We start from the raw sequence: 57,671 nt of genomic DNA, 5'->3' as shown, positions 1-57,671 counted from the left end.
TGCTCGCGGATGATCTGAAAAAGCCGGGAGCTCATGTTGCCGCCGAAAATCGTATTGATCAGGGAGGCGGCAAAACGGCGGGGGTCGGCCACCGACACCCCGTTCATACCCAGGCAGATGTGCGACTGTTCAAGATCCCGGTGCTTCAGTTTGATACCACACCCGGTGGCCGGCACACGCCGGGGCGCAAACCCGTTGCCGGCGGCGATGGTGGAAAAAACGGGTTCCACCTTCTCCACAAAACGATCGTGAGCCACGTTGCCGGCGACGGCGATAACAATCCGGTCGGGCTGGTAGAGCCGCTTGAAAAAGCCCTTGATGGCCTGGCTGTCGAAGGCCTGGATGTTTTCCCGGGAGCCCAGGATGGAACGTCCCAGCGGATGGCCGCCCCAGAAAGCGGGTCCCATCATCGTGTGGACCCATTCCTCGGGGCTGTCCTCCACCATGCCAATTTCCTGGGCGATCACCGGCCGTTCCCGGGCGACTTCCCTTTCGTCAAAAATCGAATTGAGGAAGATGTCCGAGAGGATGTCGACCATGGTTTCCAGATGGGTGTCCAGCACCCGCGCATGGTAGCAGGTATGCTCCATGGAGGTAAACGCGTTCGTCTGGCCGCCGATGGCGTCGAATTCCTTGGCGATCTGAAACGCGCTGCGCCGAACCGTACCCTTGAAAATCATGTGTTCGATGAAATGGGACAGTCCGCTCTCGGCATCGGATTCATCACGGGCCCCCACGTGAACCCAGACCCCCATGGAGACTGAGCGTACGTAGGGCATGGTCATGGAAACGATCCGGACCCCGTTATCAAGGGTAGTTTTATTGACCGTCGGCTCCACGCTCATCTTCCAAAACGGCCTTGTGGCTGAGCCGGATCTTGCCGTCCTTCGATATTTCAAGGACTTTGACTTTGAGGGTATCCCCCTCTTTGACCACGTCGGTCACCTTTCCGACCCGGTGGTTGGCCAGCTGGCTGATGTGCACCAGGCCGTCGGTGCCGGGAACGATCTGAACGAAAGCACCAAAATCGGTGGTCTTGACCACCTTTCCCTCGTAAGTGGCGCCCACTTCGGGCTCCATGGTCAACGTCTCGACTTGCAGCCGCGCTGCCTCACCGTCCTCGGCCGATGTGGCGGCGATCTTCACCAGGCCGCTGTCGTCGATCTCGATTTTGGTGTTGGTTTCGCTCTGGATTGCCCGGATCACCTTTCCACCGGGGCCGATGATGTCGCGAATCTTGTCCGGGTTTATCTTGATGGCTATTATTTTCGGCGCAAAGGGAGAGATCTCTGCACGGGGGACGGCCAACGCTTCGAGCATCTTGTCCAGAATGTGCAGCCGGCCCGCTTTTGCCTGATCCAGGGCCTTTTGCATGATTTCCCGGGAAAGCTCGTGGATTTTAATGTCCATCTGAAGGGCCGTGATACCCTCGGCGGTACCGGTCACCTTGAAATCCATATCACCGGTGTGATCTTCGTCGCCCAGGATGTCGGAAAGAATCACCACCTGGTCACCCTCTTTCACCAGTCCCATGGCGATGCCTGACACCGGCGCCTTGATCGGCACGCCACCGTCCATCAGCGCCAGGATCCCGGAACAGACGGTTCCCATGGATGATGAGCCGTTGGACTCCAGCACCTCGGAAACGATGCGGATCGTGTAATCGAAGTCCTCCTTGTCCGGAAGCACCCGTTCGATGGCACGGGTGGAAAGGCCGCCATGGCCGATATCGCGCCGGCTGGGGGATCCCACACGCTTGACCTCGCCTACCGAGTAGGGGGGGAAGTTATAGTGGAGCATAAAGGGCCGGTTTTCCTCACCGCTGAGAGTCTCCACCCGTTGTTCGTCACCGCCTGCGCCAAGGGTCAGGATGCCGAGCACCTGGGTTTCGCCGCGGGTAAACAGAGCGCTGCCGTGGGGTCTGGGCAGCACACCCACCTCGCAGGTGATGGGTCGGACCTCGTCGAACCGCCGGTTATCGATACGGCGGCCCTCTTTGAGAATCATGTCCCGGCAGATCTGCTTCTGAAGATCGCCAAGAATGGCGCTGATCTCATTGCGCCGATCCGCCATCTCATCACCCAATGAGTCGACGATTTGGGACTTGACCGTTCGCACGGTCTCGTACCGCTTCATCTTCTCAGGGATAGTCAGCGCCTCGCGCAGCGGTGCAGTGGCCTTTTCTCGCAACATCTCAACCAGTGCCGGATCTTTTTCCGGCGGGATAAATGCCCGTTTGGGTCTGCCAATTTCCGCTTTGAGCTGTTCCTGGATGTCGATGAGGGGTTGAATGGCCTGGTGGCCGAAGAAAATGGCCTCCAGCATATCCGCTTCTCCCACCACATCACCGCCGCCTTCCACCATGACCACACCCGTACGTGAACCGGCGATAATGATGTTGATGTCACTCTCCACCATCTGTGAAAGGGTCGGATTGGCCACAAATTGACCGTCGATACGTCCCACGCGCACACTGGCAATGGGTCCGGCAAAGGGAATATCCGAGATCTCCAGTGCCGCCGATGCACCCACCATGGCCAGCATGTCCGCATCGTTCTCCTGGTCCATGGAGAGCACCGTGGCAATCACCTGGGTCTCGAAACGATACTCCTTGGGAAACAGCGGTCGAATGGGTCGATCGATCAGCCGGGCGGTGAGGGTTTCCTTCTCGCTGGGTCGTCCGATCTCCCTCCTAAAGTAATTGCCTGGAATCCGGCCGGCCGCATAGATCTTTTCTTGGTATTCCACGGACAGGGGCAAAAAATCGACATCTCTCTCGTTATTGGCGGATACCGCCGTTACCAGAACCACCGTATCACCATATTGAACCACAACGGATCCGGATGCCTGCTTGGCAACCTTGCCTGCCTGAATGCTCAGGGGCTTGCCCCCTACATCCGCTTTGAATGTACATTCCATTAGAATTCTTTCTCCCGATAGTATTCCGGCAGCGGATCCAATACCGACCGCTACCTGTAAAATTGCCGTTGGTCAAATCTGTAACCCGGAAACAGCGCTACAGGATACACGTATACCACCCGGCAACGGCAAGACTTTCGGTTGCCGCACCCGTGAAACCGCCAACAGAGGTTCCGGCAACGTTCCGTTGCCGTGGTCGATTCAACTTAGCGCCGCAACCCAAGCGTTTCGATGATAGAACGGTAGCGCTGGACATCATTGCCCTTGACGTAGTTAAGCAGTCGACGACGCTTGCCTACCAGCATCAGCAATCCCCGACGGGAGTGGTGATCCTTTTTGTGCACTTTCAGATGTTCAGTCAGATAGGAAATCCGATGGGTGAGCAGACCGATCTGGACCTCCGGAGAACCCGTGTCGGAGTCGTGCTGTTTGTATTTTTCAATGAGTTCTTTTTTGGTTTCCGCTGTGTACGCCAATGTTTCTTCCTCCTTAAAGTGGTTACCGACTTACGTTTTGCTTTTCATCTGGGTTGAAACCGAACGGCCGCATGATGACCGGCGGCATGTAAAATCAATTCAAATCACTCGATAACACTTGGGTTATCACCTTTACGCCGAAAAAACACAACAATAATTATAGCTGCCCGCTGCCGGCGATTCGGCCAGGACGGCGATCAGCCGGCCGTTCCGGTCAACCACCTTGAACTCGCCCCGGCTTGTCATCCGAGGCGGAACCGGAAGGTCTGCTTCCGTCAGTTTCGTGCCGTTGCGGATCCTTTTGGCCAGCCCGTCATCGACCACCGCTACGGGCATGAACGGCAGCGCCTCGTTCATGGGAATCACCGTTTCGCCCAACGCGCCTTGTTCCCTGTATTGCGCAAGCTTCTCGAGGCTGAAGGCGGCGTCGATGGAAAACCCGCAGCTGGCTGTCCGGCGAAGGGCCTTGAGATGCCCGCCGCAGCCCAGTTTCCGGCCAATGTCGGCGCTCAGCGTGCGCACATAGGTGCCGGATGAACAGGACACCGAGAATCGAACCGTCGGCAGATTGACCGCGCGTATCTCCAGATGGTTAATCCGTACCGGCCGGGCGGGCTTCTCCACGGGCGATCCCCGGCGGGCCAGTTTATAAAGCGGTGTCCCCTGATGCTTCAGGGCCGAATAGACCGGGGGAACCTGAGTGATCGTTCCCACGAACCGCGCCGCCGTTTCATGGATCTCTTCCACGGACACACCATCCAACGGATGCCGTTCAATCACGGTTCCCGTCGCATCCTGCGTGTCCGTTACGGTACCCATGACCAGTTCCGCCTCGTACGTCTTGTCTCCCTTGAGGAAAAACTGGGAAAGCCGGGTGGCCTGGTTGAGGCAACAAATCAGAACACCGGTGGCAAAGGGGTCCAGCGTCCCCGTATGGCCAACTTTTTTAGCCTCGAAGAGTCCTTTAACCTGGGCGACAACCCCGGCCGATGTAATGCCCTCGGGTTTGTCGACCACCACAATTCCGTTCAGTTCAGATGGCATGTCCCGCTTAAACCCTCGGACAGGCCGTATATCGTCCGCTTTAGTTCCGCCAAACTGGACTCTACGGAGAATCCGGCTGCGCCGGCATGACCGCCTCCTCCGAAATTCGTGGCAATACGGGAAACATCCACACTGCCATCCGACCGCAGACTCACATGAAATCGCTTCCGGTCCTTCGACACACCATTGCCGTTTTCCAGCTCATGGATAAGGGCGGCGACCTTGACATCCTGAATCCGCCTGGCATAGTTGATCAGGCCATCCGCATCTTCCGGCTGGGTGCCGGTATCCGACAGCATCTCCCGGGTAACCGTCATGATGGAGAGGCTCCCGTTGTTGGATATTTCGATGGAATCCAGAGCCAGGTTGAGCAATTTGATCCGTCCCAGGGAATAGGTACCATATACATGCTGGGCCACAGTTGACGGCCTGACCCCGATAGCCACCATAGCCTCGCAAATGGCAAAAGCGGCCCGGTTGGTGTTGGAAAACCGGAAGGAACCCGTATCCGTCAGAATGCCGGTGTAGATGGCTGTAGCCATGGCCAGGTTCATTTCAATGCCCATGGATCGAATCAACCGATAGACGATTTCCGAAGTGGCGCAGGCATCCACATCCACCAGATGATATTGCCCGAAGCGGGTATTGGTGGCGTGATGGTCGATGTTGACAATGGCCGGTATGGCAGCGATGGCAGCGACGGCCGAACCAACGCGGTCCAGTCCTCCGCAGTCCAGCAACACGGCCGTATCGAATCGTTCCTGATCCGGCAGCTGTTTCTGGATACAGTCCACCGAGGGCAGAAACCGATACACGGCGGGTATGGCACTCTCGTTGTAGAGCGTCACGTCGCACCCCAGCCGTTCAAGGGCAATGCCCATGGCCAGCAGGGAGCCGATGGCATCGCCGTCCGGATTGGCGTGGGATGCCAGTAAAATGCGGCTACTGGTCGTCAGTTGTCGGATTATTTTTTTCATCATTGATCTTTATGGATTTCAGTACCCGGTTGATATGGGCCCCATAGTCAAACGACGCATCGTAAAAGAACCTCAGTTCCGGCATGTACCGAAGGCCGAGCTCTCTGGCCAGTTCCCGCTTGATAAAGCCTTTGGCACTTTCGAACCCGGCCAAAAGGGCCTGTTCGCCACTCGCGCCACCATGGGCGGCAACGTATATTTTGGCAATCCGCAGGTCACGGCTCAAGGTTACTCCGGTAATGGTGGCCTGGGCCAGCCGCGGATCGCTGACGCCCCTTCGAATGAGATTGGCCAGCACCTTCTGCACCTGCCCGCCGACTCTTTCCGCTCGATTAAAAGATCTGGTTACCACGCTTGTCTCACATTCGATCCGGTCACCGAATCATTGCAGCCGGTCGCTCGCCGGGAGGCCGCCGTTTAAAAGGAGATGATTTCCATCTGGTTGTCAATCATTTCCGCCAGCCCGAGGGTTTCGGCAAAATTAAACACTTTATCCAGTTTTGCATTGATTATGCGGCGGTCACTGCCTACCAGGCTGACACCGATCACCGCCCGCTGATAGGTGTCATTGTCCGCCACCTCGGCAACCGACGCGTTAAAATGGTTCCGGATACGGGCAACGATCGCCTTGACGACCTTGCGCTTTTCTTTCAAGGAACGGCACGGATAGATCCTGAATACAATGTGTCCCACACCGACGACCATTGCGGCTCATCACTCCACTTCCGGTCGAATCTCTTCCAGGTAATAGCTTTCGATCACGTCACCGACCTTGATGTCATTGAAGTTTTCAATACTGATGCCGCATTCATAGCCGGATTGGACTTCCTTCACATCGTCCTTGAACCGGCGCAGGCTGTTGTTTTTACCTTCGTAGGTGATGATGCCGTCCCGGACCAACCGCATGAGCTGCCCCCGTTGGATCTTACCGTCGGTTACATAACAACCGGCAATGGTGCCGATCTTGGGCACATGGAAGGTCTGGCGAACCTCGGCACGGCCGAGCACTCGCTCTTCGAAGGTGGACTCCATCATGCCCACAATGGCATCCTTGACCTCCTTGATGACATTGTAGATGACGTTGTGAAAACGCATATCCACGTTTTCTTCGGCGGCCAGTTCCTGCACTTTCGCATTGGGCCGGACGTTGAAGCCGATGATGATGGCGTTGGAGACGGCGGCCAGGGATATGTCCGACTCGGTGATGGTACCGGTGGCCGCGTGAACCACGTTGATGCTCACCTCTTCGTTGGACAGCTTGACCAAGGAATCCCTCAACGCTTCGATGGAGCCGTCCACGTCCGCCTTGATGATCAGGTTAAGGTCCTTGACCTCACCCTTCTGCATCTTTTCGAACAACCCCTCCAGGCTCAGCCGATTGGTTTTGGCCAGCTCCTTGGAGCGCTGTTTCTGGGTGCGGTGCTGGCTGACCTGGCGCGCATCCTTCTCATCTGCCAACGCCACCAATTCATCGCCGGCCATGGGCACACCGGAAAGGCCTACAATCTCGACCGGCATGGACGGACCGGCAGATTCCACTGTGCGGCCTAAATCGTCCTGGAGCACACGAATTTTTCCGTAATGCATGCCACAGACAATCGAATCGCCGGCACGCAGGGTGCCCTCCTGCACCAGGACGGTTGCCACAGGCCCGCGCCCCGAATCCAGTTTGGCCTCGACCACGTGGCCGCTGGCCAGCTTGTCAGGATTGGCCTTGAGTTCCAGTATTTCCGCCTGAAGCAAAATCATCTCAAGCAGCTCGTCGATCCCGGTGTTCTTTTTGGCAGACACCATCACAAAAATGGCATCACCGCCCCAGGCTTCCGACATCAGGCCGTGCTCGCTGAGTTCACGCTGAACCCGATCCGGGTCGGCATCCGGCTTGTCCATCTTATTGACCGCCACGATAATCGGCACCCCCGAGGCCTTGGAGTGATTGATCGCCTCTACGGTTTGGGGCATGACCCCGTCGTCGGCGGCAACCACCAGCACGACGATGTCGGTCACCTTCGCGCCGCGCGACCGCATGGCCGAAAAGGCTTCATGGCCCGGTGTGTCCAGAAACGCGATAACACCCTTTTCGGTCTCTACATGATAAGCACCGATATGCTGGGTAATACCACCCGCTTCGCCTTCGGTCACCCGGGTTTTACGAATCACGTCAAGCAGCGATGTCTTACCGTGGTCCACGTGGCCCATAATGGTCACCACAGGGGGTCTGGAGACCAGTTTTTCGGGGTCATCTGCGTCGGCCTTCTTCAGGATCAGGTCTTCTTCGAAAGACGCCCTTTCCACCTCATAATCGAACTCACCGGCCACCAGCACCGCCGTATCATAATCGATGGTCTGGTTCACGGTGGCCATGACGCCCATCCCCATGAGCTTGACGATCATTTCGTTGGCCTTGATACCCATTCTTTTCGCCAATTCAGACAACACGATGGTCTCATCAACCTTTACCCGCCGTTTGATCGCTTTGGCAGTGGTAATCTGGGTTTTCTGGCCGGCCGGCATGGCTCTCAGCTTACTGCCTTTTCGGCCTTTCCGCCCACGCATTTTACCGCTGTAGAGTGCGGCACCCTCGACGATCTCCCTTTTACGAAAACCGCCTTTCTTTTTGGTAAACCGAATGCCATCGGAATCGTCGTCTTTTTTCCGCCAGCCCTTCTTTTTCTTCTCTTTGGCGGTAACCGGTGCATCGGTGGCTTCCGGTTTCTGCAAAGACGGTCGGGATGGTGGCTCCGCCGGTGCGATGCGCGCTGCCTCAGCGGATGCAATTTGGGCTTTGGTCGGCAGCTTGATAATTTTTGCCGCTGCTTCTTTCTTGACCTTCTTGCCTTTTGCCACGGGCGCTTTGGCAGGCTCGCCAGCAGACGGAGGCACGGCAACAGGCTCTCCGGAGGCCGGATCACCATCGGTCGCGCCGGCAGGGGGGGCTGCCATTTCATCGACCGGTGCTTTATCGTCGGCAATCGGAGCATCCGCTTCCGGCGATACAGGGGCTGCCGGTTCGGCCGCGTCGCCAGCAGGGGCAACATCCACCGGTTCAGGTTCCGATGCTGCCAGTGGTGCTTCGGGTGTTGCTGTTTTGGGTTTGGCAATAATTTTGGCGGATTGGTCTGGCTTACGCTTTTTCACCGCGGTCTTTTTTACCGGCGGTGTTTTCGCTTCAACCGCTGCCTGAGTTTTTTCTTCCGCCTCCACCGGCGGAGCTTCCGGTTCGGTCGCCGGAGCGGAATCGACCTCGGAAACAACCGGTTCCTGAGGCGTGACAACCTTGCGCCGCCGGATTACGGTGGGCCGTACTCGCTTTTCCTCAAGGTGATCGTCCTTTTCGCCGTAAATCGCTGATTTGACCTTTGCCACCACATCTTCGTCCAGAGAACTCATATGGCTGTTGACGTCGATATCAAGGTCCCGGATCTTGTCCAAGAGTTCCCTGTTCGTCATGTTAAGATCTCTGGCAAATTCATATACTCTGATTTTTGCCATCCATTTCCCCCCAAATCTGGTTATAGACAGTTGTCGCCCTGTTGCCTCTTCCGCACCCTGGTCCGCTACTGCTCATCTTCCAAGGCTTCGGTATCCGAAACTGCCTTTTCATTCGATTCATCCGCTGGCATGTCGGCCGGCAGCGCGTCGTCTTCTGCATCGGTCCGTGCCGCTTCCTCAGCGGCCCGGGCTTCCTCCTCCAGGCGCCGGGATTCGGCGGCCTTGGCAGCCTCAATGACATACTGCCGTGCATTTTCTATGAGCGCAACGGCCTTTTCCTGCCCGATACCCCGGATTTCGATCAGCTCTTCAATTACGGATTCGGCCAGTTCTTCTGCTGAATAAATACCCTTTTCGAAAAAAGAATCCGCCAGGCTGCTGCCGACGCCGGGAACATTGACCAGTGATTCGTAGCCGATCTTCATCATTTCATCGTATTTGGACTCTGAGTTGACGTCCAGATGCCAGCCGGTCAGCTTGGAAGCCAGGCGTACGTTCTGGCCTCGCTTGCCGATGGCAACGGACAGGAATTCGTCGGGAACGATGACCTCCATGGCATTATTTTCTTCATCAATGATCACCCGGGAAATTTCTGCAGGTGCCAGGGCGTTGCAAACATATTTGGCCGCATCCACATGCCAGGTGATAATGTCAATCTTCTCACCCCGAAGTTCCTGCACCACATTTTGCACCCGGCTGCCCTTCATGCCCACGCAGGCCCCCACCGGGTCGATATCTGAATCATGGGAAGAAACGGCAAATTTGGCACGAACGCCCGGCTCCCGGGCAGCCCCTTTGACTTCCACAATTCCTTCGCTGATCTCGGGCACTTCGGTTTTAAACAGGTTGATCAGCAGGTCGGGATGCGTGCGCGAAAGCACGATCTGAGGCCCCCGCGTATCATAGAGTACATCGAAGATCAGGGCCCGGATCCGGTCTCCCCGCCGGTAGTTTTCCCTGGGAATCTGTTCCCGGGTGGGCAGGATGGCTTCGGTATTGCCCAGGTTGACGATGATATTGCCACGGTCCACCCGTTGGACGATGCCGTTGATGACTTCACCTTTGCGGTCAATATAGCTGGAGTAAACCGCATCCCTCTCTGCATCCTTCATCTTCTGGATAATGACCTGCTTGGCGGATTGCGCAGCAATCCGGCCGAAGCTCGAGGTGTCCATTTTTGTGCCGAGACTGTCGCCTGCCTCACAGTCGGGGTCGAGCTTGCGCCCTTCGGCCAGGCTGATCTGCAGGTCCGGCTCAGTCACCTCTGTGACGACCTCTTTAAACTGGAAGACCTCGATCTCACCCGTGTCGGGACTGTACTGCGCCTCAATGTCGACCTTGCTGCCGAATTTTTTTCTGGCAGCAGAACGCAACGCCTCTTCCAGGGCGCGGATTAGAATTTCCACATCGATGCCCTTGTCCCGGCTTACCTGTTCCACCACACGTTTGATATCTGCTATAAACATCAGCGTTCTCCATTATAATTGATCAGCCGCGCCCGTGTAATATCCTTATAATCCAGACTAACCGTCTCTTTATCCAACTGCAACTGGACCATATCGTCAATCACCCCGGCCAGCACGCCACTAAAATTTCGACGACCGTTCACGGCAGTGGCCAGTCGGATTTTTACCCGATGTCCCAGAAAGCGCATAAAATCATCAAGCTTTCCCACCGGCCGGTCGGGGCCCGGCGATGAGACCTCCAGCCGATATGGCGGTGCATCCTGCGTGTGCACATCCAGAATGTCTTCTAGCTGGCGGCTGATGTCAACGCAGTCGTCGAGTGTGACGCCCCCGGGCTTGTCCAAGTAGAGACGCAAGGTCAATCCACCCGGCTCTCGCTGGTACTCCACATGGACCAGTTCCATCCCCTCGGCAACACACAGGGGATCGGCCAGACGGGCAACCGAATCGACGAACGCCCGCTGTCGCTTCAGGATCTCCGGATCCGGCTGACGGATCGGCGCCGAGGCACCGCTTTTTTGTTTTCGCTTTCCGGCTCGCTTGGCCATCGTCCCACCGAACTAAAAAACAAAAACGGGCAAACCGCCCGTTTCCATGTTCAAACCGATAATGGATACCGTCACTTACCAGTCCATAAAACCACGTCAGGCGGAGAAACCGCCATTATTCCAGCAACCAAAGCCGAAACAGACGAAAACGGACTTGGAATGGAGCGGGCAACGAGATTCGAACTCGCGACACCAAGCTTGGGAAGCTTGTACTCTACCAACTGAGCTATGCCCGCTCACCAAGGAATACTAATTAAGGCAAAACAGATGTCATGTCAACAGCTTTCTATCCAACCGCGATACACCGTTGCGGCAGAATGGGCTGCATGGGGGGGTAGTCGGCAAACCCGATCGGCAGATGGCAACTATCGCCGGTGGCCATCAATCAAATCCCGGATTCGAATCAGTTCTTCCCTGATCTCGGCGATGTCCGGCACCGCGATATGCGTATCCGGTCCCGGTGCCGTCTCAGGTTTCTTCTTCAGATGCTGCCGGGCACCCTCAATGGTAAACTTTCTGCGATAGAGCAGGTGCTTGATCCTTAACACCAGGATCACATCCTGCCTGCGGTAGAGGCGCTGTCCCGCATCGGTGCGCTTGGGTTTGATCTGCTTGAATTCTGTTTCCCAGAAACGCAGCACATAGGGCGCCACACCGGCTATATCGCTGACTTCACCGATCTTGAAATAAAACTTGTCGGGTATGTCGGCCGCGCCGTAAGCCTCTTCTTTCATCGGAGTCATCCATGTCGGCGAAGCCCTGCCGGCGGCTTCAGGTGGATCAGGCCGGCAATGCCGCACCAAATTCGGTAATCAGGCGATGGGTGAGATGATGATGAATCGTATTGACGGTTTCATCCTCCAGGGTTCGTTCGGCGGATCGATAGACGACCCGGAAGGATACGCTCTTTTTCCCCGCGGGTATGGGATCTCCGGCAAACACATCGAACAGGTAGAGGTCTTCCACCAGCTCTTCGCCGAATTGGACCACCGCATCCAGCAGGCGCCCGGACTCGATCGCCTGATCGACGATAACGGTGATATCACGGGACGTGGAGGGGAACCGGGGGATAGGTTTCATCTGCTTGGAATCGGATGCCAGCCCACCCATTATCTCCAGGTCCAGTTCGAAAATAAACGCCTGCTGCTTGAGGTTGTAAGTGTCCGCCACCCCAGCGTCCACCTCCCCCACAAGTCCCAGCACCCGCCCGTCATGAAGGACCTGCGCCGTTCGACCCGCACGCGTGTAACGGCACTGCCCGTCGGGCATTTCGGAAAACGACAGGGCGGTAATCCCCAGGGCGAGTGCCAGACCTTGCACGGTTCCCTTGATATCAAAAAAATCACAGGCTACTTCCCGGGTGTGCCATGCGGCTTTTTCCCGACGACCGGTCCATAGGCCGACGAGCATCTCCTTTTCCAAAGGAAGCGGCGCATCCGATTGGGGCAGAAAAACTTTTCCGACTTCAAACAGCCGCAGACTGGTCTGCTGCCGGGCAATGTTTCGCTGACCCGCTTCCAGTATGCCTGGAACCAGTGTGGTCCGCATCACCGCCTGCTCTTCGGAGATGGGATTGAGCAGCGCTACATGATGACGACGGGGATCATTTGCATCCAATTGAATCCGGTCGCAGGAGTCGGCACTGATGAAGCTGTAGTTGACGGCCTCAAAAAAACCGAATCCACTGAGAATGTCCCTGACCTGGTTACGACGGACCATCAACGGGGAAGGGGTCGTGCCCTGAGCCGGCAGCATGGGGAAGGTGGTGGGAATCTCGTTGTAGCCGGATAGACGGGCCACCTCTTCCATGAGATCGTGGGGGCGGGTGACATCCACGCGAAAAGACGGCACCTGCACCCGAAGGACCCCGTCACCGTCGGATTGGACCTCGAATTCGATACTTTCCAATAAGGTGGCCATGCGATCACGCTCCAGATCGGTGCCTAAAAGGACATTGGTTGCCGGTACATCAAGGGAGAGCACCAGGGGGCCAGAGGTTCTGAAATCCTCATCGATAACCCCATCGACCAAACGCCCTTTTCCCAACTCGGCCATCAGTCCGGCAGCGCGGTTCAGGGCGAACAGGGTGCCGTCCGGGTCCACGCCCCGCTCAAACCGGTGGGATGCATCGGTATTGAGCCCCAGGGCCTTGGATGTCCTGCGAATGCTGATCGGATCAAAGCAGGCACTTTCGATGAGCACCCGGGTGGTGGTTGCTTCGATTTCAGAGTTCAACCCACCCATGACACCTCCGACGGCCACCGGCTTTTCACCGTCGCAGATCATGAGCACCTGGTCGGAAAGACGTCGCGCCTTTTGATCCAGCGTGGTAAACAGTTCTTGATCCGCAGCCGTTCGTACCACGATCCGATGGCCGGACAGGTGGTCAAAATCAAAAGCGTGCAGGGGTTGCCCGGTCTCAAGCATTACGAAATTGGTCACATCGACCAGATTGTTGATCGGCCGCACACCCACCGAACGCAACCGGTCCTGAAGCCAGTAAGGCGATGGCGCGACGGTGACCTGCTCAAGCAGCCTGGCGGCGTATCGGGGACAATGATCCGGTGCTTCAATGGTCACCGAGGTCAAGGCGCGGATATCTCCTTGGGCATCGGGTAGGCTGAACACCGGCGGATTCATGCTGACCCCCTGGATAGCGGCAATCTCACGGGCCACCCCCATCATGCTCAGGCAATCAGGCCGGTTGGGCGTCAAACCGATCTCAAGGATGCAGTCGAAAAGATTCAGCGCCGCTTTCAAGGAATTTCCGGGTGGAAGGTCTCCATCCAACAACATAAGACCGGAACCGTCCAGCCCCAGGCCCAATTCCACCTCGCTGCACAGCATGCCTTCGGAAGTTTCTCCCCTGATGACGGTCTTTGCCAACAAGGTGCCGTCGGGCAGTTGTGTACCCACACGGGCCAGGGGGGCACGCACCCCGGCAGCTACATTGGGTGCCCCGCAAACAACCGTCACAAGACCGGTGCCATCATCCACTCGGCATAATTTCAGCCGATCGGCGTTGGGGTGAGGGGCAACGTCTACCACCTGCCCGACAACCACCGTTTCCAGATGGGCGAAGCGATCTTCAACAGCCTCCACTTCCAGTCCTGCCATGGTCAGTGCATCGGCAAGATCCGGGATCGCCATATCGATGGACACATATTCTTTCAGCCAGTTTAAGCTTACTTTCATGGGATCTGGAGCACTCCGTTAAAATTGACTCAAGAATCGGTAGTCGTTGTCGAAATAGCGCCGAATATCATCGATGCCATATTTAAGCATGGCAATCCGCTCCACCCCCATGCCGAAAGCAAATCCGGTATATTGACTGGTATCATAGCCGATATTTTCAAACACCGCCGGATGGACCATTCCGGAGCCCAGGATTTCCAGCCATCCGGTTTGGGAACAGACACGGCATCCTTTTCCCCTGCAAATTACGCATCGGATATCCACTTCAGCGCTGGGTTCGGTGAATGGAAAGAAGCTGGGCCGAAACCGCAATGTGGTCTGGTCGTCGAACATCTGGTGAATGAACGCGGTCAGTGTCCCCTTGAGGTCGGCAAAGGAGACATGGTGATCCACCAGCAGCCCCTCAACCTGGTGAAACATGGGAGTATGCGTCAGGTCGGAATCACACCGGTACACTTTGCCCGGGGCGATGATGCGCACCGGCGGCGACTGCTTTTCCATCACCCGTGGCTGGGTGGGTGAGGTGTGGGTTCGAAGGACGACATTGTCTGACACGTAAAAAGTATCCTGCATGTCCCGGGCTGGATGATTTTTGGGAATATTGAGCGCCTCAAAGTTGTAATAGTCCGTCTCCACCTCGGGGCCTTCAACCACATCGAAGCCCATCTGTGAAAAAATGCTGCAAATGCGGTTGGTAATTTGGGTAATGGGGTGAAGCGATCCTTTTTCCGGCACGCGACCCGGCAGGGATACATCGATGCGGTCCGTTGGCGTTTTGGACACACTCGCCAGACGGGTCAATGTGTTCTTGAATTGACTTTCCAGCGTGCGCTTGATTTCATTGGCCCGTTTTCCCGCCCGGGGTCGTTCCTCGGCGGGAAGGTGGGAAATGTTTCTCAAATAGTGGGTAATGTATCCCTTCCGACCCAGGTACTGGGTGGAGAGATCGTTTACCGTATCAACATCGGTAGCTGATGCCAGCGCTTCCATGGCGTCCGCATATATCCGTTCTAAGGTATTTTCCACGATTGTCGCTCTGCGTTTAAAATGGATTGTCGCCTCCCCTCGGTCCCGCCGGAGCGGGACGAGGAGTGCGGTCACTTAAGCGGTTCAATTAAGGGGGGGGCAGCGGGAGGATAACGATTCGTGCGGCATCTGCCGCGACAGATCAACCCGGCTTAACCCTGCTGTGACGCCAGCGCGGCAATCTGGGCAAATCCAGAGGGATCGGATATTGCAAGTTCGGCGAGCACCTTCCGATCCAGGTTCACATCGGCCTTCTTCAGGCCGCTGATGAACCGGCTGTAGGAAAGGTCGTTCATACGCGCCGCTGCGTTGATGCGGGCTATCCACAGCCGGCGGAATTGACGCTTTCGCTGTTTGCGATCCCGATAGGCATAGTTGAGGGCCTTATCCACCGTATCTGCCGCGGTCCGAAACAGTTTACTGTGTCCACCGCGAAACCCTTTGGCCAGTTTTAGGACTTTCTGGCGGCGTCTTCTCGCCTTGAAGCCTCTTTTAATTCGCATGATTTCATCTCCTTGCTAACAGGCCACCGCGCCACCTGCACCTGGGTTGTTCGTCAGATGCCACCAACCGGTAAAACCTGCTTTATAGTTTCTCATTTAACGTCGGTCAACCGTTTGGCAAAAGGAGCCGAACTTCTCGCATGTCGCTCTTTTTGATCAGTTGCATCTTCTTCAGGGAGCGCTTTCGTTTCCTTGATTTGGTTGTCAGGATGTGACTGTGATGAGACTTCGAAAACGTGTACCGGCCGGACCCGGTTTTCTTGAACCGTTTGGCGGCCGCCCGGTTGGTTTTAATTTTCGGCATGGTTTCTCTCCTCGAACAGAAAATTGATCGTCATTCTGAATTTTTAAATCGGACGAAAATCACATTTCAAAAACCGATGGCGTGAACAAGATACAAGCGTTCACGCCAACTGTTGAAATGATCTGCTTCTTTTCGTGCGGGCCATGGCCTGACCCCGAATGCCGGTACCACCACCCGTCATTGGCCGGGTGACACCGCCTGGGATCTGGGAGCAAGCACCATCATCATCGTCCGCCCTTCGAACTTGGGATATTGCTCCACGACGGCGATCTCTTCAAGTTCAGTGGCAATATGCTGCAACAGCGCCCTTCCACGATCTGAGAGCGTGATTTCCCGGCCTCGAAACATCACCGTGACCTTGACCTTGTCCTTACGGTCAAGAAATTTACGGATGTGCCCCATTTTCGTCCCAAGATCATGCTCACCGGTTTTGGGCCGCACCTTGATCTCTTTGAGCTGAAAAGTGGTCTGCTTCTTTTTGGCCTCTTGTTGTTTTTTCGTCTGCTCATACTTGAACCGCCCGTAGTCCATAATCTTGCATACCGGCGGTTTTGCATTGGGCGAAATTTCAACAAGGTCCAGACCATAATCATTGGCTTTGGCCAACGCCTGATGAATCGGAAGTACGCCGACCTGGTTTCCTTCCGGGTCAATCAAGCGGACTTCCCTCACCCGGATACCCTGGTTGATCCGCGTGGTATCGGGCGGCCTCCTGTCCATCTGTCTGTTTCTGGGGCCAGCTATACTTCCACCTCCTGAAGCCTTGAACGTTCGGTTTTCTTTAGCCTGCCAACCATTGGCAGACCAATGTATTCACTTCGACTCGAACCACCGGACAGTGGTCCGGTACTCGATACTAAACTTTAGTCCAATATATGACGCCGCCGGCAAATGCAAGCAAAAAATGGGCGACTGCACGAAAACCGTTCACGCAGAAAGCGGTTGTTCCAATGTGTAGCGACTCAACAGGCTGTCCGCCCAGTAGGGGTTGGCCGAATCGGCAAAAAACTGTTTGAACAGCAACAGGCTGTCTGCTCTCAATACACCGGCGATCACCGTCAATTGAGCGTTTCGGTACAGGGGTGACAGACCGGACCGGTCACATGCGGTCCCGCCCCCCATCACATCTTCATAGGCATATACGATCCTGCCGATGCCACTGAGCAGAATGGCGGAAAAACACATCAGGCAAGGCTCCATCGTGCAGTATATGGTCAGTGTCGAAGGGTCGATGTCCTGCATATGGTCGGAAAGACGCCGCAGGGCATTGATTTCAGCGTGGTCGATCTCGTTAACCGATCCAGTTGCCGTGCCCGTTCGCTGTCCACGGGCAACCTCGATCTCACCGTCTGCAATCACACAGCCCACCGGGAACTCACCGTCCACCAGCGCCGCTTGGGCCAGGTCGAGCGCCGCTGACATGAACACGGTATCGGATACCGTAACCGTCTCGGCGTTCATACGATCCTGCATGCAGTATCGTCACAGGGACAGCCGCCGTCAATTTCGAATGCGTAAACGATCCTTGCCTCCATTTCCGCTCGCTCTGGTGAAATGGGCGAAAACTTAGCTCGCTTCAGTTGCTGAACCAGGCGTTGCCGGTCGGGAATCTGATCGAACCCCGAGCCAGTCAATTTGCCGGTTTCGCCGTCGAGAATGTCCGCCGACTCACCATTTGTCACCACCACTACCGGGATCTGGTAAGGCGCCACCAGGCGCGAAATGGCCAGCGCCGGCCGATAACGGGTCACCAAGGAACCTGGTCCGTATTTAATCACCATTGCCGTGCGATCGTCAACCGTTACCGCAAAATCCAGCATCAACCGCCCCTTCCGGTCGCCGGCGACAACAATCATGCGATTGCGGGGATGGATATCCGCTTTTGCATACCCCCTGTCTACCACCAGGAAGCGGGAAATTTTCTGGCGATAGCGCTCGTCGTGGGTATCTGCCAGGATTTCACCGGAGATGAAGTCGCCAAGTTCCCCCAGTATCAGATGATGACCAGCCATATCGCACCTTTCCGCAGCCAAGATACCACTTTACAAAGCTTTTTGTCTGTGAATAGATAACCATTTAAAAATAATACATCTATGAAAAAATCACAACCAGAGCGCCATGAACATCCGCGAGCAATTTGAAAAACGCGAGAATAACTTCATGTCTCCATTCGGCTGCCAGAGCGCACACAGCCGTGGCCGGCAACGGCCGGAGGATGCCTGCCCCATCCGCACCGCGTTCCAGGTCGACCGTGACCGCATCGTCTACGCCAACGCATTCAGGCGGCTGAAGCATAAAACCCAGGTGTTCCTCAACCCGCTGGGGGATGAATATCGCACGCGCCTGACCCATACCCTGGAGGTGGCTCAGATTGCCCGGACCATCGCCCGGGCGATGTTTCTCAATGAAGACCTGGCCGAAGCCATTGCCTTGGGGCACGATTTGGGACACACCCCATTCGGGCACGGCGGAGAAGCGGTGCTCCAGGAGATCCACTCCCCGGACTTCTCGCATCACAAGCAGAGTCTTCGGGTAGTGGATGTAATCGAGAACGACGGCAACGGGTTGAACCTGACCCACGAAGTTCGCGACGGCATCGTCAAGCACTCCAAAGGCTATGGAAAAATCCTGCCCGATGACATCAACGAACTGGCCTGTACCATCGAGGGCCGCATCGTTCGGATTTCAGACATCATGGCCTACCTGAATCACGATCTGGACGATGCCATCCGCAGTGGTGTCATCCGGGAAAACCAGGTGCCGGCCGTCTGCACGCGGGTCATTGGCCGGACCCACCAAGAGCGGGCCACCACCATGATCCGGGACCTGATCTTCTCCAGCCGGGCGGTTGGCGGTGAATTGAGGCTTGACATGAGCGAGGAGGTTTTCGGCGCCATGACCACATTGCGGGCCTTTCTCTATGAAAACGTCTACCGCTCCGTCCAGGTTCACAGGGAATTTGTCAAAGCAAAAAAAATCCTTTCCGAACTTTACGGCTACCTGATGGACAACGAACTGGTGTTAAGAAAAGAACTCACCCGGATGGGTATCGCCGGCTGCATGAGCAACGGCTCACCCCGGGAGCAGGTCGTCTGCGACTTTATCGCCAGCATTACGGATCGCCATGCCCTCGGCCTTTACGAAAGAATCTTTTTCCCCTCGCCCACTGTTTGAGGCCACACCGGACCGCCATGAACCTGCCCCCCGAAACATTGTTGACTATCAGGCGCGGCTGTCTCCCTCTGATGAAACGGCTGGGGACCCTTTTTGGCGAGATGGATCGGGCCTATGCAGCCGTTGCCGGGCAATATGGGTTCCAGTGCAATGGCTGTGCGGACAACTGCTGCATGACCCGATTCTACCACCACACCCTGTTGGAGTATCTGTATCTGTTGGAAGGCCTGCAAACCCTTGAATCCGACGTTCGACACACGATCTGTGATAAGGCGCTGACAGTCACCGCCGGGATGAAAGCAGCCGACCGCCATGGCAAGGCTCTGCGCATCATGTGCCCGCTGAACCGGAACGACAGGTGCACCCTATATCCTTACCGCCCCATGATCTGCCGGCTTCACGGCATCCCGCACGAACTGCAGCGAACCGGCGGCAACGCAATCAAGAATCCGGGTTGCGATGCCTTCCTCCATCAGTGCCGCCAACGTGGCCAAACGAACTATATCCGATTCGACCGTACTCCTTTTTACCGGCAGATGGCCTCGCTCGAGCAGGAATTGCGCAGACAAACGGGATATCCCGACAAAATCAAGCTCACCATCGCCCAGATGCTGGTGTCGATCATGGATAACGCCTATGAAATCGATTGAACCGGAAGAGATGCACCGATTGCCGGGAATACCCCTGAAGAAAACCGATACGTTTAATTTCCGGTGCCACAAGGACCTGTCCTGCTTCAACCAGTGCTGCCGAAACCTGAATCTGTTTCTTTACCCCTTTGATGTTCTCCGTCTGAAAAAAAGCTTAGCGGTGGATTCCGACCGGTTTTTAGAGTCCCATGTGGATGTGGTACTGCGAAAAGGCAACTATTTCCCGGACGTTCTGCTGCGGATGGCCGCCAATGAATCGCGGGCCTGCCCTTTTGTGAGCGACGAGGGCTGCACGGTTTACCCCGACCGGCCCGACACCTGCCGGACTTTTCCCGTGGAACACGGAATGCTGCTTAACGACCGGACCGGTGCATCGGAAATCATCAGCTTTTTTCGGCCGCCGGACTTCTGCCAGGGCAAGCATGAAGACCGGGCCTTGACCGTCGCCCAATGGGCGCAGGATCAGGAGGCTGACACGTACAACCAGATGACCGCCCGATGGGCCGCAATCAGAACGCTGTTTCAAAAAGACCCATGGGGGCCCGAAGGCCTCAACGGCGCCAGAGCGAAAATGGCCTTCATGGCCGCCTACAACATCGACCGGTTCCGCGATTTCGTGTTTCAGAGCAGTTTTTTAAAACGGTATCGGATCAAGCGGACGCTGGCAGCAAAAATCCGGGCCAGCGACCGGCAGCTGCTGCTTTTCGGATTCGAATGGATTCGCTATTTCGTCTGGGGCATCCCCTCCAGGAACATCCGCGCCTGAAGGATCAGACCTTTTCCTCTCAACGGCCAGCTTTGAACGTTGGTCATTTTGACGAACCTGTGAAATGTCGAATTTCAGACGGATTCGCAAGAAGCCCGAGATCAAGACTTGCGATTCCTTGAGGAATACGGCGCACTTGTTGTATGCCGCAGTGACGAGGGATCAAGCGTAAGGCAGATATCGAGATTCTTACGAATCCGTCATTTTTTACCCGCCACCGCCTCGGCGATATTGAAGCAATAGTCGCCGATCTTCTCCAGGTTGGTGAGCAGACTGACGTAGACCAGTCCTTGGTCTATGCCGCATTCACAGGAGCGAAGGCGCTGGATGTGGTCGTCACGATATTTTTCGCGCATGGCATCGATGGCGTTTTCGAGGCTGTCGGCCTGGTTCATGAAATTGGCTGGACGCTGTCGCATGGCGGAGGCGATCAGGTCCATGAACTCGGCCACCTTGTCCACCAGCTTGTCCATGTCCGCCATGGCCTGTTCGGTGAATGTCAGGTTGCTCTCGATCATATCCTCGATGGCCTGGGCGATATTCTCCACCGAGTCACCGATGCGTTCGATATTATTGGTCATGCGCATGAGACTGGAGAGTTCCTTGGCCTCGGATTCACTCACGCCGCTCTGGTAGATCCGGGTGAGGTAAGCCACGATTTCACGCTGCATGTCGTCCAGGTGGTTTTCGACCTGGCGCCACTTGGCCAGCTTCTTATAGTCCCGGTCCTTGAGTCGCTTTACCGTTTTTCGAAACGTGTATTTGGCCGTCTCAGCCATACGCAGAATCTCGCTGCGCGTTTCCACGATGGCGGCGATGGGGGTATCGATGAGCCGGTCGCCGAAATTGGGCAGCCGGTAGTAGTCGATGTCTTCTTCTTCCTTGGGTGAAAGCCATATGGCGACCTTGATCAGCCATGGCAGCACCAGGAGAAAAAAGGAAGCGTTGATCACGTTGAACATGGTATGGCCATTGGCGATGTACCGCCCCACATTCACCACGTCGTCGCCCACCACCTGGTCCACCGGACCGGCCCCGAGTCCCAGGGTCACCGTCTCCACCAGATTGACGAACAGGGGGAAGACACAAAGCATGAGGGTGACCCCGATGACATTGAACATGGTATGCGCCCGTGCGGCCCGGTGGGCGTTGATGTTGTTGGAGCCGATGGTGGCCAACTCCGCCGTAATGGTCGTACCGATGTTTTCCCCCAGCACCAGGGCCATGGCACCGGGGAAGGTAAGCAATCCCTGGCTGGCCAGGGTCATGGTCAGGCCGATGGTGGCCGATGAGGACTGCACCATGATGGTCAGTCCAGCGCCCACGACCACGCACAGCAACAGTCCACCCACCGAACTGGGATCGAACTTGGTAAAAAATGCCAGGAAGGCAGGATCACTTTTAATCGGCGCCAGTCCATGCTTCATGACGGTCATGCCATAGAAAAGCAGGCCGAAACCCAGGATCACTTCACCGATGTAACGCGTTTTTTTCTTCTGGGTAAAGTATTTGAGCACCACGCCGGTCGCAATCGCGGGCAGTGCCAGGGCACTCAGTTTGAAAGCGATGAGCTGAGCTGTGACCGTCGTGCCCACATTGGCGCCGAGAATCATGCCCACCGCCTGCTGTAGCGTCATTAGGCCAGCCGTGACGAACCCGATGAGCATCACGGTGGTCGCCGATGAGGATTGAACCAGGGCCGTGACAAATGTGCCGGTGAGGCACCCCACCACCCGGTTGGAGGATACCGCGCTCAAGATGGTCTTGATGCGTTTCCCGGCAGACATCTGAAGCCCCTCGGTCATCAATTTCATGCCGAGGATAAACATGCCAAGACCCCCAAGGGTCGTAATGAAAACACCTTTCATCGACTGCTCCATCCCTGTACCGGCCGGTAACGCCGGCGACTGCTCAATTTATTCCAAGCTCCTGAAAGCAAACAGGTATTACGTTTTTTTTCAAGAAGTTAATGGGGAACACGTTAGAAGTTGGCCTGTATTTACCACACGCCAGACAGATGTCAAGCCCCTATCCCGAATGGGGAATGCCGGTCCTTTCAGGGCAGACGGTTGTCGTCAGGATCGAAACTTTCTGTCGGAAAGTTTAGGGGATACGCAGGCGATCGCGGTCAGCCGATTCGGCAATCACTTCAAATTCGATAGCCGATGGCGTAGAAATCCATGTCCTCCGGATGAACGTACACCTCTGAGATGGCCTTGCCCCGCACCGATATACCAGCCCGGTGAACCGATTCCGGATCACCGGATACCAGCGGATGCCAGGCATCCAGGTCCTTGCCTTCGGACAGCCGCCGGTAAGCACAGGTTCTGGGCAGCCAGCGCAGGCGGGGAATCTGTTCCGCAGTCAGCACCAGGCAGTCGGGCACCAGCGAAGTCCGGTTGCCGTAGTCGACACAACCGCAGGCCTGTACGTCCAGCAGGTAACAGGAAACCCAGGTGTACGTCACCTTTCCCGTCTTGCCATCCTGGAATTTCTGCAGGCAGCACCGCCCGCAGCCGTCGCAAAGGGATTCCCATTGCTCACGGCTCATCTGCGCCAGCGTCATCGTTTTCCAGAAAGGTTGCTCGATAGCCATGGGGACAGGACGTGTAGGACGCCTCTTCATCGGCGTCGATCCTTTTTCAGGCATTGTTCGTCGATCTCCTGGACGACAGATAACGATCCCGCTGGGATTTTCCGATTTCGGCAGCTAATTGAAAAGGGCCTATTTTTTTTCTTTTCCAGGCGGTTCGCAACAAGGCGGTTGCCATGTTCGCCGGCACCCGGGGCTGCTGTGACCGGGGCTTGCGGGTTAGCCGGAGGCACCCGGCGGGACAGGTGGACACGCACAGGCCACATCCGATGCAACGGTGCTTGTTCAGCTGAGCCGTTTTGCCTTTAAGCGCCAGTGCACCCATCTGGCAGCGTTCCAGGCAAATGCCGCAACCCGTGCACCGATCGTCATCCAGCTGCACGGCAAAGGGGGCGGCCACCAGCTCGGCCGGTTTCGGATAGGTGTTGACGGTGCGCAGCACACCGCAGCAGCACCCGCAGCAGCAGCAAATCCAGGCTGGATCCCGGCTGTTGCTGGGCTGAAGGACCAGCCCGGCACGATCCGCGGTCTCCAGGAGTTCCATCACCGTCTGCCGGTCCACCGGCCGGCCGATACCCGATTGAATGAAATAGCTGCCGGCATCGCCGAAAGAGATGCACGCGTCAAGGGGCCCGTCGCAGCCGTGGCCGGCCATGCGCCGCTCTTTTCGGCAGATGCAGGGGGAGATCACAAAGTGGTCTTTGGAACGGATCAACGCCGCCGCCGCTTCATGGGGCATGACAGGCAGCTTCGGATCGATGCTCCGGTTCACCGGGATGGTGCGCATCTGAGGGGCGCGACGCCAGGCGTCGGCATTGAAAAGGACTGGAATATAATCGGTCATGTCCGCCACCAACTCGCGGTCCAGGCGATTGACCTGGAACTCCCAGATGCCCACCACAAACTGGCAAGCCATGTAGCGAGGCGATTTTCCTTCGGATTCCAGCTTCAGGATCAACCCTTTTTGCCACATGGATTCCAGCATCGTCGCTGCCTTGTCGTGAACCCATCCACAACGATAGGCAATGACCCGGGCCGTCTCCGGGATCAATGTCAGATGGCAGGCCAACCGGGCCTCGGCTTCCGTGAACAGACGCCTTAGTATTCGCAACTCCCGGCCGTCCGGGGTAGACGGAAACCCTCCGGGAAGTCGATCCAGGTGCTCGGCCAGTTCTTGGTATACCGTGTTCTCCATACCTCGGGAGCCTTAGCACGAATTTACACGGTGGAAAAAGGAAAATCCTTTGACGATTGCATTTGGCCCAGGAAAGCTTACGTTTTTAGGCAAATTATATCCAACACACCTGCCGCCCCCTCGGGACGGGTATGCATATCAGGAGAAACCTCGTGAGACGACAAGCTATTCGCCTTGCCCTGATTTATCTGTTGGTTTTGGCCGGGACATATGCCACTGTCGAGTCAGCCCGGGCAACAGATGCAATTGCGCACCACGATCTGACCATTCACCTGTTTCCCGAACGATCAGAATTGGGAGGCCTGGATCGGATCCGCATGCAACGGCCGGAAAAAGGTCCCGTCCACCTGCTTCTTTCTCCTCGCGCCCGTATCCTGGACGTTCGCATAAATGGCCACGAGCCCCCCTATGCTTTCAACCGGGGACGGTTGACCCTGAATCCGGATCTCAACGATTCGAGCCAAATCCTCGATCTGAGCCTACGCTATACCTGCCGGTTCGACGACCCTGCGCCGGTACGCCCCGTTAACACCGACAACCCGGGGTTTGGGGTCACTGGCACGATATCCGTTTCGGGCACATTTCTGCTGTCCGGCGCAGGCTGGTACCCTCGGGTGGAAAAGGCCCTGCAGTCATTGATGCTGACCGTGGATGGACCCGGTGACACCGCAGCGGTCACCGCCGGCCGGCTCCTGGGCATCGACCATCGGGGCGGAAGAACCGTCAGTCGCTGGCAGATCGACAACCATCTAGAGGGATTGAGCCTTTCCGCCGGCCCCTATGTGGTCGAAAAACGGGCACTGGACGGGCTGACCGCCACCACCTACTTTCTCTCTGAAAATCAGGACCTGGCACCGCGTTATCTGGAAGCATCCCTGCGCTACCTGAAACGATATAGCGACCTTTTCGGGACCTATCCCTTCGATGGATTTGCTGTTGTCGAAAACTTTTTCCCCACCGGTTACGGCTTTCCCGGCTACACCCTCATGGGAGGCAGGGTCCTGCAACTGCCATTTATCCCGGAAACGAGCCTGCCCCACGAAATCGTTCACAGCTGGTGGGGCAACGGGGTGTTGGTTGACGCCACTTCGGGCAACTGGTGCGAGGGCCTGACGTCCTATACGGCTGATTACCTGATCAAAGAGCAGACATCACCCCGTGCGGCAGCGGATTACCGGCGCCAGGCCCTGCGCAACTTTGCGACACTGGTATCACCAACGGTCGATTTCCCCCTCAGCCGTTTCCTGAGCCGCACCGATCCGGCCACCAAGGCGGTGGGCTATGACAAATCCACCATGGTCTTTCACATGCTGCGCAGGGAAGTGGGCGAGGATGCATTCTGGGCATCACTGCGGCATCTTTACGGGCAATTCCGCTTCAGGCACGCGTCATGGAAGGATCTTCAGGCGTGCTTTGAAGCGCAAGCGGGACGATCCCTGGACACGTTCTTCCGTCAATGGGTCCACCGGCCGGGTGCCCCGCAAATACGGCTTGAAAATGTCAGGCTGATCAAAGGCAGCCAGGGATGTCGGACCGTCGGCAGCCTGGTCCAGGAAAACCCCTTTTACGACATTGCACTGGAACTGACCCTGGATACCCATGAGGGTCCGGCGGCCCAATCGATCCGCTTGTCCGAACGATTGGCGGATTTTGAAATCATCAGCCGCACGTGCCCCCGGTCGCTCACCGTCGACCCTGATCATCATCTTTTTAGGCGACTCAGTCCTGAAGAAATGCCTCCCACGGTCAACACCCTGAAAGGCTCGACATCCGTCGCGATGGTGGTTGCGGATCGCTTGGGTCAGAGCGGCGAGGCCATCGCCCTTTATTTTTCCAAAGCCATGGGATTGGACAGCGTCCGAATGATTCTTGAAGCCGATGTTATGGCGGCGGCCGACGCCATCAATCTGCTGTTCATCGGCCTGCCCGATCAACTGGAGGCGCTTAGGCTGTTTCCTGACGAACTGGCACTGTCACCCACGGCCTTTGACGCTGGAGGGCAGCATTTCAACGGATCGGAAGATGTACTGTTCGCCGTGGCCCGGCACCCCGACCATTCCGGGAGGACCGTCGCCCTCCTGCACACGCGCTCCACGGAGGCGGCCATTCAGGCAGCACTGAAAATACCCCATTACGGCCGCTATAGTTACCTGGCCTTCAGTGATGGCCACAACCGCATCAAAGGCACGTGGGAAGTCAACGATTCGCCGGTAATGGTCCGCTGGAAACCGGACCCACCCAACAACCAAGGAGCCCGTCCATGACCACCTTCAGCCGCAAAGCGATCATGGGTTTACTGGTATTCTCGATCCTGGCGCTGGCAGCCACCTGCCGCGAACCCAAACAGGCAGTCCCGCTGAAGCTGTTCGATCTTCAGACGCGGCAACGAATAACCGGCGTGCAGGCCGTGGACGCACTGAAAAGTGCCCGCATCCTGCTGGTGGGCGAACACCACACCGATCAGCGCCACCACGACGCTCAACTGCTGGTCATCCAGGCGCTCAAGGCGCAATCGGTTCCTCTTTCCATCGGATTGGAGATGTTTCGCAAGGATGGACAGGCCGCATTGGATCAATGGGTGGCCGGCGAGTTGGATGAGGCGGACTTCGAACCGATCTACCTGGACAACTGGAATTTTCCCTGGTCGCTCTACCGAAGCATTTTCGTCTACGCCCGGGATATGAAGATACCCATGGTCGGGCTGAATGTCTCCCGGGAGATCACCCGGCAGGTGGCCCAGAAGGGATTCGCTTCGCTTTCCGATCGCCAGCGAGGAGAACTGGAGGGCGTCACCTGCAATGTAACCCGTGAATATCGGGATTTTATCCGCAGCGCCTTCGGCGCCCACGGCCACGGCAACATGGATTTCGTCCGTTTTTGCGAAGCTCAGCTGGTCTGGGACACGGCCATGGCCATCAACGCCCTCAACCACCTGGCGCAGCATCCTGATCGGGTCATGGTGCTGCTGGCCGGATCGGGCCATGCACGCAAGATGGGAATTCCCTACCAGATCGAGAACCGGTTGCCGATTCCGACCACCGTACTGCTGCCGTATGCCTCGGACATCTTCGAACCCGCGACACTGACCCGCGCCGATGCGGATTTTATCATCATGCCCTGAACGACCTGGGCGCCGACTGCTGCCGGCGCCCATTCCTTATCCCTCGACCCATTATGGGCTTCACGTTACCGGTCTGGTTTCATATCAAGTGGGCATTGATGAACAGGTGACAAACAATGCTGGCAGCATACCCCAGCATAATGATGGGCGTCCATTTCAGGTGGGCGCCGAAGGTGTAGGTTCCCCGGGCCGTCCCCATGAGGGCGACCCCGGCGGCGGAACCGATGGATAGCATGCTGCCCCCCACGCCGGCGGTCAGGGTCACCAGCAGCCATTGGCCGTGGGACATGGCCGGATCCATGGTCAGCACGGCGAACATCACCGGGATATTGTCGACGATGGCGGATAGAAACCCCACGATGACGTTGGCCCACGTCGCCCCCAGGTCGTGGTACATATACTGGGAAACGGCTGCCAGGTAGCCGAACTGTGCCAGCCCCCCCACACACAGTATCACGCCATAGAAAAACAAGAGGGTGTCCCACTCGGCCCGGGCAATTTTTTTCATGAGGTCGAAATGCTGGGCGGCGGCTTTTTTTTCCGTATAGTCCTGCAGCACTTCCACGGCTCCGATCAGGTTGCCGGTTTCGTCCTTCAGTGGCGCCCCCGAGAAGGAGACCCAGCGGCCCTCTTTACCCAGTGTCGGCACAAACCGGGATGCCTCATAGGCACCCTCGATATACTCGTTGCGTTTGAAATGGCCTTCATAATGCTGATCGATCATCTTTTCCGGCATATAGTTGAGCACCAGGTCGGCCATCACCGGCTGTTCATTCTCGTAAAAAGGTTTCCATTGGTTGCGGGTGCCGACCACTTCCGCCGCCTTGATGCCGGTAAATGTTTCGCAAAGACGGTTCCAGTGGGTGATCACATGATTGACATCAATGGCAAAGGCCGGCAGAGACACCGTCTCCATGATGTCCGCCAGATCCAGTTTGCTCTTGACGATAGTGGTGATCGGGTAGACGGACTCGGCGCCTCGCGCGCCCAGAATATAATCATAGCGCTCCGAACGCCCCTCGTGAAGCTTGATATGGTAGGACAGCGGCCCCAGAAACCCCAGTCCCAGCATCATGCCGGCCACCGGAGGAAGGTGCAGGAAGTTATGAAAACAAACCGCGGTGGCAATGGTCACCAAAAAAAAGGCCATAATGGCTTTGGCCCCGTATTTCATCTGGACATTTTCATCGATTATTTTGGGTATACCCTTTTCTATGGCCAGACTCATGACCCCCGCAGGGATCAGCCAGTTTACCAGGGAGGGAAAAAAGATATTGAAAAATTCAGAGAACTGGACCTTCCCTTTCTGCCATACCATCAGCGTGGTAATGTCTCCGAAAGGCGAAAAGGCCCCGCCAGCGTTGGCGGCAACCACTATATTGATGCAGGCCAGGGCCACAAATTTTTTGTTGTCGCCGCCCACGGCCATGACCACGGCCCCCATCAGCAGTGCCGTTGTCAGGTTGTCGGCGATGGGGGAGATGACGAATGCCAGGGCGCCAGTCACCCAGAAAATCATCCGCAAGGAGAGTCCCCGGGACACCAGATACGCCCGCAGGGACTGGAAGACGTTGCGCTCTTCCATGGCGTTGATGTAAGTCATGGCGGCCAGCAGAAATAAAAACAACTCCGCATATTCAAGCAGGCTGTGCTTGATCGCTTCGTGGGCCGTGTGGGTGTCACCGATTCGAATGTAGGCAATGGCCAGGAGCACCCAGACGATGCCGGCAGCCAAAAGCACCGGCTTGCTTTTTCGCAGATGAATCGTGTTTTCAAGGGGCACCAACGCGTAGGCCAGCACGAAAACAATGATACCCAGATAGCCGTATACCGTGCCGGTCAGGTTAGCCGATGCAGCCGCGCCATGCCCCCCTTGAGCCCACGCGAGCACCGGCATCAGCATAATCGGTATGAACCACAAGAACCTTCTCATGTTGACCTCATTTTTCGATGTTGACACCATTCAATCAGGCTGTCCCCTCCCATTTTCGATCATTCATGCATGCCGATATCAATGGTCAGGACCAGCGCAATGCGAAATGCTGATCCCCTCAGGGCCACCAAACGTACGATCCGCTGGTCGGACAGATACGTGAGCCTCTTTTGAGCATCGAATGGCCGTTAAAAAAAGGGGGCACTATAGGCGATCGATTCGCAGATGCCAATATTTTTTATCGGCGAATCTGATCACAGGGTGAGAGGAGCCATTTAAAGGTATCGGAAAAACCGAACAAGGACGGCTTGAAAGGAGGGCACCCTGGACTGTTGACTGTCATCGAGGAAACCGGGTGTTGAACGGTTGAGCGTCAGGCCAGCCTTCGGGAGCCGGCCGTTTTTTGCATTTTGAACTTTTTGTGAAATTTGAGCACTTTTTTGATGTAGCGCTGGGTGGCCTTGAACGGGGGGACCCCCTCATAGTTTCGAACGTGGCGTGATCCGGCATTGTAGGCAGCCAAGGCCAGTTGCACATCACCATCGAACCGGTCAAGCAGCGACCGGAAATAGCGGACACCGCCATCAATGTTCTCCTCCGGGTCATAGATATCCTCAACTCCCAGGGATTTGGCTGTGGACGGCATGAGTTGCATCAGTCCCCGGGCCCCTTTTTTCGATTTGGCCTTGGGATTGTAGCCGGATTCCGCAAGAATAATGGCCCGGATCAGGTGCGGGTCCACTTCGTATCGACCGGCCGCCTGGATGATGATACCGTGGAATGGAATGGATTCGTTGGGCACCTCACCATCCGTCAACGATGATATTTCCGAGAGCGTGTCGGCCCGGTCCGGACCCGCATCGATTTCCGGGAGCGCCAGACACACGTCAAATACCGGCGGCGCCCAGGCCGCTTCGATATCCGGCAACGTCCAGGCCGCGTCAAAGACGGGCATTGCCGGGCCTGCTTCGACAACCGGAAATTCGGACACGGGTTCCGATGCCAGTCTTATCGTTTCCGGAGGCTGCGGCATGGCCAGTACCGGGGTGGCGTACGCTTGGATCCCGGCGCGTTTGGTAAAGGTACAGGCGGCGGTCAGCAAAAAGGTGCAGACGGCTACCGTAACGAAAAAAACGGCGACATCTTTCAAATGGGAACGTATGGGGGGATGTTGATTATCTGGATTCATGGCATTTCACATGGGTAAGGGTTGACCAGTGGGCTGCAACGCCTTGTTTCAAACTTAATGCTGTTTTAGCAAATAGAATGCCGAACCGCCCTTAAATAAAACATTCTGTTTTTAATTCAAAGCAGTTAGGTCGTAACCCGTGCGGGTTTCAGACTGTCCGGTGTGAAAACCGTTCATCACAAACTATGGCATTTTCACCACATTGTGAAATAAATTTCTCATTAAAGATTCCACGCGGTGATCCCTGAAGAATTTTATGCGTGTAACGCCAGTGCGTTGGCAAAGCACGGATATACCAACCGGTTTCCAGTCCGTTCGCTGTAGCCGTTTACGCACTTGTTCGAAAATCATTGAGAAACAGTCGCACCACTAAATAGCGTAGGATCTGCAACATTGAAAGTCTATATGGAGTATAGGCAAGGCACTCTATAGGTTTTTTTAGGCAGCCTGTCAAGGACCGAAAACACACGCCAAAAGCGTGGTTTCAGTCTCTGGGTAAGGTTCAGTCGACCGAGGCTGCAAGGCTCAACACCCGCGGACGGCATCCATCCGGTCACTCTCTTTCATGTTCGTCCGGGTTGAATTGCATGGCTGCAATGCTAAATACCCAGGTAGGCCTTTTTCACATCCTCATTGGTCAGCAGTCTGTCGGCGGCATCGGAAAGGGTAATCCGGCCATTTTCCATGACGTATCCACGGTGGGCGACCTTCAGGGCAAGGTTGGCGTTTTGTTCCACCAGAAAAATGGTGGTGTTATTTTCGCTGTTAATTTTCTTTATGATTTCAAATATCTGTTTTACGATCAACGGAGCCAGTCCCAGTGAGGGCTCGTCCAGCAAAAGCAGGCGGGGTCGAGCCATCAGGGCTCGGGATATGGCCAGCATCTGCTGCTCGCCACCGCTCAAGGTGCCTCCGGCCTGGTTGCGCCGTTCCGCAAGGATGGGAAACAGGCTGAACACATAGTCCAGGTCCGAATTCACGCCGTCCTTGTCGGTCCGCAAAAAGGCCCCCATATCCAGATTTTCCAGCACGGTAAGATAGGGGAAGATCCGCCGGCCTTCCGGCACTTGACTGATGCCCATGGAGACGATCTTGTCGGGGTTCACCCGGGCAATGGATTCGCCCATAAAACGAACGTCACCGGTGCGCGGAGGTACGATTCCGGAGATGGACATCAAGGTCGTGGTCTTGCCGGCGCCGTTGGCACCGATCAAGGTGATGATTTCCCCCTCTTCCACCTCCAGGCTGACGCCCTTCAGGGCCCGGATATTGCCGTAATAGGAATTAATGTCAACGAGGCTAAGCATCAATATCTTCTCCGAGGTAGGCCTTGATGACGGCCGGATTTCTGCGAATCTCTTCAGGGGTGCCCTGGGCGATCTTCTTGCCGTAGTCCATGACGAAAATGCGATCCGACAGGCTCATAACCAGTTTCATGTCATGCTCGATGAGCAGAATCGAAATCCCCTCGTTTTCACGGATCCTGATGATCAGCTCATCCAATTCGTGCGTTTCTTGGGGATTCATGCCCGCGGCCGGTTCATCCAGCAGCAGCATGAACGGGTCGGTGGCCATGGCCCGGGCAATCTCCAGGCGCCGTTGGGCACCGTAGGGCAGGTTCTTGGCAAAATCATTGACGTATTTTTCGAGGCCGATTTTTTTCAAAATCGTATAGCTTTTCTGAATCACCGCCTCCTCTTCCCGTCGGGTTGAGACGCCGCGGAGAACCGCCCCTAAAATTCCGGCCTTCATGCGGCAGTGACACCCGATCATGACATTTTCCAGGACGGTCATGTTGTGAAAGAGGCGGATATTCTGAAACGTCCTTGCCAGCCCTTTTTCGGTAACTTTATTGGGCTTGATCCCGTTGATCCGCACGGTTTTGCCATTTTTGGGAGGCGAGATGAGGACATCTCCTCCGGTGGGATCGTATATGCCGGTGATGCAGTTGAAAAACGTGGTCTTGCCAGCCCCGTTGGGGCCGATCAGGGCCACGATTTCACCCTGGCGAACATCCAGATCAATCTTGTCCAGGGCCCGGAGCCCGCCAAAATTCATGGTCAGTTGTTTTACGTCGAGTATTGGTTCCATATCCATGTCTGTTCAGGTAAAAACCGTTGTGGGAGCCTCACTTCGCATCGCATGTCTACCGTCACCAGGGAAGGCAGGGCGAAATGATCAGGCCGTCTCCTTGTATTGATAGGTTCGCCGGACCGTTTCCACGATACCACCTGGCCTGAACACCATCATCACCACCAGCACCGCGCCGAATGCCAGAATGCGATATTCCGACAGAAAACGCAGGTATTCGGGCAGCAGAATCAAAATAAAGGCGCCGACGATGACACCCACAATGGATCCCATGCCTCCCAACACCACCACGCACAGGATGTTGATCGATTCCCAGAGGGTAAAGCTGGCCGGGTTGATGAAGGTGGTTTTAGCGGCGAAAACCACCCCGGCAAAGCCGGCCCAGGTGGCGCCCAGGGCGAAGGCCATGAGTTTGGTTTTGCGTTTGTCGATGCCCATGGCCTGGCAGGCCACCTCATCCTCACGAAGGGCGATCCAGGCCCTGCCGATCCGTGAGTTCTGAAGCCGGTTGACCACGAAGATAGTGAACAGGGCCAAAACGATCATCATGAAATAGATGTAGATCGTCGCCTGCTCGATGTTCATCTCTACATTGAAGAAGCCCGGACGGGGAATATTGGCGATACCGCTGGGCCCGAAGGAGAACTCGTTCCAGTTCTCCATGATCAGGCGGATGATCTCGCCGAATCCTAATGTGACAATAGCCAGGTAATCCCCCCGCAACCGCAGTACGGGAAATCCGAGGATGATGCCGAACAGGGCTGCCAGTCCGGCGCCGATGCCGAGCACGGTCCAGAAACCGAGGCCAAAATGGTAGTTTAGCAGGGCATAGGAGTAAGCGCCGACGCAGTAAAAGGCGGCATAACCCAGGTCCAGCAGACCTGCGACGCCCACCACAATGTTAAGCCCCAAGCCCAGCAGCACATAGATCAGGGCCGTAATCATGATGTTGGTCTGATAGATCGAAAAGACGAATGGAAAGGCCACTGCGCCGATACTGACCACGAACAGTGCGGGGATAGTGAACCGCCGATCACCCAGCAACCGCTGGCTCAGGGTCACCCGGGCAATACCATCGACCTCCGTTTTCTGGGTGCCTAGTTCCTTACGGCGGATCAGGTAGCGCCAGACGGCACTCAGCACAAAGCTGCCGACGGCCACGAGCAACAGGTTGCCCCAGCGCCACTGGATGATGTTTTCCACCGTGTTGACCCGGATCACCATGATCGGAAAGGTCAAGAACATGAACCAGAGTGAGACAACAAATGATTTTTTAAGTTCGTTTACTATCATGGGGAACGCCATCTCGATACGCAGCTGACCGACAGACAGTGGCTGCCGGCCACAATGAATGTATTAAAAACCATTACACCTTTTCCGAACTAGAACGGCCCAGGATGCCGGCCGGCCTGAAGATCAGGATCAAGACCAGAAAAATGAAGGCAAACACGTCCTCGTAGTCACTGGAGATGTACCCGGTAAAAAAGGACTCGGTCCACCCGAGCACCAACGACCCCAGGACCGCCCCGGGGATCGACCCGATGCCGCCCAGCACCGCCGCCACGAAGGCTTTGATTCCGGCGATGAAGCCGATGTAGAAATTGATCTGGCCGATGTGGGAAGCGATCAGCACTCCGCCGATGGCGGCGGTGGCGGAGCCGATAATAAAAGTGACCGATATCACCCGGTTGACGTCAACGCCAACCAGCTGGGCCATGTCCCGGTCCTGGGCCGTGGCTCGCATGGCCTTGCCGATTTTCGAGAACTTGATCAACAGCGTCAGCAAAACCATGACAATCGTGGTGGTGACCAGGATCACCAGTTCAGGCGAACCGATGATGTGGGCAATCGGCTCCATAAATTCAAAATCGGGGATCAGTCCGGGAAAGGGCATGAAATCCGAGGTCTGAGCCAGGAGCACATAGTTTTGCAGGAACAGGGACATGCCGATGGCGCTGATCAGGGCCGACAGGCGCGGGGCCTTTCTCAGCGGCTTGTAGGCGATCTTCTCCATCGTAAAGCCATAGGCCGATGAATAGACCACGGCTACCGCTGCGGCAATTAGTAGGATGGCAACCTGGTTCCACCCCAGCATGGTGAGCACGCTGATCACGATCAGGGCGGTGAAGGCGCCGATCATATAAATCTCGCCATGGGCAAAGTTGATTAATTGTACGATGCCGTAGACCATGGTGTAACCAAGGGCAATCAGCGCATAGATGCTGCCCCGGGTGAGCCCGCCCAGAAAAAGCTCGAAAAAATATTCCATTTTATAGAACCATATTCCGTAAAAGGATATCGCCCCGGGAATGGTATGCGGGCGATCAAGGGTGCCGTTAAGATAAATCAGGGGTCAGACGCGTGCTTGTCTGCCCCCTGATTGATCGAGCAATCACTTGGCCTATTTCAATTCGACATAGGCACCGTTTTTGACCTGGTACATGGAAAATCCCACGCCGATGGCATCACCGCGGTCATCGAAGCGGATCTTGCCCAGGGGTGTTTCCACATCCTTGGTCCGAAGGGCATTGGTTACCGCATCGTAATCGGTGCTGCCGGCCTGCTCGATGGCGTTGAGCAGGGCGATGGCTGCGGCGTAAGCATTCAGATAGAATGCGCCCGGATCGGCACCGTAAGCTTTTTTGTGCGCCTCGTTGGCCGCGATGGCCATGGGGTTGCTGGAAACGTCCATGGGACCGGTGGCGTAGACGCCCTCTGCGTATTTCTGGGCCACTTTGATGAAGGTGTCGTCCTTGACGCCGTCATCGGAGATAAAGATGGTGTCCATTCTCTTTTTACGCATCTGGGTCACGATTTTGGAGGCTTCCGGATGGTAGCCGCCAAAAATGACCGCCTCGGCATCGCTTTTCTTGATTTTTTGAACGACGGCACTGTAGTCCACGGCACCCGGGGTGATACCCTCGTAGAAGACGACTTCGGCCCGGGGGTCCTTTTCCAGGAAGTCCTTGGCGAACTCAGCCAGACCCTTGCCGTAGTCGCCCTTGTCGTGCAGCACAGCGATCTTCTTCAACTTCAGGACGTCCAGTGCAAAATCAACTTCCAACCGTGCCTGGGCATCGTCGGAGGCGATGGTACGGAAAAAGTTGGGGTAGTCGCCGCTTTGGGTCAACGCAGGGTTGGTGGCAGACGGAGACATGACCGGGACATTGGAGTCTTTGTAAATTCCCAAAGCCGCCTTGGTGGCTCCGGAGCAGATGTGTCCCAGCACCACATGGGCGCCTTCGGAAACCAGCTTGGTGGCCGTGTTGGTGGCGACTTCAGGCTTGCACACATCATCCTCCACCAGCAGTTCCACTTGTTTGCCGAGAACGCCGCCCTTGGCATTGATGTCTTTTACCACCAGTTCAGCGGCTTTGATGGTCGGAATACCATAGGAGGCAAGGTCTCCACTGTGGGGGCCCGCAACGCCAAGTTTAATGGTATCAGCTGCAGTGGCAGTTGTGGCAACGACCATGAATACACCGACAATTGCAACGATAAGAAACTGTGCCAAACGATTTTTCATCACGCCTCTCCTTCTCAAGTGGTTTTGGTGAATATTCCCCTCCAAGTAAACACGACTGTATAATAGAGTTGCCGATGGCCAGTCAAGTTAAAAGGCTGCCGGATGACAGGCACGTCCCAGTGGTGGGTCCAGCTTCATTGCTATTAAATTCATAGGGTTTACATTTTGCTGCCGGCAATATGCCTACGGGATGAAGGGTCTGCCCAGAAGCGAATGAAGCTAATTCATTTATTTATTGGTTAATATGGATTGTATATGATCCGGAGCAGTTGATGTCAACTGCATTCCACACGAGGCGACGCTTTCACACCATTTTCCCGACTGCCGATCTTGAACTTGCCCTGACCACCAAACCCATGTATGACGATAAATTAGATCAACTTCCATCGTAACCCGGAAAATTATCAGGACCGCGATTCCCATCATGAAAAAAACCATTGGTCTGGTGGTCAAAGATGAAGGCAATGCCCGACAGCAGGCCGACCGGTTCGAGCACTGGCTTGTCAACAAAGGGCTCGCCGTTATCCGACGGCAAATCGGGCTTCCCGCTGAAAAGCCATCGCAAGGATCACGGAAACGGTCACCGAAATCGCTTGCCTGCGTATTCGTTCTGGGTGGCGACGGTACTTTTTTGAGTGCCGTTCGCTGGATCGGAGACCAGCAAACCCCCATCATCGGCGTCAAATTTGGCGAAGTCGGTTTCCTGGCGGAGACCACGGAAGACCACCTGTGTGAGGTCGCCGAGGCTATCCTGGCCGATCAGTATGCCACGCGGCCACAAATGCGGCTGCGAATTCAGGCCCTGCGCGAAGGTGTGGAAATCGCCCGGGAGTCCGCCTTCAATGACGTGGTCATCAACAAAGGCGCCCTGGCCCGACTGGCCCGGATTCGTACGCATATCGACGACCGGTTCCTCACCGATTACCGTGCCGATGGGCTCATCGTCGCCACACCCACCGGATCCACCGCCTATTCCCTGGCCGCCGGCGGCCCGATCATCCACCCGTCGGTACCCGGCATACTCATCACGCCCATCTGTCCCTTTACCCTGACCAACCGGCCGTTGATGGTCCCCGATTCGGCTGTGATCAGCATCCAGTTGGCCGAAGACACGTCGGACATCATGCTGACCTGCGACGGCCAGGTGGGAATGAAAATCGATGAACGGGACACCATCATCATCAGCAAGAGCCCCAGCCCGGTCCAGATGATCACCCTTCCCGACCACAACTACTTCGATGTCCTGAAGGCCAAGCTGAAGTGGAGCGGCGGCCGGGTGTAATTGAAGCGCCGTTCAGAAACAAATTGCACTTTTATTTTTCAAAGGTTCATGTTAACAAGGTTCACACGCCTGAAACAGGAAAAGGAGACTCTCTGATTTGAAGCGCTATCCACGACGGCTGAATGTTTTTTTCTGCCTATTGACCGCCTTTTCCAGCCTTTTCATTTCACCCGCCCTGGCCGAAGAAAAAGCCAAACGGGTCCTGATCCTTCCACTGACGATTCATTCAGAAAAAGACCTGACATTTCTCGACAAGGGCATCATGGACATGATGGCCTCACGCATCAGCCAGTCAGCCGAGGTGATTCGCAACAGTGCTCCTGCTCCGGGTCAAGATCCCGTCCAGATGGGCAGGGATCTGAGCGCCGACTATGTGGTGACCGGCAGCTTGACCGTCTTCGGCAACAGCGCCAGCACCGACGCGACCCTGACGGCGGTCGATTCCGGCGACACGGCACTTCAGTTCAGCCAGTTCGGCCAGAGCAGCGGCGATGTGCTCATGCACGTCAACCAGTTTGCCAACCAGGTGAGCCAGTACATCGATTCCCTGTCCGCCGCCGCCCCCCGGGTGGCAGCCCCCACAGCGGCCGCACCGGCGGTGATGATCCCCCAGGTGGCCCCCCCCGTTCAACCGACACCGCCCCTGCCGCCTGCGCCTGCCGCAGCACCCCTGGTTGCCGCAACAGCCGGCACGAAATCGACGGAGCCGGCTGACGCCCTGTGGACCAGCAGCCCTTTCAAAGGCACCATCCGTGCCCTGACCACCGGCGATGTGGACGGCGACGGCCGAACGGATATCGTTTTTGCCCATGAAAACCGGATTGCCGTGGAACGCAAGAATGGCGAACGGCTGGATCGGCTGGCCGCCTTTGACGCCGGCAAGCGCCATACCATCATCGCCGTGGATGCCGGAGATATCAACGGCAACGGTACCGACGAAATCTTCGTCACCCGGATGGATGCCCACAGCAAGCTGGATTCGGTCGTACTGGAATGGAGCGGCAATGGTCTGCAGGCCATTGCCAGCGGCCAGAGCTGGTACTTCCGCGTGACCGGCGATCCTGAAAAAGGCAGGATGCTGGTGGGTCAGCGACGGGGCACCCCCTCGTCCAACGACACCGGCGGCCTTTATGCCTATACCCACTTTCTGCCCGGCGTGTTCGAACTCGTCTGGACCGGCAACGATTATCAGGCCGGCCAGCGACTGCCACTGCCCCAAGAGATGACCATCTACCGCTTTGCCCGGGGAGACATCTTCAACGACGGGAAAACCCGGTCCATCGCCTATTCGCCCGGCGACGAGCTGCGCATCTACGACCCGGGCGGCAGCCCCCAGTGGGCCGGCCGGGAGACCCTGGGCGGCAGCCCGCTCTTTCTCGAAGCCACATCCTCAACCGACACCAGAACCACGGACCGTACCTACCTGACCCAACGGTTGATCGTGGCCGATCTTGACGACGATGGCACCGTCGAGGTCGTCACCGTTCACAACCGCGATGCGGCCCGGGGGTTCGTGGAACGATTCAGAAAGTACACCCGCGGGCGGGTCATCGCCCTGCACTGGAACAAGGTCAACATGAAGGAAATTTGGGCCGGCGAGGAGATCAGCGGCTATATCGGCGATTTTTCCCTGGCCGACCTGAACGGTGACGGACGCCTGGAGGCGGTCTACGCCATGGTGATCAGCACCGGATTGACCCAGGCCACGTCCAGCAATATCGTCGTCGAGCAGATTGGCGCGTTGTCGGGCGAGTAGTGGGGACCGACAAAAGGAAAAGTTCCAATCTTCAAAAACCATTTGAATTTATTTTTGATTTGGTGCTTTTCAGTTGTTATTTTTTGTCGATGCCACCGGATCCCTCATCAAGATCCGTTATACTTAATAAAAACATAATATTATAAGAATCTGACCCTTGTCAGCCACATGCTGGATTGTCGGTGCAGCCTGGACACCTGCATCAACGCGTCAACGAAAAGGAGGTGATCGACGGTATTCCGGTAAGTTGGATCAGCACGTGTACAAACCCAATGTTTTTAACAAGGAGGAGCCAGATGAAAAAGTTTAGGTTTATTGTTGCCATCTGTGCGGCGCTGATGATCGCCGCCCCGGCAATGGCCCTGGAGGTGGAGGTCTCGGGCCACTATTTTGTGGAGCACTTCAACCATTCCAACCCGACCCTGAACAAGGATGAAGCCTCGGACGACTATTCGACCATGGAGTTCATGGCCAAACCGGTCTTCAAGGTCAACGACAATATCACCCTCACCACCCAGTTCACCGCCCTGCAGGACCACACCTGGGGCTATGATGCCAGCCGGCCGACCGATGAGGACAATCCGCTCTCCCCCAAAATGGACAACAATGAAAATTTCGACTGGAAAGCGGCCTACATGACCATCAAGACCTCCATCGGCGGATTTATCGTCGGCCGCTACATCGACACCCCCTGGGGTACCGGGCTGGGCGACAGCACTGCCAGCCACGGCAGCAACAGCCGGCACAAGGACCGGGTGATGTGGGTCGTGCCCACGGGTGACTTCATCTCCGGCCTCGTGGCCCAGAAAAACGGAGAAGGGGACCGGGGAAACGTCATTTCCGATGCGGACTTCCACAAATTCTATGGTTTTTCAGCCTACAAGCAGGAAAACTGGTCCACCGGCCTGTTGATCGCCCGCTACGAGCACAAGAACTACGTAAACCAGCGCGACCTCAGAAACTTCCAGATAGGCTATGACGGCTATCTGGCTGCATCTTCAGCCGCGACCGTGGCGCAAGGCACCTATGCCGGTACTTATGCTCAAGCGCTCCAATTAGCCGGCGCGCTGAATCCCGCTTTGGTGCCTCTCGTGCAGGCCGCCCCCTTTGACGCCGCCTCAAGCGCAGCCCTTGATGGAGCGCTTGCAGGTGCCGGCATTCCTGCCATCGACCTTTATGGTCTTAATTCCAGTGCGATAACCGCCCAGGGCGCAGCCGCAGCCGCCGGTGCCGCCGTCCAAGCCGGCCCCACCCGCTCCTCTCTTGGATTGTGGGTGTTCAACCCCTACTTCATGGGCACCTTCGGACCGCTCACCGCCGAAGCGGAAATCCTTTATGGATTCGGTGAAATCGAACTGGATGAAGTCCGCACGGATCCGGTTTCAGGCAATACCTTCGACACCATCGATGCCGAAGGATTCGCCGCCACCCTGGACGTGAAATACGACATCGCCGGCCTGACCCTCAACGCGGGCGGCACCTATGTGCAGGGCGACAGCAATCCGGATGACGACGAAGCCAGTGCCATCGGCTACTTCGAGGAATCCATCGACCTGGAACACGGGTTTCTGCTCACCTCGGATTACCAGAACCTCAACACCACCCTGGGCGGCACCGACGAAAACGGCATTCCCCTGGGCAACGTCTCCGGCGGCCCCACCACCATCACCGGTCCGGCCGGCTATACCTCCTTCTGGCTGGGGGCCAAGTACCAGCTGCTGGACAACCTGAAGCTGGGCGTGCTCTACGTGAATTCCACGGCGGATGACGCCCCCAAGACCAATGCCGGCGTGGAGTGGGATGACGACCACGGGGCCGAGTACGACTTCACCGTGGAGTGGGACATCATGAACAACCTGAAGTTCTGGGGCGTGGTGGCCTACCTGGATGCCGGCGACTACTGGAAAGCCGGCGGTTTCAGGCCCGAAGTCGAAAACAACACGACCTTCTATGGCCGGATCACATTGGAATTCTAATCGATCCTGTCATACCCGATACGGCCGGGCGTCCATCGTTGCCGGATTGCCGCGGTTGATCGGAAACCTGTTGAAATGAAAAGCCCCGGCGGCTCTGATGGCTGCCGGGGCTTTGTTTCAATGTTCGCCAAGCCAATTTCCTGAAATCATCGAGGCTGGAAATCCATCCTGAAATAAACCGGCTCAGCGTTGGAACGCCATCTTGGCTCGATCCCGGATGGTGCCGCACAAGCCTTCCATGGCTGCTGGAAGTCACTGCTGCGCAATACTGCACCATCGCAGCGGCTTCACGCCGCGATATTTATAGTGGGCGGTCACTTGATCAGAAACAAGGCCACAAGCAAAACCATCACCACCACACCCACAACCATCAGCCGCTTCTTGGTTATCCTCGGTGAGGCCGACGCAGGCGCGTTGTGCTTCTCTTTGAACGCCCGGATTCTTTCGATTTTCTTTCTTTCCCGCTCCCTCTCCCGGCGCCTGGCTTCGCCGTCCCTTCTTTCGTAGGGCCCATCTCTGCGATCATTGGAAACGAACACGTGAACCTGCCGACGGTCCTCGGCTTTTCTTCTTTCCATGTGACTGACTCCGCGCGTTGAATGTTGGGAAAGCCCTGTTTACTTGAATGATTAGATAAAACCACAGTTTGCCTGGTTGTCAACAGTTAATACCCGGCGCCAACATGGCCAGGAAAACCTGCGTTGGGAAAACACGAGATGGGGGTCTGCTGGGAGGGGTGGTCAGACATAGATATTCAGATGTGTGCCGATCCATGAGTCGGCGACCAGACGACCGCTGGTGCTGTATATCAACGCGTCGTCCGGATCGGGCGCAACCGTTCGCACCGGTTGCGTAAGGAGCATTGCGCGCCCTGACGATTCGCCGAATTTGAAAAACGTGCCGGTGCCGGTCCGCACCGGGGCGTAAAAGGGTATGGGCACCAGCGCAGCGGAGTCTGCCATGTTCCGATATCCAGGCCATTGAGATTAACAATCGAAACCATTTATGCAACATCCGTACACACATGGTGAATTAAAATATAATACTGTAATTATTAATATCTTAAACAATTCGAATCCCTGCCGGTTCGATGTTCCGGCATTTTTTACCTGTAAGGATTGCCCACCTCCCGTCTTGAGCCTACGGCAACCATGCCGAACCGGCTGCGGGAAATGATGCTATTGAACCACCCAGACGGTGCAGTTGCGGGCATGGCTGACAATCTGCTTGGAAACCGAACCAAAAAGGAACTCTTCTTTGCGGGACAATCCCTGCCGGCCCAACACGATCGTACCGGCTGCCAGAAATGTCATTTCGGCAAGAATCAACCGGGCCAGCGAGGGACCGTCCCGCTCTATTGCGCGGATGGACACGTCCCCGGCATCGACACCGTCGTCAATCAATTGGTTCCGATAGTCGGTGATCCATCCGTCGACCTTTTTCCGGCCGGATTGGATCCAGCGTTCACGCTCCTGGGGCGACGAGAAAAAATCCTCTTCCGGTGCGTGTATGACGTGCAGCAGCGTCACGGAGAAGCCTGCCAGGCCCCCTATCAGCCCCCCGACATACGCAACGGCGCGTCGGGAATTTTCCGATCCGTCCACCGCAATGACAATATGGTTGTTACGTATCTGCTTCATTTGGCGTTCCGATAAAGGACGTTAAAACGGTCACCGGCCAACCTGGGCCAAATCCTCAAGAAGCTGGTCGACATGCTCGTAAAACCAGTTGGCCCCCACCGAGAAATGCAACAGAATGCGATTGAACGATTCGGGAATATATGGATAAACTTTCTTCAGATTGGCCAACCGGTGGTTAAAAACGATGTTGCGGTCCTGCGGCTTGAGCATGCCGAAGGACGGATGCCGCTGCTGGCAAAGTTCCGGTACCAGCAGATCCCCTTTGCCGGCCAGATAGATCAGGATGTTACCGATACCGAAAAGATCGTAACCGTATATGTTTTCGCGGTGGCGATAGTTGAAGTCGAAATCGATCCACCGGTAGATGCCGCTCCGGCGATCGACGATGATATGATCCCGCCTGATGTCGCCGTGTTTCTCCCCCTGGCGGTGAAGGTATCCGATGGCCTCGATGCAGCTTCTGAAGCGGTCCAGAATTTCCGGGAACACGTCAAAAAAATAGCTCTCGTGGCTGCAGGTCAATCCCTCGATGGTGTCGCAAAGTGATTTCCCGTAAATGAAATCCAGAATCCGGATGATGTTGCCCCGGGTGTCGGGGGTGGCGAACCCGTGCATGAAATGGGGATGACTGGCCACCCGCTCCAGAATGCGCGCCTCCTTGCGAGGGCTTCGAAAGCAATCGTAGGCGATGCCTCCAATGTGGGCGGTGAACTTTTCAAAAAACACCAGTTTGATAATTTTCCGCTGGCCGGATTGCAGGTCCACAGCACGCTTGACCCAGAACTTTTCCTGGTCGTCCAGCCCGAAACGCCCTTCCTTGGCATTGTTCAGGATCAGGTACGGGTGGCCGGCCAGGACCAGTACATCCCCATAGTCCACCTGATAAAAATCGGTGGCATCCGTATGGCACCGGTACCGGCGGCGGTCGGCAAGGCTGGGAAACCAGGCCCCCACACGCTGGCCAATGGCTTCATCGGTAATGGCTGCCGTCATGGTTGTCCGATCTGCCTTGCGGGCGCCAATCAAACCGTGGGCTTGAATTTTTTGTTGAATGCCAGAGCGACGATGTCGGCCACATCCCCTGGATTGGCAAAATGATCCAGGTTCATCACCATGTCGAATTCATATGGAGTCGCCGCTTTTTTACCGAATACTTTTTTAAAGAAAAGCGCCTGCTCCTTATCGATGCCGGACAATTTCTTTCTGGCTTCCGCCTTGCTGATGCGCATGATATCGGCAATTCGTTTGGCCCGGTATTCGTCGGAGCCAATGCAGCGAACGGCCAGCACCCGCTCCCGGGGAAGAATCAGATGGGCGCCACGGCCGACGAATACCGTCGGCTCCAAACCGGCAATGGCAAAAACGGCACCCATCAGGTGCCTTGAATAGTCGCTGTCGATAAACGCCTTCTCCCCGAACAGGTATTTAAAGGTCCGGTTCACGTATCCCGGGAATCGCTCGTCGAAATAGGCGACGGCCGTTTCGCTGATGTTGGACTGGTTGGCGATTCGCTCGATCAATTCCCGGTCCGCCACAAGGTATCCCAGCTTCTGGGCCACCATGTCGGCAATCTCCAATGCACCGACGCCGATTTTCCGGGAAAAGGTAATGCAGGGGGCCAGCTCGGGAGGTACGGCGGCCGTCCTCTCCGCTTCTTCCTGAACCAGCTTTCGGCTTTCCCAAATGCGAACATAATGCCCCACCCGTGCTTCGGTGCCGGGTTTTCGCTTGGCATATTTTCCGGGTACGTAATCCCCAATGCCTGCTTTTTTGGTCATGGCCATCTCCTTTCTGTTGTCAGGCAACAAACGTCATGGCAACCATACGCTTTTGCAGACTCGATCAGCAATGGTTGTGCCAAGGGTGATTTCAAAGGTATCTAACTGTTTTATTGATAATTTTTAATCTTTTAGGGAGAACGGAAGGCGTTTTATGCCATGAATCGTGTCAGCTCTTTTTACATCGTGGAAAGGGAAGAGAGGCGAGGCCTTGACGCCTATCGGCAAACCGCGCGCAAGGCTCTGCCAGGTGATGGCAGCATACCCCATTGTCTGGATTCTGCCCGGATTGAAGATACGGGTCAGCTGGGTCTTTTCGGCGAACCAGCCAACAGGGGAATGGTTGGGACACGCAGTTTTTCAGAGGAAGGCGTGAATGCCGCGGAGTGAGCGTCGATCGAGGTCTGCGATTGCCGGTATTTTTCCCTGGCCGCTTTGGAAATGGTGACCCGGTCAACAACCCCGAAGGGTCGATCATTCCGGTTTGGCTTTTCAGCAGAAGTCGAACCTGACGTTGTCACCCGGTGAAGGGGGGCTGCTTTCTGGTTGTCTATAATGATGTATGGCGTATCGTCGATCATGATCCTGTTCGCCTCGATTGTGAACCCACCCGCTTCATTAACCCATCAGCCCGGCTGATCGCTTCGTTTTAATCAACCGGTTGACATCATGATTGATTCATCGCCAATAACGGGACTGTCGACGCCTGGCCGTGAGTCGCTGTCGGCCCTGTATCCTGACAGATTAACCATCCGGTCAACCCTGCTCAACACCGATGCGCCAAAAACAAATCCTTGCATTCAGGTTGAATTGCCCGGCGGATCAGCCCGACGCCTGCCTGATCCGTTGGTCACAATTAGCGGCAAGCCCGGGGAATCATTTCATCAGCCGCCATCTTCAATGATAGGAATTGGCGACTGGTAAATTAAGGACGGTTGATGAAGGTTGGGTAACGTGCATGTAAAGATTGAGTAAAGAATGCCGGTGGCATAATATCGCAGCTGGTTTTCCAGGAAAATGACGGCTATAATTTTCCGGCTGGCAGCGCTGCCTTTTTTATGATCAGGGGGTACGGCCGTCCCGCACGGCTGCATCGTTGCCTGGAATCACGGCGGCCGAACGTCATGGTCGGGTATACATGCAGGGTTCATTGGCTTGAACTCATGGTCAAAAAAGGGTAGTGATTAGAAAAAAGGAGTACGTGCCATGCCGACACTTGATCGATTATTGGAGGAAAGCGAAAGGATTGAGCCGGTACCCCAGGTGATCCATCAACTCATGGATCTGGTTGACGACCCGGATGTTCCCGTTTCTGAGATTACCGAGTTGATCACTTACGAACCCCTGGTAACCGCAAACTTGCTCAAGCTGGCGAACTCAGCTGCCTTCGGGTTCAAGAAAAAAGTAGACTCGGTGCATGACGCCGTGGTTCTTTTGGGATTGAAACGGGTGGTTGAAATGGTGCTGCTCAACAGTGTGACCAAACCGCTGAAATCCGCGCACCAGGGGTATGGCCTCGAGGAGGGCCAGCTGTGGAAGCAGTCCGTCTCCTGCGCCCTTATGGCCAGCGCCATTGCCGAAACCATAAGGGCCCCGGAAAGACACACTGTTTTCACGGCGGCGCTGCTCAAGGACATCGGCGTGATCATTCTCGACCGGCACATGGGTGAAACTTTTGCAATCATTCGCAAAACCATGGAGATCGACGGCCGGAGCCTGGTGGAGGCCGAACGCCACGTACTGGGCATCGATCATGCCCATCTCGGAGGGCGAATCGCCGAGAAGTGGAACTTCAGCCAGGCGCTGGCCGGCACCATTAAAGACCACCACCTGACAGACGAGGTGACCGACATTGCTAAAGAGGTCGCCATGGTCTACCTTGCCGACAGCATGTGTTCGATGTCCGGCATTAACGGAGAGCTGTTTTGCGGCCACTACGTCCACTATGACCGGGTCTGCAACCTGCTCGGCCTGTCAGAAGCGAACGTTAACCGTATCATGTCCGATTTTTACGCCCGCAAGGAAGATATCTACGGCCTGCTGGCCATTCTGTAGCCGGTCAGCCCCATGTATACCATCCATAGGAGTTTGAGATTAAATGACCCCGTATGAACTGTCAAAACTGATTCACATGGAGCTGTCACCCATCGCCCCCCGGTTGTCGTCGGCGATCAACCGTGCACTGGTGGATATCGGGGAGGGATCCGTTTTGGTGGGGCTTGGCCCGGGGACGAATGAAAACGAAGACGTATCTTTCCAGGAATCTGAAACCATCAACACCGCCGGTGGTGATGCGGACGGCGCCCTGGCAAAGATCCACGAAATGATGTGGAAACTGGAGGAACATTCCTCCTGGAAGGTGATTATCGATAAAAAGCCCGGAAGACAGGGCAAACCGATCCAGTTGCTCTATACCCTGGTAAGAACCAAAAGGGACCTGTAGCCGGCGCCGGGGCAGGCGCGTACCTTAAAAAAGAGCGGGGCGGTCAAAAGACCGCCCCGCAGGCAGAAGGAGTTGGATGAAAGAAGAGGAAGTAACGCTATTCAGCAGCAATCCCCCGATGTGCCGCTGTAAAGTTATTATCGGCATCCTCCGGGCTCAACTTTAGCTTTTTTTCATTTTTTTCCTATTGTTTTATTTTCTTTCCAACTCGAATTAAAAAATTATTGCATCTTTGATACAATTTGGTTATATCCGTTTCACCATTGCTGTCGCGCGACAACTCCGGCAACCCGTTATCCCCCAACCCATCATGCGTATTTTTGAAAACATCATCCGCGGTATTATCAATGACAGTGGTCTCAAGCTGAACACCATCAGCAAAACATCCGGGATTTCACACACCTACCTGACCAAGCTGATCAACGACAATATCAACCGGCCGGGAAAAGACAAGATCGCTTCCATCATGCTGGCCCTGAACTATTCCATCGAAGAGATCAACACGGTCCTGGCCGGATATGACTATCAAGCCCTGGACGAACCGGACATACCCGAAATATTGGAGAACAACCGAAAACGCAAAATTCAGGGGAACACCCTATCGCTGTATGACGACATTCACGTCAAACTGCTGCTGTCGCCAATGGAGCGCAGGGGCGGCACCAAGATACTGGTGAAAGAAGCGCCCTCGGTCCTGTTCATGCCCGATGAACTCTATTTGGGCCGCAAGGTCGACACAAACGAAAACGATCCGCCGGATAAAAGTTTTTACCATTCCTTTACCAGCGCCCTGTTCAAAGAGCGCAAGGCGATCTTTCAAATGAGCTGTGACGCAGGGACCCGGTTCGAAACCTATATCTGCCGGCATTGCCTGGAAGAGTATGTCCAAAAGGTCATGGATGCAAAACAAGGGAACCAACCCGAGCTGGCGCTGCGTTTTTTCGCCAATGCCGTGGCCGCCATTCGGGCCAACCCGGATCAGCACCGCACCTGGATCATGGAACGCTGTCCCTGGTTCGACTACATGATCCAGGGCGACGACCGCGACGATCCGAAAGTGTTTTTTTTTGGGAAGAAAAGCCATAACTACGATTCCACCCACGACCAGGTCAATCTGCAGGGTTTTTCCTCCGATTCACCATCCATGATCGAACTTTTCAGAAAAGAAACCCAATTGTGCCGCAGCGCCATCGACCCACAACTGATGAATAACTATCCTGACAGTCTGATCCGCTACTTCATCCAGCTGTTCACGTCCTATGGATATGCCGAGGCATTCACGGCGCATATGGACAATCCCGAACGATCCGGCCGTCATCACGGGCGTTGATCGACCGTTTTTCATCTGATGGAGAGGGGCCGATCGAATGGACAAACGGGAGCCATAAAAATAACGGTCAACCGCAGGCATTACCCGGTGCACGGTTGCCATCATCACCACAACCAGGAGGAGGAACTAAATGAAGAAATGTCTTGTTGTAACCCTGACCCTTGCCTTGCTTTTCGGCGTTGGGACCCTTGCCGGTGCCGCCACTTTAAAAGTGGGACTGGATGCCGACCCGGTGTCCCTCGATCCCCACGTACAGCTTTCCGGCGGCATGCTGCAGTATTCCCACTGGGTATTCGATCCGCTGGTCCGCTATGCCCAGGACATGTCCATCGAACCGCGCCTGGCCACCCGCTGGGAGCGCATCGATGATCTGACCATGCGCTTTTTTCTGCGTGAAGGGGTTAAGTTTCACAGCGGCAACACGTTTTCGGCCAAGGATGTCAAGTTCACCCTGGAACGGCTGAAAAAGAGCGTGGACTTCAAGGGCCTTTTCGAGCTCTTTACCGAAGCACAGATCATCAACGACTACACCATCGACATCAAAACCAAAAAACCCTATGCCCTGCTGCTGCGCATGTGCACTTACATCTTTCCGATGGACAGTGAGTTCTACAGCGGCAACGACGCCTCTGGACAGCCCAAGGATGCCATCGTCAAAATCGGCCCCTCATTCGCCCTGGCCAACGAATCCGGCACCGGCCCCTACACGGTGGCCGAGCGCGAGCAGGGTGTGAAGATGGTCATGGACCGCTTTGCCGATTACTGGGACACCGCCTCGCCGGGCAACGTGGACCGCATCGTGCTGACCCCCATCAAGGAAGACGCCACCCGCGTGGCGGCCCTGCTTTCCGGTGACGTGGACTTCATCTCCCCGGTGCCCCCCCAGGATTTTAAACGCATCGAAAAAGACCCCAAGGTGAATCTGTTCACCTATCCCGGCGGCCGCATCATCACCGTGCAGCTCAACCAGAAACGGCGACCCGAATTCCGGGTGGCCAAGGTCCGCCAGGCCATCGCGTACGCCATCAACAACGAAGGCATCGTCAAGAAGATCATGAAGGGCACCGCCACCCCGGCCGGCCAGCAGAGCCCCAAAGGCTATGCCGGTTACAACCCCGGCCTCACCCCGCGCTACGACCTGAACAAGGCCAAATCCCTGATGAGGGAAGCCGGGTTCGCCAACGGTTTCGAATGCACCATGATCGCCCCCAACAACCGTTATGTCAACGATGAGAAGATCGCCGAAGCCGTGGTGGGTATGCTGGCCAAGATCAATATTAAAGTCAATTTGAAAACCATGCCCAAGGCCCAGTACTGGGATGAATTCGACGCTCAGGTGGCTGACATCCAGATGATCGGCTGGCACTCGGACACGGAAGATTCGGGCAACTTTTCCGAATTCCTGGTCATGTGCCCCAACAAGGAGACCGGCTACGGGCAATACAACAGCGGCAACTACTGCAACCCGGAAGTGGACCGGCTGACCTTGGCCGCCCAGAGTGAAACCGACCTGAACAAGCGTGCGGCCATGCTGCAGCAGATCGAGCAGATCCTTTACGACGATGCCGCCTTCATACCCTTCCACTGGCAGAACCACTCCTACGGAGCCAAGAAAAACGTGGATGTGGCGCCGATCATCAACACCATGAACTTCCCCTATTTCGGGGACATCGTGGTTAAATAGTCAAACCGGACGATCTGAACAACCACAGTGGGGGGGACACCCGGAGAATGATCTACACGGCCCCCCACTCATGATTAACTGCAGAAGAAACAGTAGCTTGTGGTTCAGGTCAAGGCCCCAGGGTTTTCGAACCCGCAGGCGTAGCAGCGCTACGTCGAGGATTGCGAAACCCCGAAAACGCCGGCCTGGGCCGCAAGATACCGTTTCCATGTTTACCTCGGTTAAAGGGAACTTCAAAGACTATGTTTGCCTTCGTCGTCAGACGAGTCACCCAGGCACTCTTCGTCATGCTGATCATCAGCCTGGTGGGGTTTTCCATTAAAAGCGAGATCGGCGACCCGGTCCGCGACATGGTGGGCGAGCGGGTTACCCCGGCCGAACGGGAGGCCCTGAGAGACAAGCTGGGTCTCAACGATCCGTTTGTCACCCAATACGTCCGGTTCGCCAAAAATGCCGTCCAGGGGGACCTGGGCCTGTCCTTTTTCCACAAAAAACCCGCCCTGGCGGTCATCGCCGCCAAGGCCCCGGCCACTCTCGAACTGGTTTTCGCTGCAGCGCTGATCATCATCTTCATCTCCCTGCCCATCGGCGTTTTTTCGGCCATTTACCCGCGCAGCGCCTTCTCCCGGTTCACCATGGCGTTTTCCACCCTGGGGGTGTCGGTACCGGTGTTTCTCACAGCCATCGTTCTGATCTACATTTTCTCGGTTGAGCTGAATTGGCTGCCCTCCTACGGGCGTGGGGAAACCGTCAACCTGGGCGGATGGGAAAGCGGCTTTTTCACCGTCGACGGCATCATGCACCTGATCCTGCCCAGCTTTTCCCTGGCCTCGATCATGCTGCCGCTGTTCATCCGCCTGATCCGGTCGGAAATGATGGAGGTCCTGGAGACCGAGTATATCAAGTTTGCCTGGGCCAAGGGCCTTCAGCGCAAACGCATCTGGTTTATCCACGCCTTTAAAAACACCCTCTTGCCGGTGATCACCGTGTTCGGCGTCCAGATCGGCATCATGTTCGCCTTTACCATCCTCACCGAAACCGTTTTTCAATGGCAGGGCATGGGTTTCATGTTTTTAGAGGCCGTCGAGCGATCGGACATCTCCCTGCTGGTGGCCTACCTGATGGTGGTGGGGGCCGTTTTCGTGGTGGTCAACACCGTGGTGGATATCATTTACGGGCTGGTGAATCCCACCATCCGGATTGCGGGAAGAAAATGAACCGAACCTGGCAACGATTCAAGGCATCCTATCTGCTGTTCAGCTTCAAACAGGACAAAACCGCCATCTTCAGCCTGGCGGTCCTGCTGGCCCTGTTGGCGACCGGCCTGCTGGCGCCGGTGGTTTCGCCCTACGATCCCTACGACCCGGCCAATATCGACATCATGAACTCGGAATTGCCGCCGTCGTGGACGCAGGCCGGTGAAGCGGCCTTCCTGCTGGGCACCGACATCCAGGGGCGAGACCTGCTCAGCACCATGATCTACGGTCTGCGCCTCTCCATACTCATCGGTTGCGGGGCAGTAATTTTGCAGGGATTCCTCGGCGTCGTCGTCGGCCTGCTGGCCGGATATTTAGGGGGAAAAATCGACGCCGTGCTCATGCGCATTGCCGACATCCAGCTCTCCTTTCCCTATCTCATGGTGGCGATCTTCATCAGTGCCATCTTCCAACTGGCCTTCGGCATCGGCCGCTACGAAGACCTGGCCGTGCCCCTGCTCATCGTCATCATCGGCCTGGCGGAATGGCCGGTGTATGCCCGGACCGTGCGGGCATCGGTCATGGGGGAAAAGAACAAGGAATACGTGGAGGCCGCTCGTGTGATCGGGCTGAACCGCTGGCGGATCATGTTTCGCCACGTGCTGCCCAACACCATGACCTCGGTGCTGGTCATCTCGACCATCCAGGTGGCCAACGCCATCATGAGCGAGGCGGCCCTCTCCTTTTTAGGCTTGGGCATGCCGGTAACCAAGCCCTCATTAGGTTCGTTGATCCGCTCCGGCTTCGAGTATATCTTTTCCGGATCCTGGTGGATCACCCTGTTCCCGGGAATATTTCTGGTACTGTTGGTACTGGTGATCAATCTGCTCGGGGATTGGCTGAGAGACGTACTCAACCCCAAGCTGTACAAGGGCTGAAGACTTAAAACTGGACCTGGTTATGTCACACTTACTGGAAGTCAACGACCTCGAAGTCAAATTCGGCCTGCGGTTCGGAGACCTGACCGCCATCAACGGCATCAGCTTCAACCTGAACAAGGGCGAGCGCATGGGCCTGGTCGGCGAAAGCGGGGCCGGCAAATCGGTCACCGGCTTTGCGATCATCAACTTGATCAGCAAGCCGGGTTTCATCTCCGGCGGCCGGGTGATGTTCAATGGAACGGACCTGGCGTCACTTTCCGAAGAAGCCATGCGTGAAATTCGGGGCAATCACATCAGCATGATCTTTCAGGATCCCATGATGACCCTCAACCCGGTGCTGACCATCGGCACCCAGATGGTGGAGACCCTGTTGGCCCACCGCAGTATCACCCGGGCCGAGGCAGAGGCGATCGCCTTGGAAAAGTTGAAAAAGGTGCAGATTCCCTCACCGGAAAAACGCCTGGCCCAGTATCCCCACGAATTTTCCGGCGGCATGCGGCAGCGCATCGTCATTGCCATCGCCCTGATCACCGACCCGGAAATCATCATCGCCGACGAGCCCACCACGGCGCTGGACGTGACCATCCAGGCCGAAATCATGGATCTGCTGCAGCAGTTGTGCGAGTCGGAGGATACGGGGCTGATCCTGATCACCCACGACCTGGGGGTGGTGTCCCAGGTGACCGAAAAGATCGCCGTCATGTATGCCGGTAAAATTGTCGAATCGGGACCGACGGAACAGGTGGTCAACGATCCGAAGCATCCATATACGCAGGGGTTGATCAAGGCGTTGCCCGGCAGCCTGCAACCCGGTGCCCGCCTGAACCAGATCCCCGGGATGATGCCCACGTTGACCGACATCCCGCCCGGATGCGCCTTCAACCCCCGCTGTCCCCTTTGCGAAGCCATCTGCCGCAATCAGGAGCCGCCGTTCATTCCTGTGGACCACCGGCAACGAATAGTGGCCTGTCACATGGTAAAACCCGACCCCAGCATGGGAAAAAGATGACGAGCGAGCAACCCAACCCGATGAAAAGCGATGAAAACGGCCTGCTGGCCCTTAAACAGGTGGTCAAGCATTTCGATATCTCCGGTGGCCTGCTGGACCGGCTGCGATTTGAAAAGGGCAAACTCAGGCATCGGCGCACCACCGTCAAGGCGGTGAACAACGTGAGCTTCACCATCGCCCCCGGCGAAACCTTCAGCGTGGTGGGTGAGAGCGGCTGCGGCAAGTCGACCCTGGCCCGCACCACCCTGGGCATCTATCCGCCCAACAGCGGCAGAATCCTCTATCGGGGAGAGCGCATCGACAACAAGAACGCCCAGCAGATGCTGCCCTTTCGCCGCAACATGCAGATGATTTTCCAGGATCCTTACGCGTCCCTGAATCCACGGAAAACCGTTATGCAGACCCTGGAAGAGCCGGTGGTATTTCATAATCCGTCCATATCGGCGGTCCAGGTGAAAGACCGGGTGGCCGAGGTCATGTCCCAAGTCGGCGTCGATCCCAAATGGGCCAGTCGATATCCCCACGAATTTTCCGGCGGGCAGCGACAACGCATCAGCATCGCCCGGGCCCTGATGGTGGATCCCGAGTTCATCGTGGCCGACGAGCCCGTGTCCGCCCTGGACGTCTCCATCCAGGCCCAGATCCTCAACCTGCTCATGGATGCCCAGGACCAGCGGGGACTCACCTACATGTTCATCACCCACGACCTCTCGGTGGTAGAGCATATCAGCACCCGGGTGGCAGTCATGTACCTGGGCACGCTGTGCGAACTCTCCCCGGCCAGAACCCTTTTCAAGAACCCCCGGCACCCCTACACCCAGGCCCTGCTCTCCGCCATTCCCAAACTGGGCCGCAAGAAAGCCGGCCACATCCGGCTCAAAGGCGAAGTGCCCACGCCCATCGACCTGCCCAGCGGATGTGTGTTCCACGGCCGCTGCGTTCACGCCGACCAGCGCTGCAAAGAAGAGATCCCTGAGGCACGAAGCGTGGAAAATGAGTCCATTGTCGCCTGCCATGCCGTAGAGGAGGGACGGCTGTAGAGGGGGCGAGCAGAGAAGCGGAAAGTTCAAGGCAGAAAGGTGGACGCCGGTGGAAATCGAATCGGAATCGAAATACCACGGAGCGGGGCAACAACCTATTCGGTCCCGATGAAACAGGAACCTCAGACATCTACAGTGCTAATCGATAGCCCGCAGGCCTTCTTTGTGGTCGGCATCGAAGCGTCTGAGACGCGCTTCCAGTTCACCGAAACGCGCTTTACCGGTCAGTGAAACGCAGGCCCGGATGCCTTCGGTACGGCTGCTGCCGGTGGTTTCAAGGGAAATGGCACTGATGCCGTAGTAGAGCAGTTCCTCCACCAGCTCAACACCGGTGAAACCGGGATAGGCGACAGTAAAATAAAAACCGTCGGCCAGGGGCTGATCCTCGTCCATGTCGTAGACCAGCGAAAAGCCGTTTTGGGTGAACAGGCGCTTCATCGATCGGGCGCGATCGCCATATTCTTTAACCGCCTCGACAAAATTGTATTTGCCGTCGTTGACCGCCTCCAGCAGTTTGGCCAGACCATACTGGGTGCTGTGGCATACACCGGCACTCAGGGAATACATGCCACCAAAAATATAGGCGTAACCGAAGCGGTCGGTGCCGAACCAGTGTGCGAGGCCGTCGCCGGTGGATTCGAACAGACGATCGGAAATGGCCGTCATGCCGATGCGCTGGCCAGCCAGGCTGAAGGATTTGGAGCTGGAGATCAGCAAGATAAAATTATCCGTATAGCGGGCCACCGTGGGAATGAAAGGCGGCACGCCCGGCCGGGAGGTGTCCTGCCTGAAATCCATGCCGAAGTAAGCCAGGTCCTCCAGGGCGATGACATCGTAGGTCGTGCACAGCTCACCAATGATGCCCAGCTCTTTCTCCGTGAAGCAGATCCAGGCGGGATTGTTGGGGTTGGAGTACATCAGCGCACCGATCCGACCCGACGACAGGTGGGATTCCAGCTTGTCCCGAAGCCGGTCCCCCCGGAAATCGTACACGTCGAAACTCTCCCGGGGCAACCCCAGCACCTGGGCCTGCTTCTTGTTCACGGGAAATCCCGGGTCGACGAACAGGATGCCGTTCTTTTCCTCGATCCGGCGGCCGGCCATCATCATGGAAAGAAAGCACCCCTGCATGGATCCTACGGTGGGCAGGCAGTGGGCCGGCTGCACATCGACGTCCAAGAATTGCTTCACGAAACGGGCGATTTCGGTCTTCAGGATGGGGATGCCATCAAAAGGCGGGTAGATGGCGCCCACACCAGTTTTAAGGGCAGCTATCTCTCCTTCCACGGCAATCTCCGGCGGGGCCATACCGGGGATGCCCATTTCCATGCGGATAAACCGCTGCCCGGAGGCGGCTTCGATTGCACCCACCAGCCGGTTCAGCTCACGGATAGAGGCCAGCCCCACGCTGGCCAGCCGGCTTTCACGGATTTTTTTCCGGACGATATCGCCGGCAATTGGAGTCTCCATCAGACGATCCCCCCTTCGGTCAGCGGCTTGCCATCGAGTATACGCTGGGGATTGAAGATGGACAGATCCAGCGTCGGCGTCTCACCGGTGATCAATTCACTCATGTAACGGCCCACTGCCGGCCCCTGCTGCAGGCCGTGACCGGAGAAACCGTTGGCCAGGTAAAAACCCTTTATTTCAGGCCATTCGCCGAGGATCGCGTTGTGGTCCAAGGTGTTGACCGCATACAGTCCCGCCCAGCCCCGTACCAGCTTCAGCCGTTCAAAGGCCGGAACGAATTCAGCCAGTTCCGGCCACAGAAGGTCCATGAACCGGTTCTGATCCCAGGTGAAGTTGAAACCGACCGGATCGTCATCCATGGATTTGCCCAGCAGCACCATACCGCCGGTTTCCGTCCTGAAGTAGAGCCCGGACGGAAGGACGGTAAGGGGCAACGGGCCGTCGGGCTTGACGGCCGGGTCCAGGCAAAAGCACTGGCGCTTGACCGGGTTCACAGGCAGTGCCACCCCGGCGGTAGCAGCCAATTCAGTGCACCAGGCGCCGGCGCAGTTGACCACGACGGCAGATGCATGGGTGGCACCGGAGGCGGTCTTCACGCCGGTGACCTGGCGGTTGTCGACCACCAGTTCGGTCACCTCGTCCTCGATATAAACGGCCCCTTGGGCCCTGGCATTGGCCTTGTAACCCATGAGTACGGCGTAGGCGTCGAAATGGCCGTCCTGGGCACCGAAGGTCCCGCCGGCGAACCCATCGGTCGCATACAGGGGATAATGGGCCTTGATCTCGTCCGGTGACCACCATTGGACCTGACACCCCAGGCCCTGTTGCATCGCCATGGCCGCTTTGGCATCGGCTGCCGCGGGTTCTCCATGAAGAAAAAGGTTGCCCTCGCGGTGATAGGCGATGCTGGGGCGGTTGCCAGCCAGGGTCATCTCCTCTTCAAAGCATTCCAGCACCTCGAAGGCGTACTGGGAAATCTGGACATTCTGCTTCAGGCTGAACTGGATCCTGGCGTTGACCATGGACAAGGTGGTGGAGGCCCGGGTATAGGCCAGGTCCCGCTCGATGACCGCCACCTTGAGTGACGGATCCTTGCGGGTCAGGTAAAAGGCGGTAGTGGATCCCATAATGCCACCACCGACGATGATTACGTCAAAATGGGTACGGCTGTCCATGGTCTGACTTTCTCCTGTTGATGCGGCCTGAACCGGTCAGGCCTGTTTATAATTGGGCCCCTCGCCGCCCTCCGGACAGGTCCAGGTGACGTTGTGGAAGGGGTCCTTGATGTCGCAGGTCTTGCAATGCAGGCAGTTGGAGGGGTTGAGCTTGAGGTGGCGGCGGCCGGTCTTTTCGTCGCTCTCGATTTCGTAGACCTGGGCCGGGCAGAAGCGCGTGCAGGGGCTGGCGTAGGTTTCGTAGCAGGTGGTGACGCACAGCCCGGTGTCGTGGACGATCAAATGGCAGGGCTCGTCCTCGCGGTGCAGGGTCTTGGAGAGGTAAACGCCGGTGAGCTTGTCCACGTAGAGGACCCCGTCGTAGTGGGGCTTGGCTTCGGCTTGGGGCTGGACCGCGGGTGCTTTGGCGGCGGGCTTCAGGGTGCGGCAGTCCTCCCGGTGCCGCAGCGGGTCGATCAGGCCGCGGCCGCCGCTGATGTACTGGGCGCCCAGATGGATCAGTTTGGCGGGCATTTTTTTGGCCAGGGCCTGGGCGAAATTGCGGCCTTCGTAGATTTCGGCCTTGAGCCAGCTCTCCTCGACGCGCCGGGGGTAGAGCGAGAGAGTCTTCTGGCCGGCATCGCCGCCGGCGATCGCCGCCAGCGCGGCCTCGGCGATCGCTTCGGAGATGGCGAGGGAGGAATCCACGCCCCGGGTTCTTACATCGGCGTCGGCCAGGGCGAGGACTTCCGAAGCGTTGCCGCGGATGACCGCGATGTCCGCC

52 protein-coding genes and 1 tRNA gene (1 of these 53 running past the window's edge) are annotated in these 57,671 nt (G+C 56.5%); 16 read left to right on the top strand and 37 right to left on the bottom strand.

From position 1 onward, the window contains the following. The 19 genes from ACZCED_RS08210 to ACZCED_RS08120 form a co-directional block, all read right to left on the bottom strand. Nucleotides 1-785: the 5' portion of a M16 family metallopeptidase gene (locus tag ACZCED_RS08210; RefSeq protein WP_464860596.1), read on the bottom strand. It extends 427 nt beyond the left edge of the window; 785 of the gene's 1,212 nt are visible here — the first part of the coding sequence; it begins with the start codon at nucleotides 783-785; its stop codon lies beyond the left edge, outside the window. A gap of 34 nt (nucleotides 786-819) precedes the next feature. After that, on the bottom strand, nucleotides 820-2,919 hold the full coding sequence (gene pnp / locus ACZCED_RS08205; RefSeq protein ID WP_464860595.1) for a polyribonucleotide nucleotidyltransferase: 2,100 nt from the start codon (nucleotides 2,917-2,919) through the stop codon (nucleotides 820-822). Nucleotides 2,920-3,125: 206 nt separating this feature from the next. Beyond that, nucleotides 3,126-3,395 carry a 30S ribosomal protein S15 gene (gene rpsO, locus ACZCED_RS08200; protein ID WP_319259507.1) on the bottom strand — a complete coding sequence of 90 codons (270 nt, stop codon included), beginning with the start codon at nucleotides 3,393-3,395 and terminating at the stop codon, nucleotides 3,126-3,128. A 132-nt stretch (nucleotides 3,396-3,527) separates the two neighbouring features. Next, entirely contained in the window at nucleotides 3,528-4,439 is a 912-nt protein-coding gene (gene truB, locus ACZCED_RS08195; protein ID WP_464860594.1) for a tRNA pseudouridine(55) synthase TruB, read from the bottom strand. Next, entirely contained in the window at nucleotides 4,424-5,416 is a 993-nt protein-coding gene (locus ACZCED_RS08190) for a DHH family phosphoesterase (protein WP_462971704.1), read from the bottom strand. Before ACZCED_RS08190 ends, truB begins: the two co-directional genes overlap by 16 nt. Continuing rightward, nucleotides 5,382-5,768: a 30S ribosome-binding factor RbfA gene (gene rbfA, locus ACZCED_RS08185; protein WP_462971703.1), complete on the bottom strand. Its 387-nt coding sequence runs from the start codon at nucleotides 5,766-5,768 to the stop codon at nucleotides 5,382-5,384. Before rbfA ends, ACZCED_RS08190 begins: the two co-directional genes overlap by 35 nt. A gap of 65 nt (nucleotides 5,769-5,833) precedes the next feature. Further along, nucleotides 5,834-6,121, bottom strand: a complete 288-nt coding sequence (locus ACZCED_RS08180) for a DUF503 domain-containing protein (protein WP_464860593.1) — start codon at nucleotides 6,119-6,121, stop codon at nucleotides 5,834-5,836. 9 nt (nucleotides 6,122-6,130) lie between these two features. Continuing rightward, the gene (gene infB / locus ACZCED_RS08175) at nucleotides 6,131-8,908 is read right to left on the bottom strand and encodes a translation initiation factor IF-2 (protein WP_464860592.1); all 2,778 of its coding nucleotides are present in this window, start codon (nucleotides 8,906-8,908) and stop codon (nucleotides 6,131-6,133) included. 65 nt (nucleotides 8,909-8,973) lie between these two features. Further along, nucleotides 8,974-10,374, bottom strand: a complete 1,401-nt coding sequence (gene nusA / locus ACZCED_RS08170; protein ID WP_462971700.1) for a transcription termination factor NusA — start codon at nucleotides 10,372-10,374, stop codon at nucleotides 8,974-8,976. After that, entirely contained in the window at nucleotides 10,374-10,922 is a 549-nt protein-coding gene (locus tag ACZCED_RS08165) for a ribosome maturation factor RimP (RefSeq protein WP_462971699.1), read from the bottom strand. The genes nusA and ACZCED_RS08165 overlap by 1 nt, the downstream gene beginning before the upstream one ends. 160 nt (nucleotides 10,923-11,082) lie before the next feature. Continuing rightward, nucleotides 11,083-11,158, bottom strand: a tRNA-Gly gene (locus ACZCED_RS08160). A 129-nt stretch (nucleotides 11,159-11,287) separates the two neighbouring features. Next, on the bottom strand, nucleotides 11,288-11,656 hold the full coding sequence (locus tag ACZCED_RS08155; protein ID WP_462971698.1) for a MerR family transcriptional regulator: 369 nt from the start codon (nucleotides 11,654-11,656) through the stop codon (nucleotides 11,288-11,290). 46 nt (nucleotides 11,657-11,702) lie between these two features. Then, on the bottom strand, nucleotides 11,703-14,117 hold the full coding sequence (gene pheT, locus ACZCED_RS08150; RefSeq protein WP_464860591.1) for a phenylalanine--tRNA ligase subunit beta: 2,415 nt from the start codon (nucleotides 14,115-14,117) through the stop codon (nucleotides 11,703-11,705). 18 nt (nucleotides 14,118-14,135) lie between these two features. Next, a complete protein-coding gene (pheS, locus tag ACZCED_RS08145) occupies nucleotides 14,136-15,143 on the bottom strand; it encodes a phenylalanine--tRNA ligase subunit alpha (protein WP_462971696.1) in 1,008 nt (335 codons plus the stop codon). A 152-nt stretch (nucleotides 15,144-15,295) separates the two neighbouring features. Further along, nucleotides 15,296-15,646, bottom strand: coding sequence for a 50S ribosomal protein L20 (rplT, locus tag ACZCED_RS08140; RefSeq protein ID WP_462971695.1), 351 nt, complete (start codon nucleotides 15,644-15,646; stop codon nucleotides 15,296-15,298). A 106-nt stretch (nucleotides 15,647-15,752) separates the two neighbouring features. Then, nucleotides 15,753-15,950, bottom strand: a complete 198-nt coding sequence (gene rpmI, locus ACZCED_RS08135; RefSeq protein WP_462971694.1) for a 50S ribosomal protein L35 — start codon at nucleotides 15,948-15,950, stop codon at nucleotides 15,753-15,755. 177 nt (nucleotides 15,951-16,127) lie between these two features. Further along, the gene (infC, locus tag ACZCED_RS08130) at nucleotides 16,128-16,670 is read right to left on the bottom strand and encodes a translation initiation factor IF-3 (protein WP_462971693.1); all 543 of its coding nucleotides are present in this window, start codon (nucleotides 16,668-16,670) and stop codon (nucleotides 16,128-16,130) included. Nucleotides 16,671-16,877: 207 nt separating this feature from the next. Beyond that, a complete protein-coding gene (locus tag ACZCED_RS08125) occupies nucleotides 16,878-17,423 on the bottom strand; it encodes a nucleoside deaminase (RefSeq protein WP_464860590.1) in 546 nt (181 codons plus the stop codon). Beyond that, nucleotides 17,408-17,962: a type I restriction enzyme HsdR N-terminal domain-containing protein gene (locus tag ACZCED_RS08120; RefSeq protein WP_462971691.1), complete on the bottom strand. Its 555-nt coding sequence runs from the start codon at nucleotides 17,960-17,962 to the stop codon at nucleotides 17,408-17,410. Before ACZCED_RS08120 ends, ACZCED_RS08125 begins: the two co-directional genes overlap by 16 nt. 106 nt (nucleotides 17,963-18,068) lie before the next feature. Here ACZCED_RS08120 and ACZCED_RS08115 point away from each other — a divergent pair, with 106 nt between their 5' ends. The 3 genes from ACZCED_RS08115 (at nucleotide 18,069) to ACZCED_RS08105 (ending at nucleotide 20,540) form a co-directional block, all read left to right on the top strand. After that, nucleotides 18,069-19,124 (top strand): deoxyguanosinetriphosphate triphosphohydrolase, encoded by a 1,056-nt coding sequence (locus tag ACZCED_RS08115; protein ID WP_462971690.1) that lies wholly within the window; start codon nucleotides 18,069-18,071, stop codon nucleotides 19,122-19,124. Between the two features lie 71 nt (nucleotides 19,125-19,195). Then, nucleotides 19,196-19,774, top strand: a complete 579-nt coding sequence (locus ACZCED_RS08110) for a hypothetical protein (protein WP_464860589.1) — start codon at nucleotides 19,196-19,198, stop codon at nucleotides 19,772-19,774. Beyond that, complete coding sequence (locus tag ACZCED_RS08105; protein WP_464860588.1) at nucleotides 19,761-20,540, top strand: YkgJ family cysteine cluster protein; 780 nt, start codon at nucleotides 19,761-19,763, stop codon at nucleotides 20,538-20,540. Before ACZCED_RS08110 ends, ACZCED_RS08105 begins: the two co-directional genes overlap by 14 nt. Before the next feature lie 200 nt (nucleotides 20,541-20,740). On the opposite strand, the gene ACZCED_RS08100 is transcribed toward ACZCED_RS08105, so the two are convergent. The 3 genes from ACZCED_RS08100 to ACZCED_RS08090 form a co-directional block, all read right to left on the bottom strand. Continuing rightward, the gene (locus ACZCED_RS08100; protein ID WP_464860587.1) at nucleotides 20,741-22,408 is read right to left on the bottom strand and encodes a Na/Pi cotransporter family protein; all 1,668 of its coding nucleotides are present in this window, start codon (nucleotides 22,406-22,408) and stop codon (nucleotides 20,741-20,743) included. A 281-nt stretch (nucleotides 22,409-22,689) separates the two neighbouring features. Beyond that, entirely contained in the window at nucleotides 22,690-23,136 is a 447-nt protein-coding gene (locus ACZCED_RS08095; RefSeq protein WP_462971685.1) for a YcgN family cysteine cluster protein, read from the bottom strand. Between the two features lie 46 nt (nucleotides 23,137-23,182). After that, a complete protein-coding gene (locus ACZCED_RS08090) occupies nucleotides 23,183-24,328 on the bottom strand; it encodes a 4Fe-4S binding protein (RefSeq protein WP_464860586.1) in 1,146 nt (381 codons plus the stop codon). A 152-nt stretch (nucleotides 24,329-24,480) separates the two neighbouring features. On the opposite strand from ACZCED_RS08090, the gene ACZCED_RS08085 reads away from it, so the two are divergent. Together ACZCED_RS08085 and ACZCED_RS08080 are read left to right on the top strand one after the other, a co-directional pair. After that, complete coding sequence (locus tag ACZCED_RS08085; RefSeq protein WP_464860585.1) at nucleotides 24,481-26,592, top strand: M1 family metallopeptidase; 2,112 nt, start codon at nucleotides 24,481-24,483, stop codon at nucleotides 26,590-26,592. After that, a complete protein-coding gene (locus tag ACZCED_RS08080) occupies nucleotides 26,589-27,449 on the top strand; it encodes a ChaN family lipoprotein (protein ID WP_464860584.1) in 861 nt (286 codons plus the stop codon). The genes ACZCED_RS08085 and ACZCED_RS08080 overlap by 4 nt, the downstream gene beginning before the upstream one ends. Before the next feature lie 79 nt (nucleotides 27,450-27,528). On the opposite strand, the gene nhaD is transcribed toward ACZCED_RS08080, so the two are convergent. The 7 genes from nhaD to ACZCED_RS08045 form a co-directional block, all read right to left on the bottom strand. Further along, nucleotides 27,529-29,382, bottom strand: coding sequence for a sodium:proton antiporter NhaD (gene nhaD, locus ACZCED_RS08075; RefSeq protein ID WP_464860583.1), 1,854 nt, complete (start codon nucleotides 29,380-29,382; stop codon nucleotides 27,529-27,531). 373 nt (nucleotides 29,383-29,755) lie between these two features. Next, nucleotides 29,756-30,571 (bottom strand): lytic transglycosylase domain-containing protein, encoded by an 816-nt coding sequence (locus ACZCED_RS08070; protein WP_464860582.1) that lies wholly within the window; start codon nucleotides 30,569-30,571, stop codon nucleotides 29,756-29,758. Nucleotides 30,572-31,170: 599 nt separating this feature from the next. After that, nucleotides 31,171-31,878 carry an ABC transporter ATP-binding protein gene (locus ACZCED_RS08065; RefSeq protein WP_462971679.1) on the bottom strand — a complete coding sequence of 236 codons (708 nt, stop codon included), beginning with the start codon at nucleotides 31,876-31,878 and terminating at the stop codon, nucleotides 31,171-31,173. After that, nucleotides 31,871-32,662: an ABC transporter ATP-binding protein gene (locus ACZCED_RS08060; protein ID WP_464860581.1), complete on the bottom strand. Its 792-nt coding sequence runs from the start codon at nucleotides 32,660-32,662 to the stop codon at nucleotides 31,871-31,873. Before ACZCED_RS08060 ends, ACZCED_RS08065 begins: the two co-directional genes overlap by 8 nt. 87 nt (nucleotides 32,663-32,749) lie before the next feature. Next, nucleotides 32,750-33,955: an ABC transporter permease subunit gene (locus ACZCED_RS08055; protein WP_462971677.1), complete on the bottom strand. Its 1,206-nt coding sequence runs from the start codon at nucleotides 33,953-33,955 to the stop codon at nucleotides 32,750-32,752. A gap of 73 nt (nucleotides 33,956-34,028) precedes the next feature. After that, nucleotides 34,029-34,931 carry a branched-chain amino acid ABC transporter permease gene (locus tag ACZCED_RS08050; RefSeq protein WP_464860580.1) on the bottom strand — a complete coding sequence of 301 codons (903 nt, stop codon included), beginning with the start codon at nucleotides 34,929-34,931 and terminating at the stop codon, nucleotides 34,029-34,031. A gap of 132 nt (nucleotides 34,932-35,063) precedes the next feature. Then, a complete protein-coding gene (locus tag ACZCED_RS08045) occupies nucleotides 35,064-36,188 on the bottom strand; it encodes a branched-chain amino acid ABC transporter substrate-binding protein (RefSeq protein WP_462968502.1) in 1,125 nt (374 codons plus the stop codon). Nucleotides 36,189-36,612: 424 nt separating this feature from the next. Here ACZCED_RS08045 and ACZCED_RS08040 point away from each other — a divergent pair, with 424 nt between their 5' ends. From ACZCED_RS08040 to ACZCED_RS08030, 3 genes are all read left to right on the top strand, one after another. Then, nucleotides 36,613-37,470 carry an NAD(+)/NADH kinase gene (locus ACZCED_RS08040; protein ID WP_462968501.1) on the top strand — a complete coding sequence of 286 codons (858 nt, stop codon included), beginning with the start codon at nucleotides 36,613-36,615 and terminating at the stop codon, nucleotides 37,468-37,470. Between the two features lie 97 nt (nucleotides 37,471-37,567). Further along, entirely contained in the window at nucleotides 37,568-39,226 is a 1,659-nt protein-coding gene (locus ACZCED_RS08035; RefSeq protein WP_464860579.1) for an FG-GAP-like repeat-containing protein, read from the top strand. 296 nt (nucleotides 39,227-39,522) lie between these two features. Continuing rightward, nucleotides 39,523-41,202: a hypothetical protein gene (locus tag ACZCED_RS08030; protein ID WP_462968499.1), complete on the top strand. Its 1,680-nt coding sequence runs from the start codon at nucleotides 39,523-39,525 to the stop codon at nucleotides 41,200-41,202. 314 nt (nucleotides 41,203-41,516) lie between these two features. Here the strand turns inward: ACZCED_RS08030 and ACZCED_RS08025 are convergent, their stop codons facing one another. The 5 genes from ACZCED_RS08025 to ACZCED_RS08005 form a co-directional block, all read right to left on the bottom strand. Beyond that, the gene (locus tag ACZCED_RS08025; RefSeq protein ID WP_462968498.1) at nucleotides 41,517-41,780 is read right to left on the bottom strand and encodes a hypothetical protein; all 264 of its coding nucleotides are present in this window, start codon (nucleotides 41,778-41,780) and stop codon (nucleotides 41,517-41,519) included. A gap of 162 nt (nucleotides 41,781-41,942) precedes the next feature. Then, a complete protein-coding gene (locus ACZCED_RS08020) occupies nucleotides 41,943-42,164 on the bottom strand; it encodes a hypothetical protein (protein WP_462968497.1) in 222 nt (73 codons plus the stop codon). A gap of 216 nt (nucleotides 42,165-42,380) precedes the next feature. Then, the gene (locus ACZCED_RS08015; RefSeq protein WP_462968496.1) at nucleotides 42,381-42,842 is read right to left on the bottom strand and encodes a universal stress protein; all 462 of its coding nucleotides are present in this window, start codon (nucleotides 42,840-42,842) and stop codon (nucleotides 42,381-42,383) included. A gap of 30 nt (nucleotides 42,843-42,872) precedes the next feature. Next, nucleotides 42,873-43,835, bottom strand: a complete 963-nt coding sequence (locus ACZCED_RS08010; RefSeq protein ID WP_462968495.1) for a protein kinase family protein — start codon at nucleotides 43,833-43,835, stop codon at nucleotides 42,873-42,875. 29 nt (nucleotides 43,836-43,864) lie between these two features. Beyond that, the gene (locus tag ACZCED_RS08005; protein WP_464860578.1) at nucleotides 43,865-44,620 is read right to left on the bottom strand and encodes a cytidylate kinase-like family protein; all 756 of its coding nucleotides are present in this window, start codon (nucleotides 44,618-44,620) and stop codon (nucleotides 43,865-43,867) included. A gap of 1,206 nt (nucleotides 44,621-45,826) precedes the next feature. Between ACZCED_RS08005 and ACZCED_RS08000 the strand changes: the two genes are divergently transcribed. From ACZCED_RS08000 to ACZCED_RS07965, 8 genes are all read left to right on the top strand, one after another. Then, nucleotides 45,827-46,675: an HDOD domain-containing protein gene (locus ACZCED_RS08000; protein ID WP_464860577.1), complete on the top strand. Its 849-nt coding sequence runs from the start codon at nucleotides 45,827-45,829 to the stop codon at nucleotides 46,673-46,675. Between the two features lie 43 nt (nucleotides 46,676-46,718). Next, a complete protein-coding gene (locus tag ACZCED_RS07995; RefSeq protein WP_462968492.1) occupies nucleotides 46,719-47,063 on the top strand; it encodes a hypothetical protein in 345 nt (114 codons plus the stop codon). Nucleotides 47,064-47,373: 310 nt separating this feature from the next. Further along, nucleotides 47,374-48,393 (top strand): hypothetical protein, encoded by a 1,020-nt coding sequence (locus tag ACZCED_RS07990; protein WP_464860576.1) that lies wholly within the window; start codon nucleotides 47,374-47,376, stop codon nucleotides 48,391-48,393. A 130-nt stretch (nucleotides 48,394-48,523) separates the two neighbouring features. Beyond that, nucleotides 48,524-50,077, top strand: coding sequence for an ABC transporter substrate-binding protein (locus tag ACZCED_RS07985; RefSeq protein ID WP_462968490.1), 1,554 nt, complete (start codon nucleotides 48,524-48,526; stop codon nucleotides 50,075-50,077). A 242-nt stretch (nucleotides 50,078-50,319) separates the two neighbouring features. After that, nucleotides 50,320-51,294 (top strand): ABC transporter permease, encoded by a 975-nt coding sequence (locus ACZCED_RS07980; RefSeq protein ID WP_462968489.1) that lies wholly within the window; start codon nucleotides 50,320-50,322, stop codon nucleotides 51,292-51,294. After that, a complete protein-coding gene (locus ACZCED_RS07975; RefSeq protein WP_462968488.1) occupies nucleotides 51,291-52,211 on the top strand; it encodes an ABC transporter permease in 921 nt (306 codons plus the stop codon). Before ACZCED_RS07980 ends, ACZCED_RS07975 begins: the two co-directional genes overlap by 4 nt. A 22-nt stretch (nucleotides 52,212-52,233) precedes the next feature. Beyond that, a complete protein-coding gene (locus tag ACZCED_RS07970) occupies nucleotides 52,234-53,223 on the top strand; it encodes an ABC transporter ATP-binding protein (RefSeq protein WP_462968487.1) in 990 nt (329 codons plus the stop codon). Further along, nucleotides 53,220-54,263, top strand: a complete 1,044-nt coding sequence (locus tag ACZCED_RS07965; RefSeq protein ID WP_462968486.1) for an ABC transporter ATP-binding protein — start codon at nucleotides 53,220-53,222, stop codon at nucleotides 54,261-54,263. The genes ACZCED_RS07970 and ACZCED_RS07965 overlap by 4 nt, the downstream gene beginning before the upstream one ends. A gap of 138 nt (nucleotides 54,264-54,401) precedes the next feature. Here the strand turns inward: ACZCED_RS07965 and ACZCED_RS07960 are convergent, their stop codons facing one another. The 3 genes from ACZCED_RS07960 to ACZCED_RS07950 form a co-directional block, all read right to left on the bottom strand. Continuing rightward, nucleotides 54,402-55,733, bottom strand: a complete 1,332-nt coding sequence (locus ACZCED_RS07960; RefSeq protein WP_462968485.1) for an aminotransferase class I/II-fold pyridoxal phosphate-dependent enzyme — start codon at nucleotides 55,731-55,733, stop codon at nucleotides 54,402-54,404. Next, the gene (locus ACZCED_RS07955; protein ID WP_464860575.1) at nucleotides 55,733-56,908 is read right to left on the bottom strand and encodes an NAD(P)/FAD-dependent oxidoreductase; all 1,176 of its coding nucleotides are present in this window, start codon (nucleotides 56,906-56,908) and stop codon (nucleotides 55,733-55,735) included. Before ACZCED_RS07955 ends, ACZCED_RS07960 begins: the two co-directional genes overlap by 1 nt. Before the next feature lie 36 nt (nucleotides 56,909-56,944). Then, nucleotides 56,945-57,671 (bottom strand): 4Fe-4S dicluster domain-containing protein (locus ACZCED_RS07950; RefSeq protein ID WP_464860574.1); only part of this gene is annotated, 727 nt, incomplete at its 5' end.

This window comes from Desulfosarcina sp. (genome assembly GCF_055467485.1).
Note: the sequence above shows the minus strand (reverse complement) of the source record. Positions and strands in the feature narration are given on the sequence as shown.

Excerpts from the sequence above, each read along its gene's own strand:
- rpmI (WP_462971694.1), bottom strand. The coding sequence starts at position 15,950 with ATGCCGAAAATTAAAACCAACCGGGCGGCCGCCAAACGGTTCAAGAAA.
- ACZCED_RS07965 (WP_462968486.1), top strand. The coding sequence starts at position 53,220 with ATGACGAGCGAGCAACCCAACCCGATGAAAAGCGATGAAAACGGCCTG.
- ACZCED_RS08120 (WP_462971691.1), bottom strand. The coding sequence starts at position 17,962 with ATGGCTGGTCATCATCTGATACTGGGGGAACTTGGCGACTTCATCTCC.
- ACZCED_RS08125 (WP_464860590.1), bottom strand. The coding sequence starts at position 17,423 with ATGCAGGATCGTATGAACGCCGAGACGGTTACGGTATCCGATACCGTG.
- ACZCED_RS08055 (WP_462971677.1), bottom strand. The coding sequence starts at position 33,955 with ATGATAGTAAACGAACTTAAAAAATCATTTGTTGTCTCACTCTGGTTC.
- ACZCED_RS07990 (WP_464860576.1), top strand. The coding sequence starts at position 47,374 with ATGCGTATTTTTGAAAACATCATCCGCGGTATTATCAATGACAGTGGT.
- truB (WP_464860594.1), bottom strand. The coding sequence starts at position 4,439 with ATGCCATCTGAACTGAACGGAATTGTGGTGGTCGACAAACCCGAGGGC.
- ACZCED_RS08020 (WP_462968497.1), bottom strand. The coding sequence starts at position 42,164 with ATGGCAGACTCCGCTGCGCTGGTGCCCATACCCTTTTACGCCCCGGTG.
- ACZCED_RS08115 (WP_462971690.1), top strand. The coding sequence starts at position 18,069 with ATGAACATCCGCGAGCAATTTGAAAAACGCGAGAATAACTTCATGTCT.
- ACZCED_RS08015 (WP_462968496.1), bottom strand. The coding sequence starts at position 42,842 with ATGAAGCAGATACGTAACAACCATATTGTCATTGCGGTGGACGGATCG.
- ACZCED_RS08070 (WP_464860582.1), bottom strand. The coding sequence starts at position 30,571 with ATGAATCCAGATAATCAACATCCCCCCATACGTTCCCATTTGAAAGAT.
- ACZCED_RS08025 (WP_462968498.1), bottom strand. The coding sequence starts at position 41,780 with ATGGAAAGAAGAAAAGCCGAGGACCGTCGGCAGGTTCACGTGTTCGTT.
- ACZCED_RS07980 (WP_462968489.1), top strand. The coding sequence starts at position 50,320 with ATGTTTGCCTTCGTCGTCAGACGAGTCACCCAGGCACTCTTCGTCATG.
- ACZCED_RS08100 (WP_464860587.1), bottom strand. The coding sequence starts at position 22,408 with ATGAAAGGTGTTTTCATTACGACCCTTGGGGGTCTTGGCATGTTTATC.
- nusA (WP_462971700.1), bottom strand. The coding sequence starts at position 10,374 with ATGTTTATAGCAGATATCAAACGTGTGGTGGAACAGGTAAGCCGGGAC.
- ACZCED_RS08050 (WP_464860580.1), bottom strand. The coding sequence starts at position 34,931 with ATGGAATATTTTTTCGAGCTTTTTCTGGGCGGGCTCACCCGGGGCAGC.
- ACZCED_RS07985 (WP_462968490.1), top strand. The coding sequence starts at position 48,524 with ATGAAGAAATGTCTTGTTGTAACCCTGACCCTTGCCTTGCTTTTCGGC.
- ACZCED_RS08190 (WP_462971704.1), bottom strand. The coding sequence starts at position 5,416 with ATGAAAAAAATAATCCGACAACTGACGACCAGTAGCCGCATTTTACTG.
- ACZCED_RS08155 (WP_462971698.1), bottom strand. The coding sequence starts at position 11,656 with ATGAAAGAAGAGGCTTACGGCGCGGCCGACATACCCGACAAGTTTTAT.
- infB (WP_464860592.1), bottom strand. The coding sequence starts at position 8,908 with ATGGCAAAAATCAGAGTATATGAATTTGCCAGAGATCTTAACATGACG.
- ACZCED_RS08040 (WP_462968501.1), top strand. The coding sequence starts at position 36,613 with ATGAAAAAAACCATTGGTCTGGTGGTCAAAGATGAAGGCAATGCCCGA.
- ACZCED_RS08005 (WP_464860578.1), bottom strand. The coding sequence starts at position 44,620 with ATGACCAAAAAAGCAGGCATTGGGGATTACGTACCCGGAAAATATGCC.
- ACZCED_RS08045 (WP_462968502.1), bottom strand. The coding sequence starts at position 36,188 with ATGAAAAATCGTTTGGCACAGTTTCTTATCGTTGCAATTGTCGGTGTA.
- ACZCED_RS07970 (WP_462968487.1), top strand. The coding sequence starts at position 52,234 with ATGTCACACTTACTGGAAGTCAACGACCTCGAAGTCAAATTCGGCCTG.
- ACZCED_RS07995 (WP_462968492.1), top strand. The coding sequence starts at position 46,719 with ATGACCCCGTATGAACTGTCAAAACTGATTCACATGGAGCTGTCACCC.
- pheT (WP_464860591.1), bottom strand. The coding sequence starts at position 14,117 with ATGAAAGTAAGCTTAAACTGGCTGAAAGAATATGTGTCCATCGATATG.
- ACZCED_RS08095 (WP_462971685.1), bottom strand. The coding sequence starts at position 23,136 with ATGGCTATCGAGCAACCTTTCTGGAAAACGATGACGCTGGCGCAGATG.
- ACZCED_RS08030 (WP_462968499.1), top strand. The coding sequence starts at position 39,523 with ATGAAAAAGTTTAGGTTTATTGTTGCCATCTGTGCGGCGCTGATGATC.
- pnp (WP_464860595.1), bottom strand. The coding sequence starts at position 2,919 with ATGGAATGTACATTCAAAGCGGATGTAGGGGGCAAGCCCCTGAGCATT.
- nhaD (WP_464860583.1), bottom strand. The coding sequence starts at position 29,382 with ATGAGAAGGTTCTTGTGGTTCATACCGATTATGCTGATGCCGGTGCTC.
- ACZCED_RS08180 (WP_464860593.1), bottom strand. The coding sequence starts at position 6,121 with ATGGTCGTCGGTGTGGGACACATTGTATTCAGGATCTATCCGTGCCGT.
- ACZCED_RS08165 (WP_462971699.1), bottom strand. The coding sequence starts at position 10,922 with ATGGCCAAGCGAGCCGGAAAGCGAAAACAAAAAAGCGGTGCCTCGGCG.
- ACZCED_RS07975 (WP_462968488.1), top strand. The coding sequence starts at position 51,291 with ATGAACCGAACCTGGCAACGATTCAAGGCATCCTATCTGCTGTTCAGC.
- ACZCED_RS08065 (WP_462971679.1), bottom strand. The coding sequence starts at position 31,878 with ATGCTTAGCCTCGTTGACATTAATTCCTATTACGGCAATATCCGGGCC.
- ACZCED_RS08105 (WP_464860588.1), top strand. The coding sequence starts at position 19,761 with ATGAAATCGATTGAACCGGAAGAGATGCACCGATTGCCGGGAATACCC.
- ACZCED_RS08060 (WP_464860581.1), bottom strand. The coding sequence starts at position 32,662 with ATGGAACCAATACTCGACGTAAAACAACTGACCATGAATTTTGGCGGG.
- ACZCED_RS08110 (WP_464860589.1), top strand. The coding sequence starts at position 19,196 with ATGAAACGGCTGGGGACCCTTTTTGGCGAGATGGATCGGGCCTATGCA.
- ACZCED_RS07960 (WP_462968485.1), bottom strand. The coding sequence starts at position 55,733 with ATGGAGACTCCAATTGCCGGCGATATCGTCCGGAAAAAAATCCGTGAA.
- ACZCED_RS07955 (WP_464860575.1), bottom strand. The coding sequence starts at position 56,908 with ATGGACAGCCGTACCCATTTTGACGTAATCATCGTCGGTGGTGGCATT.
- ACZCED_RS08010 (WP_462968495.1), bottom strand. The coding sequence starts at position 43,835 with ATGACGGCAGCCATTACCGATGAAGCCATTGGCCAGCGTGTGGGGGCC.
- ACZCED_RS08080 (WP_464860584.1), top strand. The coding sequence starts at position 26,589 with ATGACCACCTTCAGCCGCAAAGCGATCATGGGTTTACTGGTATTCTCG.
- infC (WP_462971693.1), bottom strand. The coding sequence starts at position 16,670 with ATGGACAGGAGGCCGCCCGATACCACGCGGATCAACCAGGGTATCCGG.
- ACZCED_RS08090 (WP_464860586.1), bottom strand. The coding sequence starts at position 24,328 with ATGGAGAACACGGTATACCAAGAACTGGCCGAGCACCTGGATCGACTT.
- ACZCED_RS08000 (WP_464860577.1), top strand. The coding sequence starts at position 45,827 with ATGCCGACACTTGATCGATTATTGGAGGAAAGCGAAAGGATTGAGCCG.
- rplT (WP_462971695.1), bottom strand. The coding sequence starts at position 15,646 with ATGCGAATTAAAAGAGGCTTCAAGGCGAGAAGACGCCGCCAGAAAGTC.